Source organism: Pseudomonas sp. HB05, assembly GCF_016756915.1.
Lineage (GTDB): Bacteria > Pseudomonadota > Gammaproteobacteria > Pseudomonadales > Pseudomonadaceae > Aquipseudomonas > Aquipseudomonas alvandae.
Genome location: NZ_JAESPG010000020.1, coordinates 1 through 57,671, shown reverse-complemented (window position 1 = coordinate 57,671; position 57,671 = coordinate 1). Strand labels below are relative to the sequence as shown.

Annotated in this window: 47 protein-coding genes, 3 tRNA genes and 2 pseudogenes (1 of these 52 running past the window's edge); 38 read left to right on the top strand and 14 right to left on the bottom strand. The window is 60.2% G+C overall.

Annotated features, from left to right (window positions below):
• The 6 genes from JMN22_RS18215 to JMN22_RS18190 form a co-directional block, all read right to left on the bottom strand.
• A protein-coding gene (locus JMN22_RS18215) for a hypothetical protein (RefSeq protein WP_030139763.1) crosses the window boundary here: on the bottom strand, window positions 1–283 show its 5' portion. It extends 8 nt beyond the left edge of the window; the window shows 283 of its 291 coding nt (coding positions 1–283); it begins with the start codon at window positions 281–283; its stop codon lies off the left edge, out of view.
• A gap of 95 nt (window positions 284–378) precedes the next feature.
• The gene (locus tag JMN22_RS18210; RefSeq protein ID WP_198797623.1) at window positions 379–3,246 is read right to left on the bottom strand and encodes an FAD-binding and (Fe-S)-binding domain-containing protein; all 2,868 of its coding nucleotides are present in this window, start codon (window positions 3,244–3,246) and stop codon (window positions 379–381) included.
• Window positions 3,243–3,914, bottom strand: a complete 672-nt coding sequence (locus JMN22_RS18205; RefSeq protein ID WP_198797622.1) for a LutC/YkgG family protein — start codon at window positions 3,912–3,914, stop codon at window positions 3,243–3,245. The genes JMN22_RS18210 and JMN22_RS18205 overlap by 4 nt, the downstream gene beginning before the upstream one ends.
• On the bottom strand, window positions 3,914–5,368 hold the full coding sequence (locus JMN22_RS18200; RefSeq protein ID WP_030139766.1) for a LutB/LldF family L-lactate oxidation iron-sulfur protein: 1,455 nt from the start codon (window positions 5,366–5,368) through the stop codon (window positions 3,914–3,916). The genes JMN22_RS18205 and JMN22_RS18200 overlap by 1 nt, the downstream gene beginning before the upstream one ends.
• Window positions 5,365–6,189 carry a (Fe-S)-binding protein gene (locus JMN22_RS18195; protein WP_030139767.1) on the bottom strand — a complete coding sequence of 275 codons (825 nt, stop codon included), beginning with the start codon at window positions 6,187–6,189 and terminating at the stop codon, window positions 5,365–5,367. Before JMN22_RS18195 ends, JMN22_RS18200 begins: the two co-directional genes overlap by 4 nt.
• Before the next feature lie 150 nt (window positions 6,190–6,339).
• Window positions 6,340–8,034: a lactate permease LctP family transporter gene (locus tag JMN22_RS18190; RefSeq protein WP_198797621.1), complete on the bottom strand. Its 1,695-nt coding sequence runs from the start codon at window positions 8,032–8,034 to the stop codon at window positions 6,340–6,342.
• Between the two features lie 263 nt (window positions 8,035–8,297).
• Between JMN22_RS18190 and JMN22_RS18185 the strand changes: the two genes are divergently transcribed.
• Entirely contained in the window at window positions 8,298–9,065 is a 768-nt protein-coding gene (locus JMN22_RS18185) for a GntR family transcriptional regulator (RefSeq protein ID WP_030139769.1), read from the top strand.
• A 117-nt stretch (window positions 9,066–9,182) separates the two neighbouring features.
• Here the strand turns inward: JMN22_RS18185 and smpB are convergent, their stop codons facing one another.
• Window positions 9,183–9,665: an SsrA-binding protein SmpB gene (smpB, locus tag JMN22_RS18180; RefSeq protein ID WP_030139770.1), complete on the bottom strand. Its 483-nt coding sequence runs from the start codon at window positions 9,663–9,665 to the stop codon at window positions 9,183–9,185.
• A 118-nt stretch (window positions 9,666–9,783) separates the two neighbouring features.
• On the opposite strand from smpB, the gene JMN22_RS18175 reads away from it, so the two are divergent.
• From JMN22_RS18175 to JMN22_RS18165, 3 genes are read left to right on the top strand one after another with little or no spacing between them, the layout of a single operon-like run.
• Window positions 9,784–11,187 carry a sodium-dependent transporter gene (locus JMN22_RS18175; RefSeq protein ID WP_030139771.1) on the top strand — a complete coding sequence of 468 codons (1,404 nt, stop codon included), beginning with the start codon at window positions 9,784–9,786 and terminating at the stop codon, window positions 11,185–11,187.
• Between the two features lie 7 nt (window positions 11,188–11,194).
• Window positions 11,195–11,638, top strand: coding sequence for a type II toxin-antitoxin system RatA family toxin (locus tag JMN22_RS18170; RefSeq protein WP_030139772.1), 444 nt, complete (start codon window positions 11,195–11,197; stop codon window positions 11,636–11,638).
• Entirely contained in the window at window positions 11,635–11,937 is a 303-nt protein-coding gene (locus JMN22_RS18165; RefSeq protein WP_030139773.1) for an RnfH family protein, read from the top strand. The genes JMN22_RS18170 and JMN22_RS18165 overlap by 4 nt, the downstream gene beginning before the upstream one ends.
• A 58-nt stretch (window positions 11,938–11,995) precedes the next feature.
• Here the strand turns inward: JMN22_RS18165 and JMN22_RS18160 are convergent, their stop codons facing one another.
• Window positions 11,996–12,523 (bottom strand): outer membrane protein assembly factor BamE, encoded by a 528-nt coding sequence (locus JMN22_RS18160; protein ID WP_030139774.1) that lies wholly within the window; start codon window positions 12,521–12,523, stop codon window positions 11,996–11,998.
• A gap of 97 nt (window positions 12,524–12,620) precedes the next feature.
• Between JMN22_RS18160 and fur the strand changes: the two genes are divergently transcribed.
• Window positions 12,621–13,025 carry a ferric iron uptake transcriptional regulator gene (gene fur, locus JMN22_RS18155; protein WP_030139775.1) on the top strand — a complete coding sequence of 135 codons (405 nt, stop codon included), beginning with the start codon at window positions 12,621–12,623 and terminating at the stop codon, window positions 13,023–13,025.
• Between the two features lie 76 nt (window positions 13,026–13,101).
• Here fur and recN read toward each other — a convergent pair whose 3' ends face one another.
• Window positions 13,102–14,775, bottom strand: a complete 1,674-nt coding sequence (recN, locus tag JMN22_RS18150) for a DNA repair protein RecN (RefSeq protein WP_030139776.1) — start codon at window positions 14,773–14,775, stop codon at window positions 13,102–13,104.
• Between the two features lie 241 nt (window positions 14,776–15,016).
• Between recN and grpE the strand changes: the two genes are divergently transcribed.
• The 8 genes from grpE (at window position 15,017) to JMN22_RS18110 (ending at window position 25,538) form a co-directional block, all read left to right on the top strand.
• Window positions 15,017–15,583 (top strand): nucleotide exchange factor GrpE, encoded by a 567-nt coding sequence (grpE, locus tag JMN22_RS18145; protein WP_181287537.1) that lies wholly within the window; start codon window positions 15,017–15,019, stop codon window positions 15,581–15,583.
• 101 nt (window positions 15,584–15,684) lie between these two features.
• The gene (gene dnaK, locus JMN22_RS18140; RefSeq protein ID WP_030139778.1) at window positions 15,685–17,601 is read left to right on the top strand and encodes a molecular chaperone DnaK; all 1,917 of its coding nucleotides are present in this window, start codon (window positions 15,685–15,687) and stop codon (window positions 17,599–17,601) included.
• A gap of 365 nt (window positions 17,602–17,966) precedes the next feature.
• Window positions 17,967–19,091, top strand: coding sequence for a molecular chaperone DnaJ (dnaJ, locus tag JMN22_RS18135; protein WP_030139779.1), 1,125 nt, complete (start codon window positions 17,967–17,969; stop codon window positions 19,089–19,091).
• A gap of 9 nt (window positions 19,092–19,100) precedes the next feature.
• Window positions 19,101–19,907 (top strand): 4-hydroxy-tetrahydrodipicolinate reductase, encoded by an 807-nt coding sequence (gene dapB, locus JMN22_RS18130; RefSeq protein WP_198797620.1) that lies wholly within the window; start codon window positions 19,101–19,103, stop codon window positions 19,905–19,907.
• Window positions 19,908–20,162: 255 nt separating this feature from the next.
• Window positions 20,163–21,299, top strand: coding sequence for a glutamine-hydrolyzing carbamoyl-phosphate synthase small subunit (gene carA / locus JMN22_RS18125; RefSeq protein ID WP_030139781.1), 1,137 nt, complete (start codon window positions 20,163–20,165; stop codon window positions 21,297–21,299).
• Window positions 21,300–21,404: 105 nt separating this feature from the next.
• On the top strand, window positions 21,405–24,626 hold the full coding sequence (carB, locus tag JMN22_RS18120) for a carbamoyl-phosphate synthase large subunit (RefSeq protein WP_198797619.1): 3,222 nt from the start codon (window positions 21,405–21,407) through the stop codon (window positions 24,624–24,626).
• 2 nt (window positions 24,627–24,628) lie between these two features.
• Window positions 24,629–25,105 carry a transcription elongation factor GreA gene (greA, locus tag JMN22_RS18115; protein ID WP_030139783.1) on the top strand — a complete coding sequence of 159 codons (477 nt, stop codon included), beginning with the start codon at window positions 24,629–24,631 and terminating at the stop codon, window positions 25,103–25,105.
• 28 nt (window positions 25,106–25,133) lie between these two features.
• On the top strand, window positions 25,134–25,538 hold the full coding sequence (locus JMN22_RS18110) for a hypothetical protein (RefSeq protein ID WP_030139784.1): 405 nt from the start codon (window positions 25,134–25,136) through the stop codon (window positions 25,536–25,538).
• A gap of 10 nt (window positions 25,539–25,548) precedes the next feature.
• Here JMN22_RS18110 and JMN22_RS18105 read toward each other — a convergent pair whose 3' ends face one another.
• On the bottom strand, window positions 25,549–25,857 hold the full coding sequence (locus JMN22_RS18105) for a YhbY family RNA-binding protein (protein ID WP_003177852.1): 309 nt from the start codon (window positions 25,855–25,857) through the stop codon (window positions 25,549–25,551).
• Between the two features lie 106 nt (window positions 25,858–25,963).
• Between JMN22_RS18105 and rlmE the strand changes: the two genes are divergently transcribed.
• The 16 genes from rlmE to JMN22_RS18025 all read left to right on the top strand — a co-directional run bounded on the left by rlmE (window position 25,964) and on the right by JMN22_RS18025 (window position 41,488).
• Window positions 25,964–26,596, top strand: a complete 633-nt coding sequence (gene rlmE / locus JMN22_RS18100; protein ID WP_003177853.1) for a 23S rRNA (uridine(2552)-2'-O)-methyltransferase RlmE — start codon at window positions 25,964–25,966, stop codon at window positions 26,594–26,596.
• 200 nt (window positions 26,597–26,796) lie between these two features.
• A complete protein-coding gene (gene ftsH, locus JMN22_RS18095) occupies window positions 26,797–28,707 on the top strand; it encodes an ATP-dependent zinc metalloprotease FtsH (RefSeq protein WP_030139785.1) in 1,911 nt (636 codons plus the stop codon).
• Window positions 28,708–28,715: 8 nt separating this feature from the next.
• The gene (folP, locus tag JMN22_RS18090) at window positions 28,716–29,567 is read left to right on the top strand and encodes a dihydropteroate synthase (protein ID WP_198797618.1); all 852 of its coding nucleotides are present in this window, start codon (window positions 28,716–28,718) and stop codon (window positions 29,565–29,567) included.
• 16 nt (window positions 29,568–29,583) lie between these two features.
• A complete protein-coding gene (gene glmM, locus JMN22_RS18085) occupies window positions 29,584–30,921 on the top strand; it encodes a phosphoglucosamine mutase (RefSeq protein ID WP_030139787.1) in 1,338 nt (445 codons plus the stop codon).
• A 66-nt stretch (window positions 30,922–30,987) separates the two neighbouring features.
• A complete protein-coding gene (gene tpiA / locus JMN22_RS18080) occupies window positions 30,988–31,743 on the top strand; it encodes a triose-phosphate isomerase (RefSeq protein ID WP_030139788.1) in 756 nt (251 codons plus the stop codon).
• A 4-nt stretch (window positions 31,744–31,747) separates the two neighbouring features.
• Window positions 31,748–32,131 carry a preprotein translocase subunit SecG gene (gene secG, locus JMN22_RS18075; RefSeq protein WP_030139789.1) on the top strand — a complete coding sequence of 128 codons (384 nt, stop codon included), beginning with the start codon at window positions 31,748–31,750 and terminating at the stop codon, window positions 32,129–32,131.
• 21 nt (window positions 32,132–32,152) lie between these two features.
• Window positions 32,153–32,238: transfer RNA gene (locus tag JMN22_RS18070), tRNA-Leu, on the top strand.
• A gap of 97 nt (window positions 32,239–32,335) precedes the next feature.
• Window positions 32,336–32,412, top strand: a tRNA-Met gene (locus JMN22_RS18065).
• A 136-nt stretch (window positions 32,413–32,548) separates the two neighbouring features.
• Window positions 32,549–33,007: a ribosome maturation factor RimP gene (rimP, locus tag JMN22_RS18060; protein ID WP_181287549.1), complete on the top strand. Its 459-nt coding sequence runs from the start codon at window positions 32,549–32,551 to the stop codon at window positions 33,005–33,007.
• Between the two features lie 59 nt (window positions 33,008–33,066).
• Window positions 33,067–34,548, top strand: a complete 1,482-nt coding sequence (nusA, locus tag JMN22_RS18055) for a transcription termination factor NusA (protein WP_181287550.1) — start codon at window positions 33,067–33,069, stop codon at window positions 34,546–34,548.
• 27 nt (window positions 34,549–34,575) lie between these two features.
• Entirely contained in the window at window positions 34,576–37,095 is a 2,520-nt protein-coding gene (gene infB, locus JMN22_RS18050) for a translation initiation factor IF-2 (RefSeq protein WP_198797617.1), read from the top strand.
• A 159-nt stretch (window positions 37,096–37,254) separates the two neighbouring features.
• Window positions 37,255–37,656 carry a 30S ribosome-binding factor RbfA gene (gene rbfA / locus JMN22_RS18045; protein WP_198797616.1) on the top strand — a complete coding sequence of 134 codons (402 nt, stop codon included), beginning with the start codon at window positions 37,255–37,257 and terminating at the stop codon, window positions 37,654–37,656.
• 3 nt (window positions 37,657–37,659) lie between these two features.
• Window positions 37,660–38,577 (top strand): tRNA pseudouridine(55) synthase TruB, encoded by a 918-nt coding sequence (gene truB / locus JMN22_RS18040; RefSeq protein ID WP_030139793.1) that lies wholly within the window; start codon window positions 37,660–37,662, stop codon window positions 38,575–38,577.
• A gap of 142 nt (window positions 38,578–38,719) precedes the next feature.
• Window positions 38,720–38,989 (top strand): 30S ribosomal protein S15, encoded by a 270-nt coding sequence (gene rpsO / locus JMN22_RS18035; RefSeq protein WP_011332409.1) that lies wholly within the window; start codon window positions 38,720–38,722, stop codon window positions 38,987–38,989.
• Window positions 38,990–39,181: 192 nt separating this feature from the next.
• Entirely contained in the window at window positions 39,182–41,287 is a 2,106-nt protein-coding gene (gene pnp / locus JMN22_RS18030; protein ID WP_030139794.1) for a polyribonucleotide nucleotidyltransferase, read from the top strand.
• 125 nt (window positions 41,288–41,412) lie between these two features.
• Window positions 41,413–41,488 (top strand) — tRNA-Thr (locus JMN22_RS18025).
• Window positions 41,489–41,498: 10 nt separating this feature from the next.
• Here JMN22_RS18025 and JMN22_RS18020 read toward each other — a convergent pair.
• Window positions 41,499–42,047 (bottom strand): hypothetical protein, encoded by a 549-nt coding sequence (locus JMN22_RS18020; protein WP_030139795.1) that lies wholly within the window; start codon window positions 42,045–42,047, stop codon window positions 41,499–41,501.
• A gap of 302 nt (window positions 42,048–42,349) precedes the next feature.
• Here JMN22_RS18020 and JMN22_RS18015 point away from each other — a divergent pair, with 302 nt between their 5' ends.
• A complete protein-coding gene (locus JMN22_RS18015; protein WP_198797615.1) occupies window positions 42,350–42,655 on the top strand; it encodes a DUF6388 family protein in 306 nt (101 codons plus the stop codon).
• An 88-nt stretch (window positions 42,656–42,743) separates the two neighbouring features.
• On the opposite strand, the gene nadC is transcribed toward JMN22_RS18015, so the two are convergent.
• Window positions 42,744–43,592 (bottom strand): carboxylating nicotinate-nucleotide diphosphorylase, encoded by an 849-nt coding sequence (gene nadC, locus JMN22_RS18010; RefSeq protein WP_030139797.1) that lies wholly within the window; start codon window positions 43,590–43,592, stop codon window positions 42,744–42,746.
• Window positions 43,593–43,825: 233 nt separating this feature from the next.
• Between nadC and JMN22_RS18005 the strand changes: the two genes are divergently transcribed.
• The 5 genes and pseudogenes from JMN22_RS18005 to JMN22_RS26870 form a co-directional block, all read left to right on the top strand.
• Window positions 43,826–46,036: a DUF1631 domain-containing protein gene (locus JMN22_RS18005; RefSeq protein ID WP_030139798.1), complete on the top strand. Its 2,211-nt coding sequence runs from the start codon at window positions 43,826–43,828 to the stop codon at window positions 46,034–46,036.
• 64 nt (window positions 46,037–46,100) lie between these two features.
• The gene (ampD, locus tag JMN22_RS18000; protein WP_198797614.1) at window positions 46,101–46,661 is read left to right on the top strand and encodes a 1,6-anhydro-N-acetylmuramyl-L-alanine amidase AmpD; all 561 of its coding nucleotides are present in this window, start codon (window positions 46,101–46,103) and stop codon (window positions 46,659–46,661) included.
• Window positions 46,658–47,494 (top strand): regulatory signaling modulator protein AmpE, encoded by an 837-nt coding sequence (gene ampE / locus JMN22_RS17995; RefSeq protein WP_030139800.1) that lies wholly within the window; start codon window positions 46,658–46,660, stop codon window positions 47,492–47,494. The genes ampD and ampE overlap by 4 nt, the downstream gene beginning before the upstream one ends.
• Before the next feature lie 328 nt (window positions 47,495–47,822).
• Window positions 47,823–48,962, top strand: a pseudogene (locus JMN22_RS26875) (HAMP domain-containing protein); the annotation flags it as partial.
• A 285-nt stretch (window positions 48,963–49,247) separates the two neighbouring features.
• A pseudogene (locus JMN22_RS26870) lies at window positions 49,248–49,820 on the top strand (methyl-accepting chemotaxis protein); the annotation flags it as partial.
• Between the two features lie 121 nt (window positions 49,821–49,941).
• On the opposite strand, the gene JMN22_RS17985 reads toward JMN22_RS26870, so the two are convergent.
• Complete coding sequence (locus JMN22_RS17985) at window positions 49,942–50,718, bottom strand: TatD family hydrolase (RefSeq protein WP_198797613.1); 777 nt, start codon at window positions 50,716–50,718, stop codon at window positions 49,942–49,944.
• 16 nt (window positions 50,719–50,734) lie between these two features.
• Complete coding sequence (gene cra / locus JMN22_RS17980; RefSeq protein ID WP_030139803.1) at window positions 50,735–51,730, bottom strand: catabolite repressor/activator; 996 nt, start codon at window positions 51,728–51,730, stop codon at window positions 50,735–50,737.
• A 289-nt stretch (window positions 51,731–52,019) separates the two neighbouring features.
• On the opposite strand from cra, the gene ptsP reads away from it, so the two are divergent.
• From ptsP to JMN22_RS17965, 3 genes are read left to right on the top strand one after another with little or no spacing between them, the layout of a single operon-like run.
• Entirely contained in the window at window positions 52,020–54,884 is a 2,865-nt protein-coding gene (gene ptsP, locus JMN22_RS17975) for a phosphoenolpyruvate--protein phosphotransferase (RefSeq protein WP_198797612.1), read from the top strand.
• The gene (gene pfkB / locus JMN22_RS17970) at window positions 54,884–55,825 is read left to right on the top strand and encodes a 1-phosphofructokinase (RefSeq protein WP_030139805.1); all 942 of its coding nucleotides are present in this window, start codon (window positions 54,884–54,886) and stop codon (window positions 55,823–55,825) included. Before ptsP ends, pfkB begins: the two co-directional genes overlap by 1 nt.
• 14 nt (window positions 55,826–55,839) lie before the next feature.
• A complete protein-coding gene (locus JMN22_RS17965; RefSeq protein WP_198797611.1) occupies window positions 55,840–57,585 on the top strand; it encodes a PTS fructose-like transporter subunit IIB in 1,746 nt (581 codons plus the stop codon).
• The last annotated feature ends 86 nt before the right edge of the window (window positions 57,586–57,671 follow it).

Genomic DNA, 57,671 nt, shown 5'->3' with positions numbered 1-57,671 from the left:
GATCGCCTTTGGTGTTGTTCTGCAATTTCTGAATGGCTTGAGTGGTCAGCGAGATGCATTCCTTCGTGCCCTGCTCGGTACCTTTGGCCTGGGCAGCGGAGGCCTGCTGGATAGTGGCATCGATGTCAGATTTCATGCTTTCACTCATTTCCTCGGTGCTGACCTTGGCGTCCTTGATTTTTTGCAGGTTGACTTGGCAAAGGTCTGCCTGGCTATTTGCAAACACCGGAGAGGCCAACATCGCAGCGGAAATGAACAAGCCAGCAAGTGCGGTGCGCTTCATGTGTATCTCCTTGAACGTATGGTCTCGGTGCTGTCGGATGTCACGGACAGGCCGAGTTGGGGTAGGGCCCAGCGGAGCCGGGCCTATTCAAGTGACTACAGCGAAGTGCAGGAATTCGATTTTTCTTCGAATCCCGTCGCAGAGCCCTCGCCCTTGTTGGGTTTGGGCCGGGTGACGCGGTCGACCAGATACACCAACCCGTGGTAGTCGATTTCCCCATGACGTGTCAGACCGATCTCGCATGTGCGGCTGGTGGAAATCCCTTCGCTGCAATGCTGTACCGCCCCTTTCAGCGAGCGCAACGAATGGGCGTTCAGCTCCGGCGTGGTGAAGCCTTTGTCACCGGCAAAACCACAGCAATGAATGCCTTCCGGGATGACCACGTTATTGCTGCACTTGCGCACCAGATCGATCAGCGCCTGGCTTTCTCCTAGGTGTTGCGTGCTGCAGGTGACATGAACTGCGATGGGCGCTTCCTGAGGCGTAAAGTCGAGGCGATCCATCAGGTGCGTGCGGATGAAGCGCACCGGGTCATACAGGTCCAGGCGCACGTCGCCGAGGTCCTGGACCAATCGCAGTGTGCAAGGGCTTGTGTCGCAGTAAATCGGATCGAGTCCGCCGCGACTGGCGTGCAGCAGCGCGCCGATCAGTTCCTGGCGCTTATGCTCGGCTTGTTCGGCATAGCCTTTGGACGCGAAAGGCTGGCCGCAGCAAAGGCTGTCTACGTTGTCCGGAAAAACGACTTGATAGCCGGCCTTTTCCAGCAGGCCTCGGGTTTTGTCATGCAGCGACATCTGTTCCCTGTCGCCCGCGGCAGGGCCCATGACCCGCGACACACAGGCCGCCAGATAAACCACCCTGGGTCGTTCATCCGACACGGCGGGACTGAAGCGAATGGCCCTTTCCGGCTGCGGCATGGCGTTGGTCCACTGTGGAACTTGCCCTTTGGATAGCCGCGTCAGGCCTGCCGACAAACGTGCCAGGCGCGGTGCCCCCAAGAGCATTCGCGCACCATTGGCCACATGCAGCGTAAAGCGCGCCCCTTGCAGTGCGGTAGCGAAATTGCCGACAAGCCAATCAGCGGTTTTCGTACGCGTTGCGCTGCGGCCACGGAGCTTTTTCACCAGTTCGCCGGTGTTGATTCCTACAGGGCAACGTTGGGCGCAAAGCCCGGTGGCGGCGCAGGTGTCGATGCCCTGGTATTGATAAGCCGTTTCCAGCTCCGAGGTATCGGTGCCGGCGCGTTTTTTCGCCTGGATGTCTCGCCAGATCACAATGCGCTGACGCGGGCTCAGGGTCAGGTCCTTGGACGGACAGACCGGCTCGCAGAAGCCGCACTCGATGCACTTGTCCACAATCTCATCGGCGGCAGGCAAGGGCTTGAGGTGCTTGAGGTGAATCTGTGGATCCTCGCTGAGCACCACATCCGGGTTGAGAATGCCATTGGGATCGAGCAGGCGCTTGAGCTGCCACATCAATTGATAGGCGTCGCTGCCCCATTCCAGCTCGACGAACGGCGCCATGTTGCGGCCGGTGCCGTGTTCGGCTTTGAGCGAGCCACCGAATTCCACCGCCACCAATTGCGCTACGTCATCCATGAACGCTTGGTAGCGTGCGACTTCGTCGGCGCTGTTGAAGCCTTGGGTGAAGACGAAGTGCAGATTGCCTTCCAGCGCGTGTCCGAAAAGGATCGCTTCGTCGTAGTGATGCTTGTCGAACAGCGCGATCAGGCGGTTCACACCGATCGCCAGTTGCTCGACCGGGAAGGTCACGTCTTCGATGATCACGGTGGTTCCGGTCTTGCGGACCGCGCCCACGGCTGGGAAGGTGTCCTTGCGGATCGCCCAGAGCCGGGCGTTTTCCCGTGGGTCTTCAGTGAAATCGACCTGCTTTTCCACCGGGAAACCTGCCAGCGAGGCCATGATCAGGGCCAGTTGCTCTTGCAATAACGATGACGAAGCCGCGCGGGATTCGATCAGCAAGGCGCAGGCATTGTTCGACAGATGCTGTACGAAATCTGGCATGCCCGGCTTGTCCTGCACCGAACGCAGGCTGCGACGGTCCAGCAGCTCGACCGCGGAGACCGGCTGGCTTTTCAGCACGGTGACGGCGTTGCAGCAGGTTTCGACGTCAGGGAAGACGATCAGCGCCGACGCCTTGTTCGGGTGATCGATGACCGTGTTGTAGGTCACCGCGCTGATGAAACCGAGGGTTCCTTCGGAGCCCACCAGCAAGTGGCTCAAGATATCCACAGGCTCGTCGAAGTCCACCAGGGCGTTGAGTGACAGGCCGGTGGTATTTTTCAGACGGTATTTGTGGCGAATTCGGGTGGCCAGTTCCGTGTTGGCGCGGGTTTCGCGACCCAGGATCGCCAGTTGCTCCAACAGTTCACCATGGCTTGTGCGAAAAGCCGCCACGCTGGCGGCGTCTTCGGTGTCCAGGCGCGTGCCGTCAGCCAGGACCAGGCGGATGCCGGCGAGGGTGTGATAAGTATTCTGCGCCGTGCCGCAGCACATGCCGCTGGCGTTGTTGGCGACGATACCGCCTATCTTGCAGGCATTGATCGACGCCGGGTCCGGGCCGATCTTGCGTCCGAATGGGGCTAGCCAGGCGTTGGCCTGGGCGCCGATGACGCCGGGTTGCAAGCGAATCTGGTGGCCTTGCTCGCGAATTTCCCGGCCGTTCCAGTTATCTCCAAGCACGATCAGCACCGAATCGCTGATGGCTTGGCCTGACAAGCTGGTACCGGCGGCGCGGAACGTGACCGGGACCTGGTCGCGTTGGGCCAGTTTCAGCAGGGCGATGACTTCATCTTCGGATTCGACGCGCACCACCAGTTTCGGAATCAGGCGATAGAAACTGGCGTCGGTGCCGAAGGCCAGGGTGGACAAGGGATCGTCAAAGCGTCGTTTTTGCGGGATCAGTTGGTATGCGTCGCGCAGGAAAGGGGCCGGAAGCGTCATTGGTCCTCCAGGATCAGTACCACCAGGTCCTTCGGACCATGGGCGCCGTAAGCCAGGACTTGCTCGATATCGGCGGTTTTCGATGGGCCGGACACCAGCAGGGCATTGGTTGGCATGCCCTGGGCCCACGCGAATTCCTGTTGCACTTCATAGAAGTTGTCGCGAATCTCGCTGGCCTTGAGCAGGGCGAAATGCACCGGTGGGACGAGGCTCATCAGACGCGGTTCTTCCCGTGTCGGCCAGAGAATCAGGCTGCCGGTGGCGGCGATGGCGCCAAGGGTGCCGGTCAGGCTGGCCGGGGTGTGGTTGAACAGTTCGGCTTTCCATTCTTCTACAGGCCGGTCGTAGGCCTTTAGAGCTGGCAGGTCCGGATTATTCGCCCAGAACTGTACGATTTTTTGTCCGTGAGGCGTTGTCGGCGCGATCAACAGGCTCGGCAGTTGTCGGTCTCGCAGTAGTTGCGCCAACAGTGCCGGCCAGGCTTCGCCGGAGGTCAGGTGGATCTCGGTGTGCACCGCTTCCATTTGCTTGCGCAATTGCGGGATGCGTTCTTCAGGCGCATAGCGGTAGGTCTGCGTCACCAGTTCAACGTCATAGGTGTCGGCAACCGGCGTGGTGCCGGTCAGGCTTTTACGCAGCTTGGCGAGGATATTTTCCTTGGCGCTCATCAGCGGTCTCCCTGCGGGTTCAGGTGGTCGCGGGCCAGGTCATGCAGTGAGCGGGCGGCGGGTTTCGGGGCGCTGTGGTTCTGCGTCCACGGGCCGACATTTTGCGGTGCCAGGGCGCGCAGGCGTGTGGCAAGGAAAGCAAACAATCGGTACAGCCGTGGCGAGCTGTTTAGCCGGGCCCAGGCATTCCAGATGAACCGTTCCTTGGCCGAGTATTTACTGCCCTGGCCGCGCATGATCGGGTTGGGACTGTCCGGCGCCTTGACGTTTTCCTCCCGCAGCCGCCGCAGCAGGGCTGGGATCGGAATCTTCACCGGGCATACTTCGCCGCAGGCTCCGCACAGCGAAGATGCGCTCGGGTGATCCGGCACCTTCGCCAGGCCGACCATGTGCGGTGTGATGATTTTTCCGATAGGCCCTGGGTAAACCTCCCCGTAGGCATGGCCACCGATTCGGGTATAGACCGGGCAATGGTTCATACAGGCGCCGCAGCGGATGCAATTCAGGGTCTGGCGCAGTTCGCTGTCGGCAAACGCCTGGCTGCGACCGTTATCGAGCAAGACCAGGTGGACTTCCTGGGGACCGTCCAGTTCGTCAGGCTTGCGCGGCCCGGAGATCATGTTGACGTAGGTGGTGATCGGTTGGCCGAGGGCCGAGCGGGTCAGCAGCGAGAGCAGCGGCACCACATCGCGCAGGTTTTCCACGACCTTTTCGATGCCAGTCACGGCAATGTGCACCGGCGGCACCGTAGTGGACATCCGCCCGTTACCCTCGTTCTCCACCAGCAGCAGGGTGCCGGTTTCGGCGACGGCAAAGTTGACGCCGGAAACGCCAATGTCAGCTTCGAAGAATTTCTGCCGCAAGACCTTGCGACCGATCTGAATGAGTTGGTCAACGTCCTTGGTGTACTCCACGCCGAGTTTGTCGTGGAACAAGGACGCGACCTGACCGGCATTCTTGTGGATCGCCGGCATAATGATGTGTGAAGGCTTCTCGTGATCGAGCTGGACGATGTATTCCCCCATGTCGGATTCGAGACATTCAATGTCCCGAGCCTCGAGGAAATGGTTCATCTCCATCTCTTCGCTGACCATCGATTTGCCCTTGATCACTTGCCGCGCCTCGTGAGCGCGGATGATCGAAAGGACGATGCCGTTGGCTTCGTCCACCGTTTCCGCCCAGTGTACTTTCACACCGTTGCGGGTCAGGTTGCTTTCAAGTTGCTCGAGCAGGTCGGGCAGCTTGGATAACGCACGGGCGCGGACAGCGTTGCCCAGCACTCGCAAATGTTCTCTTTCGTGGGCATCGCTGAAAGACGTTGCCCGTTTGGTCATCAGTGAATCCATCGCGCTGCGAAAGTTATTTCGCAGTTGCGTGTCGTCCAGCGCCTTGTGGGCGCGGGCGCGAAAATCATTCCCCACTTCAACGGTCGGGATCAGCGTCGGCGTGCTCATGCGGCACCTCCGGTTCGCTGCCAGAGGAAGCTCGCCAGGTGTTGGCCGCGCAACGCTTCCTGCTGTTTTTCCAGGGCGCCATTGATATTCATCAAGCACCCACAATCGGCGCTGACCACCTGATGCGCGCCGGATTCCTTCAGTGCCCGGGTCTTGTCGGCCACCATCGCGCCGGAAATGTCCGGCATGCGAACGCTGAACGTCCCACCAAAACCACAGCACTCACTTTCATGACTGTGTTCGACGCGTTCCACATTGCGCAACTGCGCCAACAACGCACGGCCATGCAGGTGGGTATTCATTTCCCGGCGTGCCGAGCAGGACGTATGCAGCGCAACCTTCACCGGCGTGCCGCCGTCGTTCAATTGCACCTTGCAGACGAACAACAGGAACTCGGCCAGCTCATAGGTCCTGGCAGCCAGCGCCTGGACCTGCTTGAGCGTTTGCGGCTCGTCCTTGAACAAGTCGGCGTAATGTTCACGCAGCATGCCGGCGCACGAGCCCGACGGCACGACCACCGGATAATCCCCGGCAAACAACGCCAGTTGCGCCCGCGCCACCGTCCGCGCCTGCTCGGTGTATCCGGACGTGTACGCCGGCTGCCCGCAGCACGTTTGCCCTTGCGGATACTCCACTCGGATCCCTTCGCGTTCGAGCAGATGAATCGCATCCATCCCGGCCTCGGGATAGAACAGGTCCACCACGCATGTCCCGAACAGGTAGACCCGAGGAGGTTTCTCGCTGGGGTACTGCCGAGGCTCGGGCAGGGGCGGGGCGACACGGGTCGCGTTCGGTACGGCGTTGTAAAAAAGCTCGCTCATCAGGCGTGTCTCCGGGTGGTCCCGGTTATCCGTCCGCTGAGGCTGCTGAATATAGTGAGGAAATCTTTCAGCAGCCTTGCAGACCCGGTTGTGAATAGCAGACGCCGAATCACGGTTCGGCGTCGGTTTTTTCAGTGTTTCGTGTAGTACTTAGTGAACCAGCATGCCGGTGAACCAGTAGGCCTGGGCCAGCGTGATCAGGCCAACGATCGTTGCAAAGAATAGGCTGTGTTTCAGGGTGAAACGGAACAGATCCGATTCCTTGCCTACCAGCCCGGTCGCCGCGCAGGCCACGGCGATCGATTGTGGCGAAATCATCTTGCCGGTCACGCCGCCGCTGGTATTGGCCGCCACCAGCAAGGTGTCGTTGACGCCGATCTGGTGCGCGGTGGTGGCTTGCAGCGAGCTGAACAGCGCGTTGGACGACGTATCGGAGCCGGTCAGGAACACGCCCAGCCAACCCAGGAACGGCGAGAAGAACGGGAACGCCGCGCCAGTGCCGGCCAATACCAGGGCCATGGTCGAGGACATGCCGGAGTAGTTGGTGACAAACGCGAACGCCAGCACCATGCCGATGGACAGGATGGGCCAGCGCAACTCGAAAAGGGTCTCTTTGAAAGTGGTAAGACCAGTTTTGACGTTGATTTTCAATACCAGCATCGAGATCAGCGCTGAGAAGAAAATCGCCGTACCGGTGGCGGAAATCGGATCAAGCTTGAACACGGCCGGGATGGCGGTCGGGTTGACCACGATAGGTGCGGACTTGATGACCAATTGATCCAGGTGCGGAATAGCGAAGTTGAACCCCCAGGCGTACATCGAGCCGCCAGCGGCGAACATCGCCTTGAAGGGTTTCAAGGTCCAGATCGTGACCAGCACGGTGAGAATCAGGAAAGGCGACCAGGCCTTGATGATTTCCCCCAGGCTGTAGGGCGACGCCACGGTGCTGCGCGGCTGGCCGAAACCACCGGCGCTGGCGGTGACTGTTGCGCTGGAGGTGGCGCCCGCAATCTGGGCGCCTGCGGTGCGCTTGGGCTGCCAGACTTTCAGGAACAGCGTCAAGGAAATCAGGCTGGCGAGGGCGGACGTGATGTCCGGCAGTTCCGGGCCGATGAAGTTCGACGTGAAATACTGGGTGATGGCGAAGCTCAAGCCTGCCACCAGCGCCGCCGGCCAGGTTTCCCGCACGCCACGCAGGCCGTCCATCATGAACACCAGCCAGAACGGCACGAATAGCGACAACAACGGCAGTTGGCGACCGGTCATGGCGCCGATCTTGAACGCGTCGATCCCGGTGACCTGCCCGGCCACGATGATCGGGATACCCAGCGCGCCAAAGGCGACCGGTGCCGTGTTGGCGATCAGGCACAGGCCAGCGGCATACAAGGGGTTGAAGCCCAGGCCGACCAGCAGGGCCGCGGTGATTGCCACGGGTGCGCCGAAACCGGCGGCACCTTCGAGGAATGCGCCGAAGCAAAAGCCGATCAACAGCACTTGCAGGCGTTGGTCATCGGTAATCGACAGCACCGAGCTGCGGATGACCTCGAACTGGCCGCTCTTGACCGTGAGTTTGTAGAGGAACACTGCGGCGACGATGATCCAGGCGATGGGCCACAAACCGTAGGCAAAACCATAGCCGGCGGCGGCGAAAGCCATATCTGCAGGCATATTGAACGCGAAGATCGCCACGGCAATCGCCAGGGCCAGGGTGATACTACCGGCCACGTGTCCCTTCAGGCGAAACACCGCCAGGGCCAGGAAGAAAAACACGATGGGAATGACGGCCGCGAGTGCGGACAAGCCTAGGCTGCCGAGCGGGCTGTAAAGCTGTTGCCAGGTTTGCATATTGGGTGAGCCCCTAATTGTTGTTGGTCAGGCACTGGTCAGCGTTTCTGGTTAATTGGTAATACCAGTTTACAAGCGCTGTCGGCTAGGGTAAAAGCCTTGGTTGTCGTGTGTCAATTTGCCGCCCTGAAACTTTCGTCGAATAAGCGGTGCAGATCACATCTGATCTGCAGGCATTGGCGGTTTTTGGTGGGTGTGGACAAGGCCCGGATGGGCCAGAATAGAGAGCCCGGCGAGCCGTCGGGATCGTGGAGAATTGAGTTATGGGGTTTGATCAGATTCGTCAGCGCCGTTTGTCTGACGATATTGTCGAGCGGCTTGAAGGCATGATCCTCGAGGGCACGCTGAAGTCAGGTGAGCGCCTGCCGGCCGAGCGGACCCTGGCCGAGCAGTTCGGCGTATCACGCCCTTCGCTGCGTGAAGCGATCCAGAAGCTGACGGCCAAAGGCTTGCTGATCAGTCGCCAGGGCGGCGGCAACTATGTGGTGGAGTCGCTGGGCTCGACCTTCAGTGATCCGCTGCTGCAGCTCTTGGAAAGCAATCCCGAAGCACAGCGCGACTTATTGGAGTTTCGTCATACCTTGGAAGCATCCTGCGCTTATTACGCAGCACTGCGCGCTACGGAAGTCGACCGCGAGCGACTGACGACCGCGTTCGAAGCGTTGCAGGATTGTTATTCGCGCCACGAAGAAGTGAGTCGGGCAGAGGAGGGTGCGGCGGATGCACGTTTCCACCTGGCGATCGCCGAGGCCAGTCATAACGCGGTCTTGCTGCACACCATTCGCGGACTGTTCGACCTGCTCAAGCGCAACGTGGTGACCAATATCGGTGGCATGTACAAGCAGCGTAGCGAGACGCGCGACATGCTGATCAGTCAGCATCGCGAGCTGTATCAAGCCATCATGGACGGGCACGCGGAGCTGGCGCGGGAAGTCTCCAGCCGACATATCCTGTATGTGCAGGAAGTCCTGGAAGAGGTGCGGCAGGAAGTGCAGCGGATGGCGCGGGCGGAGCGGCGCAAGGGGATCTGATCATGATTGTTGAATCTGTGGGAGCGAGCCTGCTCGCGAAGACGGTCTGTCAGACCCATCTACAGCGGATGTGACGACGCCATCGCGAGCAAGCTCGCTCCCACAAAGATCGAGGGCTTAGTCTTCCTTGCCCTTGTTGCGCACCGCGCGCTGCAACTCGCGACCGGCGTCGCGTTCGCGTTCGGTATCGCGCTTGTCGTATTCCTTCTTGCCCTTGCCCAGGGCAATTTCACACTTGATCAAGTGCTTGCTCCAGTACAGCGACGTGCAGACGCACGCATAACCCTTCTGCTGCACGGAAGCAAAGAGCTTCTCCAGCTCGCGCTTGTTCAGCAGCAGCTTGCGCGACCGCACTGGGTCAGCAATGACATGGGTGCTGGCGGTGGTCAGCGGCGTGATATGACTGCCGAGCAGCCACGCTTCGCCGTCCTTGAGCAAGACATAACTGTCGACCAGTTGCGCCTTGCCGGCACGCAAGCTCTTTACTTCCCAGCCGGCCAGGACCATGCCAGCCTCGAAACGTTGTTCGATGAAGTAATCGTGTCGCGCCTTTTTGTTTTGCGCGATGGTCCCTGTGGGGTGTTTCTTCTGTTTAGCCATAGGGGCGGCATTATAGGCAGTTGCGTGCGTGTCGGCTACGGTGAAGCGGTGTGCTTGAGCAGGTTGCGTGAATCCCGGACAATGCGGCCTCTTTTTTGAACGCTTGGGCGTGATCACGATGTCGACAGACAAGGTTTCTGTCCACGGCAGTTGGGCTAGCCGCTGGGTCTTCATACTCGCCGCGACCGGTTCGGCCGTGGGCCTGGGTAGTATCTGGAAGTTTCCGTACATGGTCGGCGTCTATGGCGGCGGAGCTTTCGTATTGATGTTCCTGGCGTGCATCGTCCTCATCGGCGCACCGGTGATGCTGGCGGAAACGTTGATCGGTCGTCGCGCCCGTCAGAGCCCGGCCAACGCCTTGAAGGTGTTGGCGGTAGAGGCAGGGCACTCGCCGAAGTGGTCATGGGGCGCGTTCGCCGGGATGATCACGGCGTTGCTGATCCTGTCCTTCTACAGCGTGGTGGGTGGCTGGTCGCTGGACTACATCATCGACATGGGGCGTGGGGATTTCCAAGGTGCGACGCCCGATGAGGTGGGGGCCTACTTCGGCAATGTGATCGCCGATCCGTGGAGGCTGACGCTTTGGCACACACTTTTCCTGGTGCTCTCTGCCGTGGTGATTGCCCGAGGCGTGGTCGCCGGGCTTGAGCGCAGCCTGCGGATCATGATGCCACTCCTGTTCGTGATGATCCTGGTGTTGCTGGGCTACAGCATGACCACGGGCCACTTCATGGAAGGCGTGCATTTCATGTTCGACTTCAAGCCGGAGAAAGTCATGGATGGCTTGTTGCCGGCCATGGGCCACGCATTTTTTTCCCTCAGCGTGGGAGTCGGCTCGATCATGATCTATGGCGCCTACATGCCGAAGAATGCGTCTCTGACCAAGACCGTTGTCGGGGTCGCGTTGCTGGACACCTTTGTATCGTTGTTGGCTGGGGTGGCATTGTTCCCGATTGTGTTTGCCGCCGGCCTGAACCCCAGCGAAGGGCCGGGATTGATGTTCGTCAGCCTGCCTTTTGCCTTCGGCAGCATGGCGTTCGGCCAAGTCATGGGGGTGGTGTTTTTTGTCCTGGTGGCTATCGCAGCCTGGAGTTCAGCCATTTCCCTGCTTGAGCCGATGGTGGCTTATCTTGTGGAACGAACCCGCCTGAGCCGCGCCTGGGTCACCTTCTGGCTGGCCTTTACTTGCTGGTTCGTGGGGCTGGGCACGGTTTTTTCCTTCAATATATGGAAGCAGGCAAAGTTTTTCGTGAACGAAGACGGCCTGTTCCACCTCTACCAGTGGGGAGCTGCCGGGGGACTGGATTTCTTCGGGGTGATTGATTTCTTTACATCGCGGATCATGCTGCCCTTGGGAGGTTTGTGTTTCGTGGTGTTTGCAGGGTGGGTCATGGGGCGCGAAGCCGTACGTGACGAGTTGTCGCTGCGCAGTCCGGTGCTGTTCGCCCTGAGCCTGTTCTTGATGCGCTATGTGGCGCCCATCGGCATTCTTGTAGTGTTTGCCGCCCAGCTGTGGAAGTGACGCTTGCATGACGACACATATTCAACGCTCGGCCTTGCTGCCTTATCCGGCGCAGGCGCTCTATGATCTGGTCAACGACGTGGCGAGTTATCCGCAGTTCCTGCCGTGGTGCTCGTCCGCCGAGGTGCTCGAAAGCTCCGAAACCCATATGCGCGCCAGTCTCAATGTCGCCAAGGGTGGATTGAGCCAGCATTTCGTCACTCGCAATACCTTGGTGCCGGGACAATCCATCGAGATGAACCTCGAAGAAGGCCCTTTCAATCAGCTTCATGGCGTATGGGTGTTCAAGCCGCTTGGCGAGAAGGCCTGCAAGATCAGCCTGGACCTGTCATTTGATTATGCCGGGCCACTGGTACGTGCGACGCTGGGCCCGCTGTTCAATCAGGCGGCCAATACCTTGGTTGACGCGTTTTGCCAGCGGGCCAAGCAAAACGCCGAGCTCAAGCGTTGATCGAGATAGAAGTGGTGTATGCCGCTACCGATCGCCAGGTCTTGCGCTCATTCAAGGTCGACGAAGGAACGTCTGTTCGCGCCGCATTGATCGTGTCGGGCGTTGCCGAGGAGTTTCCGGAGCTGGACCTGACCACTTGCCCTGTCGGGATTTTTGGCAAAGTGGTTGCCGATCCGGACCAGCAGGTGGTCCAGCCGGCGGATCGGCTTGAGATTTATCGACCTTTGCTGGCTGATCCGAAGGAAATTCGGCGCCTGCGTGCGGCCAAGGCCGCCCAGGCGCGTCAGGCGGATCAATAGCCGGACTGAATTGCAGGCATGAAAAAACCCGGCATGCCGGGTTTTTTCTTGTCGCGATTTATTGCGGTGACGTATCCAGTGGCTCCGGAGTCGGCACAGGCACGGTCTCGACTTTGTCCACGTCTTTCTGGATCTGATCCAGCAGCGAACCTGGCTTGGCCGGTTTTTCCGGTTTTGGCTGTTCGGCGTTCTGGGTCGGGTCGGTCACCGTCGTGCCGCTGTCCTTGCCCATGATGGCTTCATCGCGGCTTACGCCCGGCATGAAATCACCCGACAGGCTGACAAGCTGATCATTGGCATTGAAGATAACGCTGATGCGTTCTTGTTGCCGCTCACCGCCACCTGGCTGCAAGCTGTACAGGTAATCCCAGCGATCGGCATGGAACGTGTCGGTCAGCAGGGGGTTGCCCATGATAAACCGTACTTGCCGACGGGTCATTCCCGGGCGTAACTGGTCTATCATGTCCTGCGTGACGACATTGCCCTGCTGGATGTCGATTTTGTAAACCCCGGGGAATGAACAACCGGCGAGTGCGAGCAGTCCCACGAAGGTGAAACTGGTTAGCAAGAGCTTGGTGTTTTGCATCGGTGGGCGACTTCCACTATCTTGGCTGGGACAACGTAAACGCCGATCATACCCGCAATAAGAGAAGCTGCGAAGCAGCATCGCGAGAAAGCTGACCATGGTTGAAAATAGCGAACTACGCAAAGCCGGCCTCAAAGTGACCCTGCCAAGGGTCAAGATTCTGCAAATGCTCGATTCCGCAGAGCAACGCCACATGAGTGCCGAAGACGTCTACAAGGCGCTCATGGAAGCTGGCGAGGACGTCGGTCTGGCCACGGTTTACCGTGTTCTGACTCAGTTCGAAGCTGCGGGGCTGGTGGCTCGTCATAATTTTGATGGCGGTCATGCTGTCTTTGAATTGGCTGACGGTGAACACCATGACCATATGGTGGATGTGGAAACCCGTGAAGTTATCGAGTTCGTCAGTCCTGAAATCGAGAAGCTGCAAAAAGCGATTGCTGAGGAGTATGGTTTCGAGCTGATCGATCACCATCTCGTCTTGCACGTGCGCAAGCGCAAATAAGCTCGTCGCGGGATTTAAATACTCCCAAAACGAAAGAAGGCGACCCTCGGGTCGCCTTCTTGCTTTGCGGTGTCCTTTAGATTTTTGCCGCGATCACCATTTTCTTGGCGTGCGCCAAGGACTCCTTGGTCAGGTCGATGCCCCCCAGCATCCGCGCCACTTCTTCCACGCGTTCATGCTTGTTGAGCTTGGACACGGCGGTGCGAGTAGCGTCTTCGCCGCGCACCTTGTGCACAAACAGGTGCTGGTGTCCCTGGGCTGCGACCTGGGGCAGGTGGGTAACGGTCAGGACCTGGCCGCGTTCGCCCAGCCTGCGGAGCAATTGGCCGACAATTTCCGCTGTCGGACCGCCGATCCCTACGTCCACTTCGTCAAATACCAATGTAGGTACTCGTGAGGTTTGTGCGGTGATGACCTGGATAGCCAGGCTGATGCGTGACAGCTCGCCCCCGGACGCCACTTTGGCCAGCGCCTTGAGCGGCTGTCCGGGGTTGGCGCTGACTAGCAGCTCGACCTGTTCCAGTCCGTTGGGCAGGAGTTCGTCGCCGGCGTTGGGGTGCAGCTCGATGGTAAAACGCCCGCCTGGCATGCCCAGCCGCTGGATTTCCTGCTCCACGGCATTGGCCAGCCCTGTCGCGGCCTGGCGGCGCAGTTGGCTGAGCTCAGTGGCTTTTTCCTGATAATGACGCGCGTAGGACGCCAGCTCGTCGCCGAGGCGCTCGATGGATTCATCATTGGCGTTCAGGGTTTCAAGTTCTTCCAGCAGGCGTTGCTGCAGCTCGACGACATCGGTCGGCTGGACGCGGTGCTTGCGGGCGAGCGTGTAAATGGTATCCAGGCGTTCTTCGAGGTATTGCAGGCGTGCCGGGTCGGCGTCGAAATGATCGAGGAACCGGTTCAGCTCGCCGACGGCTTCCTCGACCTGTATCTGTGCACTGGTCAGCAGGTTCGTTGCTTCGTTCAGGGCGCCTACGGAGTTGCTGACGCTGGAGAGTCGGTTCAGGCTCGCCGTCAGGGCGTTGAGCACATTGCCTGAATCGCTTTCGCTGCATTGTTCAACGACCTGGCGGCAAATACCCAGCAGCGCCTCGGCGTTGGTCAGGTTCTTGTGTTCCTGTTCCAATTCCTCCAGCTCGTTTTCACCCAGGGCCAGGTTCTCCAGCTCTTCCAGCTGGTAGCTCAACAACTGGTGACGAGCACGCTGTTCGTCGCCAGAGTTGGAGAGGCGATCCAGTTCCTGCCGGGTTTGCCGCCAACGCTGCGCGGCCAGTTGAACCTGGCGTGCCAGGTCTGTGGCGCCTGCGTATTCGTCGAGCAGTCGGCGATGGGTATCGGTCTTGAGCAGGGATTGATGTTCATGCTGGCTGTGAATATCAATCAGCAGCTCACCCAGGGCCTTGAGGTCGCCCAACGGGCAGGGCGTGCCATTGATATAGCCTCGGGAGCGGCCCTCGGCGGTGATGACCCGGCGCAGGATGCACAGGCCATCGGTGTCCAGGTCGCGCTCGGCCAGCCACGTGCTGGCTTCGGGAATATCGACCAGATCGAAGGTTGCCAGGATGTCGGCCTTGTCCGCTCCGGGACGCACCACGCCGCTGTCGGCACGGTCACCCAGCGTCAGGCCCAGGGCGTCGAGCATGATCGACTTGCCCGCGCCGGTTTCACCGGTAATCACGCTCATGCCCCGATCGAGTTCGAGGTCGAGATGTTCGACGATGGCGTAGTTGTGTACGGACAGGTGCACCAGCATAAGGCCGCTCCCAGGCTTTAGGTCTGGTTATTTATACAGTGTTTTGTTTCGGGCTGACAATGCCTGCGCTTAGCTCGATTTGCTTGGGACGGCGAAATTCTTAGTGCTTCGAGGAATGACCATGCTGCTGCCTTTTGTAGGGTTAATTCGTCAGGTGACCCTTGAAGCTTGAAAACCCGGCCCCATATATCGGGGCAGAAGCGCGAGTCGAGCTCGCGGACGAAGTTGAAAGGAGAAATCTATGGCTGACGAACAGACGCAGGACACGCAAAATCTAGACGCCAATCAGGCTCCCCAGGACTCGGGTGAAGACCTGTCGGCACGTGTACAAGTGCTCGAGGAGCAACTGGCCGGTGCGCAGGATCAGGCGTTGCGTGTAGCAGCCGATCTGCAGAACGTTCGCCGTCGCGCCGAGCAAGACGTAGAGAAGGCCCACAAGTTTGCCTTGGAGCGTTTCGCCGGCGACCTGCTGCCGATCATCGACAGCCTGGAGCGCGGTCTGGAACTGTCCAACCCGGACGACGAGAACATCCGTCCGATGCGTGAAGGCATCGAGCTGACCCTGAAAATGTTCCAGGACACCCTCAAGCGCTATCAGCTTGAAGCGATCGATCCACACGGCGAACCCTTCAACGCCGAACATCACCAGGCGATGGCGATGCAGGAAAGTGCGGATGTCGAGCCAAACAGCGTGCTGAAGGTTTTCCAGAAGGGCTACCTGCTCAACGGCCGTTTGCTGCGCCCGGCCATGGTTGTGGTCAGCAAGGCGCCAGCTCCGGTTTCGCCTTCTATTGATGAGCAGGCTTGAAATCGGGCGCAACGGCCCCATTAAGAAGTCAAGCGTTTAAGTACTACCGCAGTTAGCCACCACTGCTGCGGCAACAAAATTCAAGTTCCGGGAGAGTTAACATGGGCAAGATTATCGGCATCGACCTGGGGACCACCAACTCGTGCGTCTCCGTGCTGGAAAACGGCAAGGCCAAGGTTATTGAAAACGCTGAAGGCGCGCGCACCACGCCGTCGATCATCGCATACGCCAACGACGGCGAGATCCTGGTGGGCCAGTCCGCCAAGCGTCAGGCTGTGACCAATCCGCATAACACCCTGTACGCGGTCAAGCGTCTGATCGGTCGCAAGTTCGACGAAGAAGTTGTTCAGAAAGACATCAAGATGGTGCCTTACAAAATCGCCAAGGCTGACAATGGCGACGCCTGGGTTGAAGTGAACGGCCAGAAAATGGCCCCGCCACAGATCTCGGCAGAAATTCTGAAGAAGATGAAGAAGACCGCCGAAGACTATCTCGGCGAAGCGGTGACTGAAGCGGTCATCACTGTCCCTGCCTATTTCAACGATAGCCAGCGCCAGGCGACCAAAGACGCCGGCCGCATCGCAGGCCTGGACGTAAAACGTATCATCAACGAACCTACCGCGGCGGCTCTGGCCTACGGCATGGACAAGGCCAAGGGCGATCACACCGTGATCGTTTATGACCTGGGTGGCGGTACTTTCGACGTTTCCGTGATCGAAATCGCGGAAGTCGACGGTGAGCACCAGTTCGAAGTGTTGGCCACCAACGGTGACACTTTCCTCGGTGGTGAAGACTTCGACATCCGCCTGATCGACTACCTCGTCGACGAGTTCAAGAAAGAAAGCGGCATGAACCTCAAGGGTGACCCGCTGGCCATGCAGCGCCTGAAAGAGGCCGCTGAAAAAGCCAAGATCGAACTGTCCTCGAGCCAGTCGACCGACGTGAACCTGCCGTACATCACTGCAGACGCTACCGGTCCTAAGCACCTGAACGTAAAAATCTCCCGCGCCAAGCTCGAAGCGCTGGTGGAAGACCTGGTTCAGCGCACCATCGAACCTTGCCGCATTGCGATGAAGGATGCCGGTATCGACGTGGGTTCGATCAACGACGTGATCCTGGTCGGCGGTCAGACCCGTATGCCACTGGTGCAGAAGCTGGTTACCGATTTCTTCGGTAAAGAAGCTCGCAAGGATGTGAACCCTGACGAAGCCGTTGCCATGGGTGCAGCTATCCAGGGCGCCGTTCTCGCCGGTGACGTGAAAGACGTTCTGCTGCTGGACGTAAGCCCGCTGACCCTGGGTATCGAAACCATGGGTGGCGTGATGACAGCGCTGATCGAGAAAAACACCACGATTCCTACCAAGAAATCCCAGGTGTTCTCGACTGCCGATGACAACCAGAGCGCCGTGACCATCCACGTTCTGCAAGGCGAGCGCAAGCAAGCTGCCCAGAACAAGTCCCTGGGCAAGTTCGACCTGGCCGAGATTCCACCGGCACCACGTGGCGTGCCACAGATCGAGGTGACCTTCGACATCGACGCCAACGGCATCCTGCACGTCGGCGCGAAAGACAAGGCGACCGGCAAGACCCAGTCGATCGTGATCAAGGCCAACTCCGGTCTGTCCGAGGAAGAAATTCAGCAAATGGTCCGCGATGCTGAAGTCAACGCCGAGGAAGACCGCAAGTTCGAAGAGCTGGCAAGCGCTCGCAATCAGGGTGACGCTCTGGTGCACTCGACTCGCAAGATGGTTGCCGATGCTGGCGAGAAAGTGACCGCTGAAGAGAAAACCGCTATCGAGGCAGCCGTGGTTGCCCTTGAAGCGGCTGTCAAAGGTGACGACAAGGCGGCCATCGAGGCGAAGATCGAAGAATTGTCGAAAGTCTCCGCTCCAGTGGCTCAGAAGATGTACGCCGAACAGGCTCAGCCAGCTGAAGGCGCCGCGCAGCAAGGCGAATCGGCTGAAAAAGCCGACGACGTCGTCGACGCTGAGTTCGAAGAAGTGAAAGACAACAAGTAATCGCTTGTTGGTCGGCCGGTTGACTGCATTTGTGCGGTGGCTGGTAGGATGTCGCCGCGCGGGAGCTTGCTCCCGCGTTGGCGTGTCTGGAGCCAGCGAATTTTTACAACATGCGACAGTGTTCGGGTGTTGGCGGTGTGTTCGGGAATGCTCCTGCTTTTCGGGCGATGAGCACCGCATTTTGGCCGGGGCCCTGGCTGAAAGATTTGGATTGTAGGAGACGTCGCGCAGGCACTTTTCCTACAAAGCCTACGACCAGGATCGTTGAATTGACGTGAGTTGGGTCCGGGCCTGTATTGGGGCTCAACGAGTTTGGCAAGGTTCAGGAGAGGTTTGCCGAACGTCCTATAAGAGTGCAAAGACTAATGGCAAAGCGTGATTTTTACGAAGTATTGGGTGTCGAGCGCGGTGCCAGCGAGGCAGAGCTGAAAAAGGCTTATCGTCGCCTGGCGATGAAGCATCACCCGGACCGTAATCCCGGCGACAAAGCGTCGGAAGAGATGTTCAAGGAAGCCAACGAGGCTTACGAAGTCCTGTCCGACTCCAGTAAGCGCGCGGCCTACGACCAGTACGGTCATGCCGGTGTCGACCCAAGCATGGGCGGCGGTGGCGCCGGTTTCGGCGGCCAGAACTTCTCCGACATCTTCGGCGATGTTTTCAGCGATTTTTTCGGCGGTGGTCGCGGCGGTGCCCGTGGTGGCGCCCAGCGTGGCAGTGACCTGCGCTACACGCTGGAGCTTAACCTGGAAGAAGCGGTGCGCGGTACGACGGTCAATATCCGTGTCCCGACGCTGGTCAACTGCAAGCCGTGCGATGGCTCGGGGGCCAAGAAGGGTTCCTCGCCCGTGACCTGCCCGACCTGTGGCGGTATCGGCCAGGTTCGCATGCAGCAGGGCTTCTTCTCGGTCCAGCAGACCTGCCCGCGGTGTCACGGTCAAGGCAAGATCATTTCCGACCCGTGCGACTCCTGCCACGGCGAAGGGCGCGTCGAAGAATACAAGACGCTGTCGGTCAAGGTGCCGGCCGGTGTCGACACCGGTGACCGCATCCGCTTGTCTGGCGAAGGCGAGGCGGGGGCCCAGGGCGGCCCGACGGGCGATTTGTACGTCGTGATCAATGTGCGCGAGCACGCGATCTTCCAGCGCGACGGCAAGCACCTGTTCTGTGAAGTGCCGATCAGCTTTGTCGATGCAGCCTTGGGTGGCGAGCTTGAGATCCCGACCCTCGACGGTCGCGTCAAGCTGAAGATCCCTGAAGGCACGCAGACCGGCAAACAGTTCCGGATTCGCGGCAAGGGCGTCGCGCCAGTGCGGGGCGGCGGTGCGGGCGACCTGATGTGTCGTGTGGCGGTGGAAACCCCGGTCAACCTGAGCCGGCGCCAGCGTGAGTTGCTTGAGGAGTTCCGCAGCTCCCTTGCGGATGACAACAGCCACTCGCCAAAAACCACTGGCTGGTTCGAAGGCGTGAAGCGCTTCTTCGGCGATCTCTAAGGAGTCCGCATGCGACGTATAGCAGTGATGGGCGCCGCCGGGCGCATGGGCAAGGCGTTGGTCGAGGCGGTGCAGCAGCGTTCGCCGCTGTCGGGACTGACGGCTGCCATCGTCCGGCCTGACAGCACCCTGGTCGGAGCCGACGCTGGCGAATTGGCCTCGATTGGGCGTATCGGCGTGCCGATGTCCGGTGGACTGGAAAAGGTGATCGACGAATTTGACGTCCTCATTGATTTCACCTTGCCGGAAGTCATGCTGAAGAACCTTGCCGTCTGCCGCAAGGCAGGCAAGGCCATGGTTATCGGTACGACCGGTCTGGATGCTGCGCAGAAGCAGTTGCTGGCCGAAGCTGGCAAGGACATTCCAATCGTGTTCGCGGCGAATTTCAGCGTGGGCGTGAACCTGTCGCTCAAATTGCTCGACTTGACGGCGCGGGTCCTGGGTGACGATGCGGATATCGAAATCATCGAGGCCCATCACCGGCACAAGATCGATGCGCCTTCGGGAACGGCCTTGCGCATGGGTGAAGTAATTGCCGATGCGCTGGGGCGGGATCTGCGGCAGGTCGCCGTGTATGGGCGCGAGGGGCATACCGGTGCTCGCGAGCGCGACACCATCGGCTTCGCGACCGTACGTGGTGGTGACGTGGTGGGTGACCATACCGTGTTGTTCGCCACCGAAGGCGAGCGCCTGGAGATCACCCACAAGGCGTCGAGCCGGATGACCTTCGCCAAGGGCGCCGTGCGTGCCGCGTTGTGGCTGGATGGGCGCGAGCCTGGTTTGTACGACATGCAGGACGTTCTCGACCTGCGTTGATGTCCCTGGAGGCGGGGTTCAGGTTATACTGAGCCCCGTTTTACACCGCTTCGCGACGACCTGTCGCATTCCCCTGCCTTTAAGGCTCATTAGCGGTGGACCAAAAAAGCCTTTTTCTGTAAGCTACAGCTTTAGTGTGTCCACTAAAAGCGCGCAGAATAATTCAGTGAACAAGCGGGGTGACGTGTCCATACGTCACTCCGCTTTTTTACAACCTGCGATCGCCCTTTCAGGCTTTATTTACGGGAGGTCTTCTTGACTAAGCCAGCCATACTCGCCCTTGCTGATGGCAGCATTTTTCGCGGCGAAGCCATTGGAGCCGACGGTCAGACCGTTGGTGAGGTGGTGTTTAACACCGCAATGACCGGCTATCAGGAAATTCTTACCGATCCTTCCTACGCCCAGCAAATCGTTACCCTGACTTACCCGCACATCGGCAACACCGGCACCACGCCGGAAGACGCCGAGTCCGATCGTGTCTGGTCCGCCGGCCTGGTCATTCGTGACTTGCCGCTGGTAGCGAGCAACTGGCGTAACACGATGTCCCTGTCCGATTACCTGAAAGCCAACAACGTCGTGGCGATCGCCGGTATCGACACCCGTCGCCTGACCCGCATCCTTCGGGAAAAAGGCGCGCAGAACGGCTGCATCATGGCCGGCGACAACATTTCCGAAGAAGCCGCCATCGCCGCTGCCCAGGGTTTTCCTGGCCTCAAGGGCATGGACCTGGCGAAAGTCGTCAGCACCAAGACGCAGTACGAGTGGCGCTCCACGGTCTGGGACCTGAAGACCGACAGTCACGCGACGATCGAGGCTTCCGAACTGCCGTACCACGTGGTGGCGTACGACTACGGCGTCAAGCTGAACATCCTGCGCATGCTGGTCGAGCGTGGCTGCCGCGTCACCGTGGTTCCGGCGCAAACCCCGGCCGCCGACGTCCTGGCCCTCAAGCCCGACGGTGTGTTCCTGTCCAACGGCCCGGGTGACCCGGAGCCTTGCGACTACGCGATCCAGGCGATCAAGGACGTGCTGGAAACCGAGATCCCGGTATTCGGTATCTGCCTCGGTCACCAGTTGCTGGCCCTCGCTTCGGGCGCCAAGACCCTGAAAATGGGCCACGGCCACCACGGTGCGAACCACCCGGTCCAAGACCTGGACACCGGCGTGGTGATGATCACCAGCCAGAACCACGGTTTTGCCGTGGATGAAGCGACCCTGCCGGCCAACGTTCGCGCGATCCACAAGTCGCTGTTCGACGGCACGCTGCAAGGTATCGAGCGTACCGACAAGAGCGCGTTCAGCTTCCAGGGCCACCCTGAAGCGAGCCCGGGCCCGAACGATGTGGCGCCGCTGTTCGATCGCTTCATCAATGAGATGGCCAAGCGACGCTGACCGCGCGAAGCCCGAGGGCGGCCCCGAACGCGGTGGCCCCCACGGGCGCTTCAAAGATTGTTCGACGGCCTAGCCGACTGACCTGCGGATTTGAGTGACAAACCCATGCCAAAACGTACAGACATAAAAAGCATCCTGATTCTTGGCGCTGGCCCGATCGTGATCGGCCAGGCCTGCGAATTCGACTACTCCGGCGCCCAGGCCTGTAAAGCCCTGCGCGAAGAGGGCTACCGCGTCATCCTGGTGAACTCCAACCCGGCCACCATCATGACCGACCCGGCCATGGCCGACGCCACCTACATCGAACCGATCAAGTGGCAGACCGTCGCCAAGATCATCGAGAAAGAGCGCCCGGACGCGCTGCTGCCGACCATGGGTGGCCAGACTGCGCTGAACTGCGCCCTGGACCTGGAGCGCGAAGGCGTCCTGGAGAAGTTCGGTGTAGAAATGATCGGTGCCAACGCCGACACCATCGACAAGGCCGAAGATCGTTCGCGTTTCGACAAGGCGATGAAATCCATCGGCCTGGACTGCCCACGCTCGGGCATCGCCCACAGCATGGAAGAGGCCAACGCCGTCCTGGAACGCCTCGGCTTCCCGTGCATCATCCGTCCGTCCTTCACCATGGGCGGCACCGGTGGCGGCATCGCCTACAACCGTGAAGAGTTCGAGGAAATCTGCGCCCGTGGTCTCGACTTGTCGCCGACCAAGGAGCTGCTGATCGACGAATCCCTGATCGGCTGGAAAGAATATGAAATGGAAGTTGTCCGCGACAAAAAGGACAACTGCATCATCGTCTGCTCCATCGAGAACTTCGACCCGATGGGCGTGCACACCGGTGACTCGATCACCGTCGCACCGGCCCAGACCTTGACCGACAAGGAATACCAGATCTTGCGTAACGCCTCCCTGGCGGTGCTGCGCGAGATCGGCGTGGAAACCGGCGGCTCCAACGTCCAGTTCGGCATCTGTCCGAATACCGGTCGCATGGTGGTCATCGAGATGAACCCGCGGGTGTCCCGTTCTTCGGCCCTGGCGTCGAAAGCCACTGGTTTCCCGATCGCCAAGGTTGCTGCCAAGCTGGCTGTGGGCTACACCCTGGACGAGCTGTCGAACGACATCACCGGCGGCAAGACCCCGGCGTCCTTCGAGCCGTCCATCGACTACGTTGTGACCAAGCTGCCACGCTTCGCCTTCGAGAAATTCGCCAAGGCCGATGCCCGCCTGACCACTCAAATGAAGTCGGTCGGTGAAGTCATGGCCATCGGCCGGACCTTCCAGGAATCCCTGCAGAAAGCCCTTCGCGGTCTGGAAGTCGGCGTCTGCGGCCTGGATCCGAAGCTGGACCTGAGCAATCCGGAAAGCATGAGCGAGCTCAAGCGCGAGCTGACCGTACCGGGCGCCGAGCGCATCTGGTACGTGGCCGATGCTTTCCGCGCGGGCATGACCGTCGAGCAGATATTCGGCATGAACATGATCGACCCTTGGTTCCTGGTACAGATCGAAGATCTGATCAAGGAAGAAGAGAAGGTCAAGACCCTGGGCATGTCCAGCATCGACCACGACATGATGTTCCGCCTCAAGCGCAAAGGTTTCTCCGACATGCGCCTGGCCAAGCTGCTGGGTGTGACCGAGAAGAGCCTGCGCGCCCATCGTCACAAGCTGGACGTGTTCCCGGTCTACAAGCGCGTCGACACCTGCGCGGCCGAGTTCGCCACCGACACCGCCTATCTGTATTCCACGTACGAAGAAGAGTGCGAAGCCGCGCCATCGACCCGGGACAAGATCATGATCCTGGGTGGCGGTCCTAACCGGATCGGCCAGGGTATCGAGTTCGACTACTGCTGCGTACACGCGGCACTGGCCCTGCGCGACGACGGTTACGAGACCATCATGGTCAACTGCAACCCGGAAACCGTGTCCACCGACTACGACACCTCCGATCGCCTGTACTTCGAGCCAGTGACCCTGGAAGACGTGCTGGAAATCGTCCGTGTCGAGAAGCCAAAAGGCGTGATCGTCCAGTACGGCGGCCAGACCCCGTTGAAACTGGCTCGCGCCCTTGAAGCCGCCGGCGTGCCGATCATCGGCACCAGCCCGGATGCCATCGACCGTGCCGAAGATCGTGAGCGCTTCCAGCAGATGGTCGAGCGCCTGAACCTGCGCCAGCCGCCAAACGCCACCGTGCGCAGCGAAGACGAAGCGATTCGTGCCGCCGCGAAGATCGGTTATCCACTGGTGGTGCGTCCGTCCTATGTACTGGGTGGCCGCGCGATGGAGATCGTCTACCAGGAAGACGAGCTCAAGCGTTACCTGCGTGAAGCGGTCCAGGTCTCCAACGACAGCCCGGTGCTGCTGGACCACTTCCTCAACTGCGCCATCGAAATGGACGTGGATGCGGTCAGCGATGGCAAGGACGTGGTGATCGGCGCGATCATGCAGCACATCGAGCAGGCCGGTGTTCACTCCGGTGACTCCGCGTGCTCGCTGCCGCCATACTCGCTGCCGGCGCACATCCAGGATGAGATGCGCGAGCAGGTCAAGAAAATGGCCCTGGAACTGGGCGTTATCGGCCTGATGAACGTGCAGTTGGCGCTGCAGGGCGAAGACATCTACGTCATCGAAGTCAACCCTCGTGCTTCCCGTACCGTGCCGTTCGTTTCCAAGTGCATCGGTGTTTCCCTGGCAATGATCGCGGCACGGGTCATGGCTGGCAAAACCCTGAAAGAGCTTGGTTTCACCAAGGAAATCATTCCGAACTTCTATAGCGTGAAAGAGGCAGTGTTCCCGTTCGCCAAGTTCCCGGGTGTGGACCCGATCCTCGGCCCGGAAATGAAGTCGACCGGTGAAGTCATGGGCGTGGGCGATACGTTCGGTGAAGCCTTCGCCAAGGCACAAATGGGCGCCAGCGAAGTATTGCCGACTGGCGGCACCGCGTTCATCAGCGTGCGTGATGACGACAAGCCACTGGTTGCAGGTGTGGCCCGTGATCTGATCAACTTGGGCTTCGAAGTGGTTGCCACTGCCGGCACCGCCAAGCTGATCGAGGCGGCGGGGCTGAAAGTGCGCCGCGTGAACAAAGTGACCGAGGGTCGTCCGCACGTGGTCGACATGATCAAGAATGACGAAGTCACGCTGATCATCAACACCACGGAAGGTCGCCAGTCGATCGCCGATTCCTACTCCATTCGTCGCAACGCGCTGCAGCACAAGATCTACTGCACCACGACCATTGCTGCGGGCGAAGCGATCTGCGAAGCACTCAAGTTCGGTCCCGAGAAGACCGTACGTCGCTTGCAGGATCTACATGCAGGATTGAAGGCATGAGCATAACCAAGTACCCGATGACTGTTCAGGGCGCGAAGGCCCTGGAAGAAGAACACGCTTTCCTGACCAAGGTCGAGCGTCCGCGCTTGAGCCAGGCAATTGGTGAGGCCCGCGAGTTGGGAGATCTCAAGGAAAACGCCGAATACCATGCAGCTCGTGAAGAGCAAGGCATGGTCGAGGCGCGTGTCCGTGACATCGAAGGCCGCATGCAGAATGCGGTGATCATCGATGTCACGACGATTCCGCATACAGGCAAGGTCATTTTCGGCACCACGGTGGAAATCGCCAACGTCGAGACCGATGAGAGCGTGACCTACCAGATCGTTGGCGAGGACGAGGCAGACATCAAGCTCGGCAAGATTTCCGTCGGTTCACCTATTGCTCGCGCCTTGATTGCCAAGGAAGAGGGCGATGTGGTGGCGGTGAAGACGCCGGGTGGTGTCATCGAGTATGAGATTGTCGAAGTCCGTCACATCTGAACGAAGGCGCCCGCTGCGAGCCGGCGCCATGATCTGGCAGCTCACCCAGATGTTATGGGTGGGCGGCATCTGGTTGTTGCACATTGGTTTGCTGCCGGTGCTGGGTCGAGTTGGCCTGGCACCGCTGCTCATCGACGAAATCGCAGGCATGCTGACGGCGCTGCTGGTGGGGTTTTCCGCGGCGTGTGTGATGTTTCAGGCTTTGGTGCTGGTTCAGGCCGAGGGCCTTGCCAGTCTATGGCGCGACATTCGTGGGCAATTGTTGCTCATGTCGTTGTACGCGTGCGGAATGTTCTTTGCGGTGCATCTCGGCTGGCCGGATGCGAGCCAGTGGCAGGTATTCAGTTACCTGGTGCTGGGTTTTTCCGGATTGGTACTTGTATTGCAGCCGGTTCCTGGCTGGAGTGGCAGGGTGTGCGAGGCACACCCTTGACCCTTTGACATCACTTGAAGCGGTGAACGTTCGACAGTTGCTTGTTGACGCTGAAATTCTTGCGATAAATCAGCGCCATCTTGCCGATGACCTGCACCAGGTCTGCCTTGCCGGTCTTGCACAGTTCGGCAACGGCAGCCAGGCGGGCTTCGCGATCGAGGATGTTGAGCTTGATCTTGATCAGCTCGTGATCGCCCAAGGCGCGTTCCAATTCGGCGAGCACACCTTCAGTCAAACCGTTGTCAGCCACAGTCAAAACCGGTTTCAGATGGTGGCCGATGGATTTGTATTGTTTCTTCTGCTCTTGAGTGAGCGGCATAATCTGACCCCTGCGTCTGATCTTGTAAAAAAGCGGCGGCCAGTTTACCCGAGCGAGTCCGGGACCGCCCACTTAATCACGACCCGTTTTATTTTTGAGGTGGCCCGTGGCCCGTTCCAAGACAAGTCTTAAATGGCTGCAAGAGCATTTCAACGATCCATTCGTGAAAATGGCGCAAAAAGACGGGTATCGTTCCCGTGCCAGCTACAAGCTGCTGGAGATTCAGGAAAGAGACCGTTTGATCCGTCCAGGCATGAGCGTGATCGACTTGGGTGCCGCCCCGGGTGGCTGGTCCCAAGTGACCAGTCGTCTGATTGGTGGGCAAGGCACTCTGATCGCTTCCGATATCCTGGAAATGGACAGCATCCCGGATGTGACCTTCATTCAGGGCGACTTTACCGAGGACGCCGTACTGGCGCAGATCCTCGAAGCGGTTGGAAAAAACGAGGTGGACCTTGTGATTTCCGATATGGCCCCCAATATGAGTGGACTGGCATCTGTTGATATGCCGCGATCGATGTTCCTGTGCGAGTTGGCGCTGGACCTTGCGACTCGGGTGTTGAAGCCAGGTGGTGATTTTTTGATCAAGGTCTTCCAGGGTGAAGGCTTCGACGAATACCACAAGAGCGTGCGCAAGCAGTTCGAGAAAGTCACGACGCGCAAGCCGAAATCATCGCGTGATCGCTCCCGTGAGCAGTACCTGCTGGGTCGTGGGTTCCGTGGTCGCAGTGAGGAATAAGAGGTTTTTCGACCGGGGCGATAGGTTTTTCGTATTTCGTCCCGCGAGCATTAACGAATATTGTGTAGAAAGTGTTTCACAAAGGGTTACAGACGGCGCCTGCCAGAGTCGTAGGTAATGTAGTAAGTTAGGCCGGTGAATATCATGCGAAGCGCGCGCCATTAGCGGAGCTTGCTTCAGAGGGTAGTTAATTGAACGATATGGCAAAGAATCTGATCCTGTGGTTGATCATCGCCGCTGTCCTTGTGACCGTGATGAACAACTTCTCCAGCCCTAACGAGCCGCAGACCCTCAACTATTCCGACTTCATCCAGCAGGTCAAGGATGGCAAGGTCGAGCGCGTAGCCGTTGATGGTTATGTGATTACCGGCAAGCGCACCGATGGCGACAGCTTCAAGACCATTCGTCCGGCTATTCAGGACAATGGGCTGATCGGCGACCTCGTGGACAACCATGTCGTGGTCGAAGGCAAACAGCCGGAACAGCAAAGTATCTGGACCCAGCTCCTGGTCGCGAGTTTCCCGATCCTGGTGATCATCGCGGTGTTCATGTTCTTCATGCGCCAGATGCAGGGCGGTGCGGGCGGTAAAGGCGGGCCGATGAGCTTTGGCAAGAGCAAGGCGCGATTGCTGTCTGAAGACCAGGTCAAGACTACCCTTGCCGATGTCGCTGGTTGCGACGAGGCCAAGGAAGAGGTTGGTGAGCTGGTTGAATTCCTCCGCGATCCAGGCAAGTTCCAGCGCCTGGGTGGTCGTATTCCGCGTGGCGTGTTGATGGTGGGGCCTCCTGGCACCGGTAAGACCTTGCTGGCCAAGGCGATCGCCGGTGAAGCGAAAGTACCATTCTTCACGATTTCCGGTTCCGACTTCGTTGAAATGTTCGTCGGTGTGGGCGCCAGCCGCGTTCGCGACATGTTCGAACAGGCCAAGAAGCACGCACCCTGCATTATCTTCATTGACGAAATCGACGCCGTCGGTCGCCATCGTGGTGCCGGCATGGGCGGCGGTCACGATGAGCGCGAACAGACTCTCAACCAGTTGCTGGTCGAGATGGACGGTTTTGAAATGAACGACGGGATCATTGTGATCGCGGCTACCAACCGTCCTGACGTGCTCGACCCTGCGCTGTTGCGTCCTGGGCGTTTCGACCGTCAGGTCGTGGTGGGGCTGCCGGATATCCGTGGTCGCGAGCAGATCCTGAAGGTCCACATGCGCAAGGTGCCGATGGGCGATGACGTCGCCCCAGGCGTGATCGCTCGTGGTACGCCAGGCTTCTCCGGTGCCGACCTGGCCAACCTGGTGAACGAAGCGTCGCTGTTTGCCGCCCGTTCCGGCAAGCGCATCGTGGAAATGAAAGAATTCGAATTGGCCAAGGACAAGATCATGATGGGCGCCGAGCGCAAATCCATGGTCATGTCGGAGAAAGAAAAACAGAACACCGCTTACCACGAGGCGGGTCACGCCATCGTCGGGCGTGTGGTGCCTGAACATGATCCGGTGTACAAGGTTTCGATCATTCCGCGTGGTCGTGCGCTGGGTGTGACCATGTTCCTGCCGGAAGAAGATCGCTATAGCCTGTCCAAGCGTGCATTGATCAGCCAGATCTGTTCGCTGTACGGCGGTCGTATCGCCGAGGAAATGACCCTGGGCTTCGATGGTGTAACGACCGGCGCGTCGAATGACATCATGCGCGCTAGCCAGATCGCCCGGAACATGGTGACCAAGTGGGGGCTTTCCGAGAAGCTGGGGCCATTGATGTACGCGGAGGAGGAAGGTGAAGTATTCCTCGGTCGCGGTGGTGGTGGCCAGCATGCGAGCTTCTCGGGTGAGACCGCCAAGCTGATCGACTCCGAGGTGCGCAGCATCATCGACCAGTGTTACGGTACCGCCAAGCAGATCCTCACGGATAACCGTGACAAGCTGGACGCGATGGCTGATGCCCTGATGAAGTATGAAACCATCGATGCCGAGCAGATCGACGACATCATGGCAGGGCGCCCACCTCGTGAGCCACGTGATTGGTCGGGTGGCACGGGTTCTTCCGGTACGCCGCCAGCGGTACAGGGCGAGCGTCCGGAAGCACCGATCGGCGGTCCGGCTGCCGACGTTTAAGGCTTGAAATGACTTCTGCCCAGTCCTCGACCCGGTTGCCATGCGGCAGCCGGGTTCTTGATTTATCCCATGCGCACGTCATGGGCATTCTCAATGTCACCCCCGATTCCTTTTCCGACGGCGGCCGATTCAGCCAGCTTGACGCGGCGTTGCGACATGCCGAGGCCATGGCGGCTGCAGGTGCAACGCTGATCGACGTCGGTGGTGAGTCGACCCGCCCCGGTGCACGGCCGGTTTCTCCGACCGAAGAGCTGGAGCGGGTGGCGCCCATTGTCGAGCGCATCCATCGCGAGCTTGATGTCATCATTTCGGTGGATACGTCCACGCCTGCGGTCATGCGCGAAGCGGCGCGCCTGGGGGCGGGATTGATCAACGACGTTCGCTCTTTGCAGCGTGACGGCGCGTTGGATGCCGCGGCGTCCACGGGTTTACCGGTGTGCCTGATGCACATGCTTGGCGAGCCCGGAACCATGCAGAACGATCCGAGCTATGAGGACGTCACCAGGGAAGTCGGTGATTTCCTGGTGGCGCGAATGAATGAATGTGCCGCCGTGGGCATTCCTGCCGAGCGGATCATTCTTGATCCGGGGTTCGGCTTTGCAAAGACATTGGCGCACAATCTCAGCCTGTTCAAGCATATGGAAGCCCTGCATGCCCTGGGCCGCCCCTTGTTGGTTGGCGTCTCGCGAAAGAGCATGATCGGAAATGCCTTGGGGCGTCCGGTGGGTGAGCGCTTGTATGGCGGTCTTGCGCTCGCGGCATTGGCTATTACGAAAGGTGCGCGCATATTGCGGGTACACGATGTAGTCGAAACGATGGACGTCGTGCGGATGATCGCAGCAGTGGATTCAGCCGAATAAGAATGATGGAGCACTTATGAGCAAGAAATATTTTGGCACCGACGGTATCCGTGGTCGGGTCGGTGAATATCCTATTACCCCCGATTTCATGCTCAAGCTCGGCTGGGCTGCGGGCATGGCGTTCCGAAAAATGGGCGCCTGCAAAGTGCTGGTTGGCAAGGACACGCGGATCTCTGGCTATATGTTTGAATCGGCGCTTGAAGCTGGCCTGACGTCGGCGGGCGCCGACGTCATGTTGCTGGGGCCGATGCCTACGCCTGCCATCGCCTACCTGACGCGAACCTTCCAGGCGCAAGCCGGTATCGTGATCAGCGCCTCGCATAATCCCCATGATGACAACGGTATCAAGTTCTTTTCCGGCAAGGGCACGAAACTGCCGGATGAAATCGAGTTGATGATCGAAGAGCTGCTGGATGCACCGATGACGGTGGTTGAGTCGAGCAAGATCGGTAAAGTGTCGCGGATCAACGATGCGTCGGGTCGCTACATCGAGTTCTGTAAAGGCAGTGTTCCGACGGGTACCAGCTTTTCCGGCCTCAAGATTGTCGTCGACTGCGCCCATGGTGCAACCTATAAGGTCGCCCCTAGCGTTTTTCGTGAGTTGGGCGCCGAGGTGGTGGTGCTGTCCGCCCAGCCTAACGGGCTGAACATCAACCATAACTGCGGCTCGACGCACACCGAGGCGTTGCAGGCGGCGGTGCTGGCTGAGCACGCTGATCTCGGGATCGCCTTTGACGGCGACGGTGACCGGGTGCTGATGGTCGATCACACAGGTACGGTGGTCGATGGTGACGAATTGCTGTTCATCATCGCTCGAGACCTGCACGGTCGCGGCAAGCTGCAAGGCGGCGTCGTTGGGACGTTGATGAGTAATCTTGGGCTTGAGCTGGCCCTTGCGGACCTGGACATACCCTTTGTGCGAGCCAATGTGGGTGACCGTTATGTCATCTCGGAGCTGCTGGAGCGCAACTGGGTGATTGGTGGCGAAAACTCGGGGCATATCGTCTGTTTCGATCACACCACTACCGGGGATGCGATCATCGCGGCGCTGCAGGTACTGATGGCGCTCAAGGCGCGCAATGAAAGTCTCGCGCAATCACGCCAGGCGTTGCGCAAGTGTCCGCAGGTGCTGATCAACGTGCGTTTCGGTGGGGGTGCGAGCCCGCTCGAGCATGCGATGGTCAAGCAGGCCAGCGAGCGCGTAACCCAGGCAATGGCGGGGCGTGGGCGGGTACTGCTGCGCAAGTCGGGTACCGAGCCTTTGGTGCGTGTCATGGTCGAAGGTGAGGATGAAGCACAGGTCCGCGGTTACGCCGAAGAGCTGGCGAAACTTGTAACTGAAGTTTCTGCCTGAATTCGGCTTGCCAGTCATGAATCGGTTGGGTAACATCTGCGCCCACTTTGACCGACGAGGTACAGCATGCGTCGCCCTATGGTAGCTGGTAACTGGAAGATGCACGGTACCCGCGCCAGCGTCGCTGAGCTGATCAAAGGCCTTCGTAATCTGGCCTTGCCAAGCGGTGTTGATGTCGCGGTATTCCCGCCTTGCTTGTATATCAACCAAGTGGTTGATGGCTTGAAGGGTAAGTCGATTTCGGTCGGCGCGCAGAACTCTGCGGTGGAATCCATGCAAGGTGCGTTGACCGGTGAGATTGCGCCGAGTCAATTGGTGGATGCAGGGTGTTCCCTGGTCCTGATCGGACATTCCGAACGTCGCCAGATCATGGGCGAGCAGGACAAGATGCTGATCCGCAAATTTGCTGCGGCCCAGGCTTGTGGTCTGATTCCGGTGCTGTGCGTAGGGGAGACCCTCGAGCAGCGTGAAGCCGGCAAGACGCTTGAGGTTGTCGGGCGTCAGCTGGGCAGCATCATCGAAGACTTGGGTGTCGGTGCTTTTGCAAAGGCAGTCATTGCCTATGAGCCGGTCTGGGCCATTGGCACTGGGCTGACGGCTTCGCCGCAACAGGCGCAGGATGTGCATGCAGCCATTCGCGCGCAGTTGGCGGCAGAAAATTCTGAAGTGGCACGAGGTGTGCGACTTCTATACGGCGGCAGCGTGAAGGCGGCCAATGCGGCCGAACTGTTCGGCATGCCGGATATCGATGGGGGGCTCATTGGTGGAGCGTCCCTGAATGCAGATGAGTTCGGTGCGATCTGTCGCGCCGCGGGAAACTGAAAAAATGCTGGAAACAGTCGTAGTCGTTTTTCATCTGCTGGGCGCGCTGGGTGTAGTCGCTCTCGTATTGCTGCAGCAGGGTAAAGGTGCGGATGCTGGTGCGTCGTTCGGTGCAGGTGCTTCAAATACTGTATTCGGAAGCCAAGGTTCCTCTACCTTTCTTAGTAAGTTTACTGCTATACTCGCCGCCGGTTTCTTCATAACCAGCTTAGGGTTAGGTTACTTTGCTAAAGAGAAGGCTCAAGAGCTGACTCAAGTAGGTCTGCCAAACCCAGCGGTGTTGGAAGCGCCAAAGCAACAACCGGCTTCTGATGATGTCCCGGTGCTTCAAGAGCAAAAGTCGGCTAATTCGGCGACTGACGTACCTCCAGCTCAAGAGCAGAAGTAAGAAGGTTTCAAACGCTGTATTGCCGAGGTGGTGGAATTGGTAGACACGCAACCTTGAGGTGGTTGTGCCCATAGGGTGTAGGGGTTCGAGTCCCCTTCTCGGTACCAATTATCAGGAGAGCCCGCTATTGCGGGCTTTCTTGTAGGTGGAAGGGTTACATTGACCCTATAAGGGATCGGTCGTATACTTCCGCCCCAGCTTTGTCGCGGGATGGAGCAGCCTGGTAGCTCGTCGGGCTCATAACCCGAAGGTCGTCGGTTCAAATCCGGCTCCCGCAACCAGTTTCAGGGCCCCTTCCAAGGGGCTTTTTGTTAGCTGGACACTTTATAACGCCGCTGTTCAACGGCGTTTCAAGGATGGGCGTTTCGCCCATTTTTTATTTTGCAAAGCATGCACTACATGCACGAGGGGGTTCAGGTGTCGAGCAAGCTAGAAGAGTTGCAGGCCTTGTTGGCCCCGGTGGTCGTGGCCCTAGGCTATGAATGCTGGGGTATTGAGTTTTCGGCTCAAGGTCGCCACTCAATGTTGCGCGTTTATATTGATAAAGAAGGCGGAGTGCTGGTGGACGATTGCGCCATTGTCAGCCGTCAGATCAGTGGGGTGCTGGATGTTGAAGATCCAATCACCTCCGAATACACCCTTGAAGTTTCCTCGCCTGGCATGGAGCGCCCGCTGTTCACTCTTGAGCAGTTTGCTTCGTTTGCCGGTGAACAAGTGAAGATCAGGCTGCGCTCGCCTTTCGAAGGTCGACGCAACTTCCAAGGCCTTCTACGCGGTGTAGAAGAGCAGGACGTCGTGGTGCAAGTAGACGAGCACGAGTTCCTGTTGCCGATCGACATGATCGACAAGGCCAACATTATTCCCAGTTTTGACTGATACGTGCCAGATACTGCGGATCCCGCGGATCCAATGGCTTGCGAAAGGCGAGGCGTACGATGAGCAAAGAAGTACTGCTGGTTGTTGAGTCGGTATCCAATGAAAAGGGCGTACCGGCTAACGTTATTTTTGAAGCGCTGGAGCTGGCCCTGGCCACTGCTACCAAGAAGCGGTTTGAAGACGAAGTTGATTTGCGTGTGGAAATCAATCGCCACACCGGTTCCTACGAGACTTTCCGTCGCTGGACGGTTGTCGAGGAAGCCGACCTGGACGACCCGGCTATCGAAACCTGGCCGAGCAAGGTTGCGGAAACGCATCCGGGCGCCAAGGTCGGTGATGTCGTCGAAGAAAAAATCGAGTCCATTGAATTCGGTCGCATCGCTGCACAGACTGCCAAGCAGGTCATTGTGCAGAAAGTTCGCGAAGCCGAGCGCGCGCAAGTCGTCGACGCTTACCGCGAGCGCCTGGGAGAAATCATCTCCGGCACCGTGAAAAAAGTCACCCGCGACAATGTGATCGTCGACCTGGGCAACAACGCCGAAGCGTTGCTGGCTCGCGAAGACATCATTTCTCGCGAAACTTTCCGGGTTGGTGTGCGTTTGCGTGCGCTGCTCAAGGAAATCCGCACCGAGAACCGGGGCCCGCAGTTGATCCTGTCGCGTACCGCGCCGGAAATGCTGATCGAGTTGTTCCGCATCGAAGTGCCGGAAATTGCTGAAGGCCTGATCGAAGTCATGGCCGCTTCCCGTGATCCGGGTTCGCGCGCCAAGATCGCGGTCCGCTCCAAGGACAAGCGTATCGACCCGCAAGGTGCCTGCATCGGCATGCGTGGTTCGCGTGTCCAGGCCGTATCCGGCGAGTTGGGCGGCGAGCGTGTGGACATCGTCCTGTGGGACGACAACCCGGCTCAGTTCGTGATCAATGCCATGTCGCCTGCTGAAGTGGCGGCAATTATCGTCGACGAAGATGCCCATGCCATGGACATCGCCGTTGGCGCAGACAATCTGGCTCAGGCCATCGGTCGCGGTGGTCAGAACGTGCGTCTGGCGAGCCAATTGACTGGCTGGACCCTGAACGTGATGACCGAATCGGACATCCAGGCTAAGCAGCAAGCTGAAACCGGCGACATCCTGCGCAACTTCATCGAAGAGCTTGAAGTCGATGAAGAACTGGCGCAGGTGCTGGTGGATGAAGGCTTTACCAGCCTGGAAGAGATTGCCTACGTACCGGTGGAGGAAATGCTCAACATCGACGGCTTTGACGAGGAAATCGTCAACGAGCTTCGCGCTCGGGCCAAGGATCGCTTGTTGACCAAAGCCATCGCTACTGAGGAAAAGCTGGCAGACGCCCATCCGGCCGAAGACCTGCTCTCGCTTGAGGGCATGGACAAGGATTTGGCGATGGAACTGGCGGTGCGCGGCGTAATTACCCGCGAAGACCTGGCCGAGCAGTCTATTGACGACCTGCTCGACATCGACGGCATTGACGATGATCGTGCCGGCAAGTTGATCATGGCCGCCCGAGCCCACTGGTTCGAGTAATTAGGCGCGGCCTGAGGAGAGAAGTGCATGACGCAAGTCACGGTGAAACAACTGGCCGATGAGGTCAAAACACCGGTAGAGCGCCTGTTGCAGCAGATGCGTGAGGCAGGTCTGCCGCACACCGCCGCCGAGGAACATGTGACCGACAGTGAGAAGCAGTCCCTGCTGACTCACTTGAAGAGCAGTCACAAGGCGAAAGTGGAAGAACCGCGCAAGATCACTCTGCAGCGTAAAACCACCAGCACCCTGCGTGTTGCCGGTAGCAAAAGCATCAGCGTTGAAGTACGCAAGAAGAAAGTCTTCGTACAACGTAGCCCGGAAGAAATCGAAGCCGAGCGCAAACGCGAACTGGAAGAACGTCGCGCAGTAGAAAATGCTGCTCGTCAGAAGGCTGAAGAAGAAGCCAAGCGTCGCGCTGAAGAAGAAGCGCGTCGCCAGCCTGCTGCTGCGCAACCCGCTCCGGCCGAAGCTGTCGAGGCTGTTGCCTCGGTTGCCGAACCTGTGCGCGAAGCCGCTCCAGTCGTAGCGCCGGCGCCGGCTCCGGCCGATACCCGCAAGCGCGACGAACAGCGTCGTCCCGACAAACCACGTGCCGACGACAACCGTCGTGGTAGTGGCGATGGCGAGCGTAAGAACGCGCCTCATCGTGCTTCGGTCAAGGAAAAGGCGCCGGCACCACGCGTTGCGCCTCGTACTACCGACGAAGAGAGCGATGGCTTCCGTCGCGGCGGTCGTGGCAAGGCCAAGCTGAAGAAACGCAACGCTCACGGTTTCCAGAGCCCAACCGGCCCTGTCGTGCGCGAAGTGAAGATCGGCGAGACCATCACTGTGGGCGACCTGGCCCAGCAGATGTCGGTCAAGGCTGCTGAAATCATCAAGTTCATGTTCAAGCTGGGGACCCCGGCCACCATCAACCAGGTTCTGGACCAGGAAACTGCCCAGCTGGTCGCTGAAGAGCTGGGCCACAAAGTGACCCTGGTCAGCGACACCGCCCTGGAAGATTCCTTGGCCGAGTCCCTGAAGTTCGAAGGTGAGGCGGTTTCCCGTGCTCCGGTCGTGACCGTCATGGGCCACGTCGACCACGGTAAAACGTCCCTGCTCGACTATATTCGTCGTGCCAAGGTTGCGGCTGGCGAAGCGGGTGGTATCACCCAGCACATCGGTGCCTATCACGTTGAAACCGACCGCGGCATGGTGACGTTCCTCGACACCCCGGGTCACGCCGCGTTTACCGCGATGCGTGCCCGTGGTGCCAAGGCGACCGACATCGTGATCCTGGTGGTTGCAGCGGACGACGGCGTGATGCCGCAAACCATCGAAGCCGTTCAGCATGCCAAGGCAGCTGGCGTGCCGCTGGTGGTGGCAGTGAACAAGATCGACAAGCCGGGCGCTGATCTCGATCGCATCCGCAGCGAACTGTCGGTTCACGGCGTGACCTCCGAAGAGTGGGGTGGTGACACTCCATTCGTTCCGGTCTCGGCGAAGATGGGTACCGGTGTTGACGAACTGCTCGAAGCCGTTCTGTTGCAGGCCGAGGTTCTCGAACTGACCGCTACGCCTTCGGCTCCTGGCCGTGGTGTGGTCGTTGAATCGCGCCTCGACAAGGGCCGCGGCCCGGTGGCTACCGTACTGGTTCAAGACGGTACCCTGCGTCAAGGCGACATGGTGCTGGTCGGCTCGAACTATGGCCGCGTGCGCGCCATGCTCGACGAGAACGGCAAGCCAATCAAGGAAGCCGGTCCGGCTATCCCGGTCGAGATCCTAGGCCTGGACGGTACTCCGGACGCTGGTGACGAAATGAGCGTTGTGGCTGACGAGAAGAAAGCCCGTGAAGTCGCGCTGTTCCGTCAAGGCAAGTTCCGCGAAGTCAAGCTGGCTCGCGCTCACGCCGGCAAGCTGGAAAACATCTTCGAGAACATGGGCCAGGAAGAGAAGAAGACGCTCAACATCGTCCTCAAATCTGACGTCCGTGGCTCGTTGGAAGCTTTGCAGGGCGCTCTGAACGGCCTGGGTAACGACGAAGTGCAAGTGCGCGTGGTCGGTGGCGGTGTCGGTGGTATCACCGAATCCGACGCCAACCTGGCACTGGCTTCCAACGCTGTACTGTTCGGCTTCAACGTGCGTGCCGATGCTGGCGCTCGCAAGATCGTCGAGCAGGAAGGCCTGGACATGCGTTACTACAACGTGATCTACGACATCATCGAAGACGTCAAGAAAGCGTTGACCGGTATGTTGGGCAGCGACGTTCGGGAGAACATCCTGGGCGTGGCCGAAGTTCGCGACGTGTTCCGTTCGCCGAAGTTCGGTGCCATCGCTGGTTGCATGGTGATCGAAGGTGTCGTTCACCGTAACCGTCCGATCCGCGTACTGCGTGAAGACATCGTGATCTTCGAAGGCGAGCTGGAATCCCTGCGTCGCTTCAAGGATGACGCTTCCGAAGTGCGTGCCGGCATGGAATGCGGTATTGGCGTCAAGAGCTACAACGACGTCAAGGTCGGCGACAAGATCGAAGTCTTCGAGAAGGTCCAGGTTGCTCGCAGCCTCTGACTCGCGTACTTCAAGAGCCGCGTCGGGCAGCCGCATGAACATGCGCTGCCTGGCTGGCGGACTCTAAACGCAACGCCCGGTCTGGCTTTTGCCAGGCCGGGCGTTTGCCGCTTTCAGACCTCGCGGGTTTGACCGTGGGGCAGTTACAGGTAACAAGACATGGCAAAAGAATACAGCCGTACCCAACGAATCGGCGATCAGATGCAGCGCGAGCTGGCCCAGCTGATCCGTCGCGAAGTCAAGGACCCGCGCGTCGGCCTGGTCACCATTACCGCAGTGGAAGTCAGCCGTGACGTCGGTCACGCGAAGATTTTCATCACCGTGATGGGTCAGGACAGCGCCGAAGAAATCGCCCAGAGCATCAAGGTGCTCAATTCGGCTGCCGGTTTCCTGCGTATGCAGTTGGCCCGGGAAATGAAGCTGCGCAGCGTTCCGCAGTTGCACTTCCACTACGACGAGAGCGTCGTGCGTGGCGCGCATCTGTCGGCGCTGATCGAGCGTGCCGTGGCCGAAGACAGCCAGCACCCGGCGACCGCTGAACCCGAAGACACCAAGGAGTAATCGGTGGCTCAGGTCAAACGTATCCGTCGTAACGTCAGCGGCATCATCCTGCTCGACAAGCCGCTGGGATTCACTTCCAACGCAGCCTTGCAGAAAGTGCGCTGGTTGCTCAACGCCGAGAAGGCCGGTCACACCGGCAGCCTCGATCCGCTGGCTACTGGCGTGCTGCCGCTGTGCTTTGGCGAGGCAACCAAGTTCTCCCAGTACCTGCTCGATTCCGACAAGGGTTATGAAACCCTGGCGCAGTTGGGCAAGACCACCACCACGGCGGACGCCGAAGGTGAGGTTTTGCTGGAGCGCCCGGTGACCGTTGGTCAGGCGGATGTCGAGGCGGTGCTGCCGAAATTTCGCGGACAAATCAGTCAGATACCGCCGATGTACTCCGCCCTCAAGCGTGATGGCCAGCCGTTGTACAAACTGGCCCGTGCAGGCGAAGTAGTGGAGCGTGAACCGCGTTCTGTTACTATTGCGCGCTTGGAATTGCTGGCCTTTGACGGTAATACTGCGCGGCTGGCAGTGGATTGCAGCAAAGGCACCTATATCCGAACCCTGGTGGAGGATATTGGCGAGCAGCTCGGTTGTGGCGCGTACGTGGCAGAATTGCGACGGACCCAGGCCGGGCCTTTCACGTTGGCCCAGACGGTCACGCTGGAAGAGCTCGAAGCGGTGCATGCCGAAGGCGGCAACGAAGCGGTCGACCGCTTCCTGATGCCATCGGACAGCGGCCTGCTGGATTGGCCGCTCTTGCAGTTCTCGGAACACAGTGCGTTCTACTGGCTCAACGGCCAGCCGGTACGTGCCCCGGATGCGCCGAAGTTCGGCATGGTCCGGGTACAGGATCACAACGGTCGCTTCATTGGTATCGGTGAAGTGAGCGAAGACGGGCGCATTGCGCCGCGTCGACTGATTCGGTCGGAATGACCGGAACCAGCCTGTGTAACAGCAGGTTGGCGAGTGTGGCTGTTAACAGGCACGGTCACTACTCATTTATAGATACAGGGATTTGTCCCTGGCCTGTTGAAGCTGTTCCTCGGAACAGCTTCCTGACTAAAAGGATTGCCTCATGGCTCTCGACGTTCAAGAAAAAGCTCAAATCGTAGCTGACTACCAGCAAGCTGTTGGTGACACTGGTTCGCCAGAAGTGCAAGTTGCACTGCTGACCGCCAACATCAACAAACTGCAAGGTCACTTCAAGGCCAACGGTAAAGATCACCACTCCCGTCGTGGTCTGATCCGCATGGTAAACCAGCGTCGCAAGCTGCTGGACTACCTGAAAGGCAAGGACGTGAGCCGTTACAGCGCTCTGATCGCTCGCCTGGGTCTGCGTCGCTAATAGCGATTGCGCTAGAGGTTGGTGGTCTGTCGTGCGTCAGTGGGTTTCCGCTGGTGCATGGCAGGCTCCCAGCCTCAAGTTTTATCTGGATACACGTTTTACCCTGGACAAACGTCGGGCCGACTCCCGCCATTGCCCAAGAATTTCGCAAGAAGACAAGTTCCCCAAGAGCCACAAAGAAGGTAGGACACCGTGAACCCGGTAATCAAAAAATTCCAGTTCGGTCAGTCGACCGTTACCCTCGAGACTGGCCGTATCGCCCGTCAGGCCTCCGGCGCAGTGCTGGTCACCGTTGACGACGACGTCAGCGTATTGGTGACCGTTGTCGGTGCCAAGCAAGCCGATCCGGGCAAGGGCTTTTTCCCTCTGTCCGTCCACTACCAGGAAAAGACTTACGCTGCCGGTAAGATCCCTGGCGGTTTCTTCAAGCGCGAAGGCCGTCCTTCCGAGAAAGAAACCCTGACTTCCCGACTGATCGACCGTCCGATCCGTCCGCTGTTCCCAGAAGGCTTCATGAACGAAGTGCAGGTTGTCTGCACCGTCGTGTCCACCAGCAAGAAAACCGATCCGGACATCGCTGCGATGATCGGTACCTCGGCTGCCCTGGCGATCTCCGGCATTCCTTTCGATGGTCCGATCGGCGCTGCCCGCGTTGCGTTCCACGAGAGCACCGGCTACCTGCTGAACCCGACCTACGAGCAGTTGAAGGCTTCCAGCCTGGACATGGTCGTGGCCGGTACTTCCGAAGCCGTGCTGATGGTTGAATCCGAAGCCAAAGAGCTGACCGAAGACCAGATGCTGGGCGCCGTGCTGTTTGCCCACGACGAGTTCCAGGTGGTGATCAACGCCGTCAAGGAACTCGCCGCCGAAGCCGCCAAGCCAACCTGGACCTGGGCTCCACAGCCAGAAGCCACTGAGCTGCTGGGCGCGATCCGTGCCGAGTTCGGCGACGCGATCTCCCAGGCCTACACCATCACCATCAAGGCCGACCGTTATGCGCGCCTGGGTGAGCTGAAAGACCAGGTCGTTGCCAAGTTCTCCGGCGAAGAAGGTCAGCCATCGGCCAGCGACGTCAAGGCTGCTTTCGGTGAAATCGAATACCGCACCGTTCGCGAAAATATCGTCAACGGCAAGCCACGTATCGACGGTCGCGACACCCGCACCGTACGTCCGCTGAACATCGAAGTCGGCGTCCTGCCGAAGACTCACGGTTCGGCACTGTTCACCCGTGGCGAAACCCAGGCCCTGGTCGTTGCAACATTGGGCACCGCCCGTGACGCGCAACTGCTCGACACCCTGGAAGGCGAAAAGAAAGACCCGTTCATGCTGCACTACAACTTCCCGCCGTTCTCGGTGGGCGAGTGTGGTCGCATGGGTGGCGCCGGTCGCCGCGAAATCGGCCACGGCCGTCTGGCCCGTCGTTCGGTCCAGGCCATGCTGCCAGCCGCTGACGTATTCCCGTACACCATCCGTGTGGTCTCGGAAATTACCGAATCCAACGGTTCGAGCTCGATGGCTTCGGTCTGCGGCGCTTCCCTGGCCCTGATGGACGCTGGCGTACCGATGAAGGCGCCGGTTGCCGGTATCGCGATGGGTCTGGTCAAGGAAGGCGAAAAGTTCGCTGTCCTGACCGACATCCTGGGTGACGAAGACCACCTGGGCGACATGGACTTCAAAGTGGCCGGTACCGCCAAGGGCGTTACCGCACTGCAGATGGACATCAAGATCAAGGGCATCACCGAAGAGATCATGGAAATCGCCCTGGGCCAAGCCCTGGAAGCGCGCCTGAACATCCTCGGCCAGATGAACCAGATCATCGGTCAGTCCCGTACCGAACTGTCGGAAAACGCTCCGACCATGATCGCGATGAAAATCGACACCGACAAGATCCGTGATGTCATCGGTAAAGGCGGCGCGACCATCCGTGCGATCTGCGAAGAAACCAAGGCTTCGATCGACATCGAAGACGACGGTTCGATCAAGATCTTCGGCGAAACCAAGGAAGCGGCAGAAGCAGCACGCCAGCGCGTCTTGGGCATCACCGCGGAAGCCGAGATCGGCAAGATCTACGTCGGCAAGGTCGAGCGCATCGTCGACTTCGGCGCGTTCGTCAACATCCTGCCGGGCAAGGACGGCCTGGTCCACATCTCCATGCTGAGCGATGCTCGCGTCGAGAAAGTGACCGACATCCTGAAAGAAGGCCAGGAAGTGGAAGTGCTGGTACTGGACGTGGACAACCGCGGCCGTATCAAGCTGTCCATCAAGGACGTCGCGGCAGCCAAGGCATCGGGCGTTTAATCAGCCCCTCGCTTAGCCACTGAACAAGCAAACGCCCCGACTGGTTCGGGGCGTTTTGCTGTGTGGCGAAAATCACTGCCAGGCAGGTTGCCTGGCTACAGGGGACGGTGCTAGTTTTAGCCACCGCCCGTGTAGCTCAGTCGGTAGAGCAGCGCACTCGTAACGCGAAGGTCGCAGGTTCGATTCCTGTCTCGGGCACCATCCCCCCTCGTTATTTCACCTTCCTGCTCAGTTCCTCGACCGTGCGTTTAAGCTGGCTCATCTCGCTGTCCTGATCACTGAGTTCCCGTTTCAGGGACGAAATCTCGCTATTGCTCGAACTCGAACTGGAGCCGCTATTGCGCTTGAGTTCTTCCACCTGCTTGCCAAGATCCTTCAGATCGCTTTCCTGTTCCTTGATGGTGCGCTTGAGCTCGTCGATCTCCCGGCTGCTGGAGGTGGAGCTGGATCCACTGTTGTGCTTGAGTTCTTCGATTTGTCGAGCCTGTTCGCTGAGCGTGCGCTTCTGGTTTTCCAGTTCGGCGGCGTTGTCCTTCACGGTTTTTGGCAGGTCTTCCAGCGCGCTGGCGTTGATGTGGGTCTTGACCAGTACGTACTTGTCAGATTGGTCATAACGAAGGGCAGGGATGACGTCGACGTAGGACAACCCATCGGAGGAGACTTCAACAGCAGCTTGGGCAGCACCGGCCAAAGTCAGGCTGCCGAGCAGCAAGGTCGCGGTAGCAAGTTGAGTCGACGAACGTTTCGAAAAGCTGCGCATCACTGGGTTCCTTGTGAAGTACCGATATGGCACATAGCTATGACTGATTGTTTCGACAGATGTTCCAAGGCCTACCGAGCTTCTTCTGCATGGCTTTTTTTGTGGGACAGATGTAAAGAGCCGTGTAAATCGTCGGCGAAACGTCCTATATTCGTTACCTGCATGAGCATCGCCCAGCAGTTTTCAGATGATCCACGAATGGTTCTGAAGGCCAGGTAAACCGGGCTTCCAACGGCTTCCTGCGTCAGAGAGATCCTTGATGATCCAGATCCATCTTCCATTCCCAGATCAGCGAGAACGCCATGACCGTTAAAGAATTGAGTCAAGAAGCCAGGCACGAAGAAGCCCTGGAAAAGTACTTGAAAGAAACGCCGCAACTGCGGGATGAGATCAAGGACCTGTCCGCCGACGATCAGAAAGACCAGATCAAATGGGCGTTCGAAGACGAGGCTGAAGCCCAGGGGCTGCAGCCTTGGGAGTTGACGCTCAAGTACACCAGCACTCCTGAGGAATTCGAGGCGCAGCGCCTTGCCTTGCACAAGGAGGCGGCCGAGGTGTTGGGTGTGGAATGGGATGAATATTGCGAGATGAACAATCTTGTAGTTTAAAAGCAGCTACAAGCTACAAGCTACAAGCTACAAGCTGCAAGACAAGCACGGAGCGGCTTGAAGCTTGCAGCTTGAGGCTTGAAGTTGCTCAGAGACTGAGCCGCATCGACAAGTCGATGGCCTTCACATCCTTGGTCATCGCCCCGATGGAAATATAGTCCACGCCAGTCTCGGCGATCGGGCGCAACGTGCTTTCGTTGATGCCGCCGCTGGCCTCCAGTTTCGCCTTGCCGCCGTTCAGGCGCACCGCTTCGCGCATGTCGTCCAGGCTCAGTTCGTCGAGCATGATGATGTCGGCGCCGGCCGCCAGTGCTTCTTTCAATTCCGCCAGGCTTTCCACTTCGACTTCCACCGGTTTGCCCGGTGCGATCTGATGGGCGGCGCTGATGGCCTGGGCAATCCCACCGCAAGCGGCAATGTGGTTTTCCTTGATCAGGAACGCGTCGTACAAGCCGATGCGGTGGTTATGACAGCCGCCGCAGGTGACCGCGTATTTTTGTGCCAGGCGCAGCCCCGGAAGGGTCTTGCGGGTGTCCAGCAGCTTGACCTGGGTGTCAGCGACGAAGTCCGCCAGGTAGCGAGCCCGGGTGGCGACGCCGGAAAGCAACTGCAGGAAATTCAGCGCGCTGCGCTCACCCGTCAGCAGTGAGCGGGCCGGGCCTTCGAGGTGGAACAGCGCCTGGTCAGGGGCCGCCCGGTCACCGTCACGTACTTGCCAATGCACCGCAACACGCGGGTCCAATTGCCGGAAAACCGCGTCCACCCAGGCCGTCCCACTGATGACGGCGGCTTCACGGGTGATGATGGTGGCCTTCGCCAGGCGCTCGGCGGGAATCAGTTGCGCAGTGATGTCGCCGCTGCCGATGTCTTCCAGCAGCGCGCGGCGCACGTTGGCTTCGATTTCGGCGGTCAGGTCGGCGAGACGTAGATTCGGCATAACGGGCTCCACAAACAAAGTGGCCGGATTATATCCGCTTGGGGCTTGTTGGCTTGCATTTGGTCGCCTGCTCGCAACATTTACCCGAAATGCCGGTCATTTATTGCGATCTCTTTGAGCCGGTTCACAGAGTCCTCTGGTGTGACGGGCTCTTTTTACCTGATAATCCGCCTTTCGATTGACGTCATGACTTTGACGTCGCGAACCGAAGAATGCCGTTTCAGGAGGCCAGGATGCACAACGACGGGAATGTAGTGCCTTTGCACAAGGTGCCTACCGACCAGGCGAATCGTTCGCCGCTCGCCCGCCTGCCTGTGATTCTGCTTCAGGTTCGCGACAAGGCGGCGCAGCAGTTGCGCGTTGGATTGCAAGGCCTGTTCGATAACGCCGATGACACGCTGTTCGAAATGGCCGATCGGGCGCGCAATGATGTCGAGCAGAACCTCTATTTCGAAGCCATGCGTGACCTGCGCCTCAAACGCAAAAGCATCGAACGGGAATTCCTCGAACAGTTTTTCGAGGCGTTTGTCAGCCTGGCCCAGTATGACCTTACCCAGGCGACCCTGGCGCCGGTGCTGGGTGCCATGGCGCCCCAGCCGAACCATGACGAGCTGGAGCGCCGCCTGGCGGTGGAAACCATGGTGGCCCGGGTGCTCAGCCGCGATGGCGTGTCGCTCGATCAACTCACGGCGCGGCTCAGTGTATTGCTGGACCGGCCGTTGGCGAACCAGCAGAACCCGTTGAGCCCGGCATTGCTGTGCGAGCATTTTCTCCAGGCCGGACGCAATCTCGGCGTGGGCATCAAGGTCAAGCTGATCCTGCTCAAGCTCTTCGAGCGTTATGTACTCAGCGAATGCGACCAGTTCTACGCCGAAGCCAATCAGTTGCTGGCCGCCACGGGTATCCTGTCGGACCTGAAGGCTGCTCCATCACGCCGGGCTTCGGATCGCGCCGAAGAAGCCCCTCGGCCCAGGGGCGACGGCGCCGTCCGGCCACGGGCGGAGGATGTCGATGACAGCGTGCACGAAGTGTTTGCCGCATTGCAGAAGCTGTTGGTCCAGGTGCGAGGCAGCGTCGCGCCGACCCTGGAACCGAGCGCGCCGGCCCAGCCGATCTCGACACGCGACCTGCTTCGCTTGCTGTCTCATTTGCAGCAATACGTGCCGGCGCCAGCGGTCCAGGACGATTTCGACCTGCGTAGCCAGCTCGAGCAGTTGTTGACCCGCGTCAGCGTCAAGAGCGGCAGGTCCCGTGTCGTCGATGGTGCCGATGAAGATGTGATCAACCTCATCGCGATGATGTTCGAATTCATTCTCGACGACCATAACCTGCCGGACGTCCTCAAGGCCTTGATCGGACGGCTGCAGATTCCCATGCTCAAGGTCGCCGTGCAGGACAAAAGCTTTTTCAGTCGCGGCAATCACCCGGCCCGCCGGCTGCTCAATGAAATCGCCGCCGCGGCGATGGGCTGGGGCGACTGTGACGATCACCAGCGCGACAGCCTCTACCAGCGCATCGAGCAGGTGGTGCAACGCTTGCTGAACGACTATGTCGACGATCCGGCAATATTTTCCGAAGTGCTGGCCGATTTCCTGGCATTTACCAGCGATGAGCGCCGTCGCAGCGAGTTGCTTGAACAACGCATCAGGGACGCCGAAGAAGGACGGGCCAAGGCTGAACTGGCTCGCCAGCGGGTCGAAGGGGCGCTGAACCAGATCATGCTGGGCAAGCTCCTGCCCCAGGCCGTGGTGGATTTCGTGCAACAGGCCTGGAGCCAGGTGTTGTTGCTGACGGGGTTCAAGCATGGCGAGCAGTCTGCCGAATGGCAGGCCGACGTATTGACCCTCGAACAACTGGTCTGGAGCGTCCAGCACCACGAAGAGCCTGATGCGGGCCTGCGCTTGTTGGCAATGGTGCCGGAATTGCTCAAGGCCTTGCGCGAAGGGCTGAGTCGTTCGGCGTTCGATCCGTTCGCCACCAGCGAGTTTTTCAGCGAGCTGGAAGTGCTCCATGTCCAGGCCCTACAAAGGTTGGGCCAGGTGACGGAGCAGGACGAACCCACCGATTTGCCGGTCATGGTCGAAGTGGCGGAGCCCATCGTCCTGCGCACGGCGCCGAAGACGCCGACGGAAGAGCCGACCGTGCGCCTGCCAGCCGATGACGTGGGCCTGCTGCAAGTCGATCAATTGCGCCTGGGAAGTTGGGTGGAGTTCCAGGAAGACGAAGACAACAGCCTTCGCTGCAAGCTGGCGGCAATCATCCAGGCCACCGGCAAATACGTCTTCGTCAATCGCACCGGCCTCAAGGTCCTGGAGCACAGCCGCACCAGCCTGGCCCTGGAGTTCCGCCGGGGAGCGGCGCGGTTGCTGGACGATACCTTACTGTTCGACCGGGCGCTCGAGTCCGTGCTGGGTAACCTGCGCCAACTCAATCGCGGCAAGTGATCGCGCAGCCCGGTCCGATCGCGGCATACTGACGGGATTCTCCGTCGTCATCGAAGGAACCTGTATGCAGCTGGACTCCGCGAGCGGTTGGTGCGATGGCGCGCGTCATTGCCCTTCGCCCAATTTCAATGCGCGCCCCGAGGGCGAAATTTCCCTGCTGGTCATCCACAACATCAGCTTGCCGCCGGCACAGTTCGCTACCGGCAAAGTGCAGGAATTTTTCCAGAATCGCCTGGATGTCACGGAACATCCCTACTTTGCCGGTATTGCCGACCTGCGCGTCTCTGCGCATTTCCTGATCGAACGTGACGGCGCCGTGACCCAATTTGTCTCTTGTGTGGATCGTGCGTGGCACGCGGGCGTTTCGTGCTTCGAGGGGCGGGAGACCTGTAATGACTTTTCCGTGGGCATCGAGCTGGAAGGTACCGATGATATTCCTTTCACCGATGCACAATATTTCTCCCTCGTGGAACTGACCCGGCAGTTGCAGGCAGCGTTTCCGGCGATCACGGTGCAGCGTATTTGCGGGCACAGCGACATCGCCCCGGGGCGCAAGACCGATCCGGGACCGGCATTCGACTGGGCGCGCTACCGCACGGCCCTGACAGGAGGGGAAGGACAATGAGTTTTCTGGTGTTGCTGCTGGCGGTCTGGATCGAGAAGTTCTCGGCCTTGCGCCAGCGGGTCCAGCGTGACGGCGGCTGGCTGGGCGAGCTGAACAGGCTCGAGGCGAGCCCGCGCTGGGGCAATCGGCCTTGGCTGGTGTTGGTGGCGATGGTCCTGCTGCCGGTGGCGGCGCTGGCGTTGCTGCTTTGGGTGCTGGATCCGGTGGCCTATGGGTTGCTGGCGCTGCCGGTGCACCTGTTGGTGGTGATCTATAGCCTGGGCCGCGGTGATCTATTGGCTGCTCTCGGGCCGTTCCGCGATGCGTGGCGGCGTGAGGACCTGCAAGCGGCGGCTCACGTGGCCAAGCGCGACTTGAATATCGACGCCGACGGCAGCGAGCAATTGCTGGAGCGGGTACAGAGACACTTGCTGTGGCAGGCCTACCAGAGCTTTTTCGCGGTGATCTTCTGGTACTTCCTGCTGGGCCCTGTGGCTGCCCTGAGTTATCGGTTGCTGGCGCTGGCCGCTGAACACAGCCAGAACCCTGGCGTGGCGGAGCGTGCAGCGCAGCTGCGTCATGCCTTCGACTGGGTGCCAGTGCGGTTGCTGGCAGCGAGCTTTGCCTTGGTGGGCAACTTCGTGGCGGTCAGCCGAGTCATGCTGCATGAGCTGCTGAACTGGAACATCAGCGCCGCCGACCTCATCGACAAAGTTGGCCTGGTGGCCGGCGAGATTCCCACGCCCGTCGCCGGGCCGGATGGTATCAACAGCCTGGATCGGCTCTGGGAATTGCTGCTGCGCGCGGCGGTGCTCTGGTATGCCGGGTTTGCGTTGTGGACGGTGTTGGCCTGATCAAACCAGTCAAGCGGTGGCGAGGCGCTGATGTGGCGAGGGAGCTTGCTCCCGCTCGGCTGCGCAGCAGTCGTCAACCAGGACAAAAGCGATCTCCCTGAAGGAAGCCCCAAGGCCTGCTTCGCAGGCCAGCGGGAGCAAGCTCCCTCGCCACAGGACCGTCTGCCCTCGTTAACCTTAAGTTACAAATCTCCCCGTCGTTTTAGGCTATACAGTGGCAGCGCCCGCATAGTGGCTTTCTGCTGCTTTCGCGTGCCAGTCCCATAAAAATAAAAAACTACCGGGAGGCTTCCTTGTGAAGAGTTTGCTCTGGCCCGCCGTCGCCCTGATGAACCGCCTGAGCTTCGGCATGAAGTTCAGCCTGATCAGTGTCCTATTCCTGCTGCCGATGCTGGTGACCAACTTCTTTCTGGTGCGCGATGCCTACCGGGAATTCCAGGGCACGCAAGTGGAGCTGCAAAGCCTTGACCTGCTGGGCAGTAGCCTGACGCTGCGCCGGGACCTGGAGACGTTGAACAATCTGGTGCAGATCAATGCCAGCCTCGGCCAGTCCGGCAAGGCCGGCGACGTGGAGGCGAAGATAACGGCGCTTGAGCAAAAGGTTCTCGCGCGGTTGCAAGGCATGACGGCCATGGCCATGGAGCCCGAGCAGGTCAGTGCCTTCGATGCCAAGCGCGACGAGATGATCGCGGCCTTCAAGGCCCAACAGGCCGAAAACTCCCTGCAAAGCAAAAGCGCCTTGATTGGCAGCCTGCTCAACAAGGCGCAGATATTCGGCCAGATCATCGCCAGCCAGGCGGGCCTGAGCCGTGATAACCAGGGCGACATCCGTCAGCTCAGCGACCTCGTCATTGCCGTGACACCCAACGTCACCCAGACCCTGGGCGACGGTCGCGCGCTGGGCGCTTCGTCGCTGGGGCTGGGCTTTCTCAATTCCGCGTCGAGTACTCGGTTCGACGAGTTGCTGGTGCAGATCGAGAAGCTCCAGGGCGAATATGATCTGAAACTGCAGGATGCCCTGGGCTCGAGCAAGGCGGCCGGGCAAGTACTTGCCGATCAGGCCGCAGGCAGTAAGAGCACCCTCAAGCAGGCCGCCGAGCTGATTGAAAACCAGGTCGTCATGGCAGATACCCTTGACGCGCCATGGCCTGCATTCTTCGAACAAGTCAGCGGGCTGATGGAGCAGACCTATCGGCTGAACGAGCAAACGCTGGCTTTTCTCGATGTGCAACTGCAGCACCGCCTGGAGCAGAACCGCAGCCACATGGTGCTGCAAGCCGTGGCGCTGGCTGCGGTGTTCCTGCTGATCTTTTACCTGTACGCCGGTTTCTACGCTTCGACGCGCACTACGCTCAAACATTTGGGCGCGATGATGGACAAGGTCGCGGCGGGTGACATGACGGTCAATTTCGTCGCCCGCAGCAAGGATGAGTTGGGCGAGTTGGGCGAGGTATTCAACGGCACGGTGGCGAAGATCCATGACTTGATCGAGCAAGTCGGCCGCACCGTCGCCGAGGTCGAGCGCCAGGCGGGGCAGGTGGAAACGGTATCGGCCCAGAGCAACCTGGCCGTCGCCGGCCAGCGAAGCCAGATCGAGCTGGTCGCCACGGCGATGAATCAGATGTCCGCCACGGCCCAGGAAGTCGCCCGCAGCGCCGCGGCGGCGGTCAGCAGCGCCCACAGCGTGAACGACGAAACCCTCAGCGGGCGGGGCTTGGTGGAGTCCCAGCAGGGCAGCATTGCGCGGCTGGCCAGTGAAATCGACCAGTCAGTGCAGGTGATCAATCAATTGGCGACTGACAGCCAGTCCATCAGCCGCGTCCTGGATGTGATCAAGAGCATCGCCGAGCAGACCAACCTGCTGGCCCTCAACGCCGCTATCGAAGCCGCCCGGGCCGGTGAGCAAGGGCGCGGGTTCGCCGTGGTGGCCGATGAGGTGCGGACCCTGGCCAAGCGGACGCAGCAGTCGACCGAAGAAATCGAAGCAATGATCAGCCGCCTGCACGGCGGCGTGGGTGCCGCCGTCAAGGCGATGGGCACCAGTCATGAAATGGCCAGCGGCACGGTGGGGCAATCGGAGAAAGTCCAGCAGGCGCTGGAAAACATTCTTGGCGCGGTCGGCATGATCGTCGACCAGAACCAGCAGATCGCCGCTGCGGTGGAACAGCAGACTGCCGTCGCCCATGACATCGACCAGAACATCGTCGAGATCAACCGCGCCGGCGAACGCACCGCCGAAGGCGCCCACCAGACCGAAGACGCCAGCCGCGAATTGTCCGCCCAGGTGGTGCAGCTCAAGCAACTGATCAATGCGTTTCGGGTGTGATTTCCGCTGATTCACCGCAGGTCCAATGTGGGAGCGAGCTTGCTCGCGATGGCGTCAGATCAGCCGACATCGATGTTGACTGATACACCGCCATCGCGAGCAAGCTCGCTCCCACAGGTTTTTACCAGTTGAACAATTGGCGGGCGTTGGCGGTACTGGCCTCGGCCAGTCGCTCAGGCGTCACCGCCATGATCGCCGCCAGCGCCTCACAAATCGCCGGCAAATGCGCCGGGCTGTTGCGCTCGCCAGGAAACATCGCCGGGGCCATGTCCGGTGAGTCGGTCTCCAGCACCACCGCATCCAGCGGCAGTTTCGGCAGTACCCGATGCATGCGCAGGGCCTGCGGCCATGTGGCCGCGCCGCCGAGGCCGAGCTTGAAGCCGAGCTTGATGTACTCGCGAGCCTCTTCGAAGCTGCCGGCAAAGGCGTGGATGATGCCGGCCCGCGCCGGGCAGATGCGTTTGAGTGTCGCGATCACGGCGGCGTGGCTGCGGCGCACATGGATCAGCGCTGGCAACTCGAACTCCACGGCCAGTTCCAGCTGCGCTTCGAACAGCGCTTGCTGGCGGTCGCGATCGAGGGACTCGACGTAATAGTCCAGGCCGATTTCACCCACAGCGCATAGCTGCCGATGCCCCGCCAGGCGGGTCAGCCATTCACGCAACTGCGCAAGATCATCGTCGTGATGCTGATCGAGATACACCGGATGCAAGCCCAGCGCGGCATGCAGGTGCGGGTCGCTTTGCACCAGATCCCAGACGCGTTGCCAGTTGTCCCGGTACACCCCGAGTACCACCATTTCCCGGACGCCCAGGGCGCGGCTTTCGGCCAGCAGCGCCGGCCGGTCCACGTCGAAATCGGGAAAGTCCAGGTGGGTGTGGGTGTCGATCAGTTCCATGTGGAATTCCGACGCTTCAGCCTTGGTGAATGCGCTGTTTGAACGTGCGCGCAATCGCCTGGACACCGGGTTGGTAATCATCGTTCTCGATGGCCGCCAGCGCCAGCTCCAAGGCTTTTTCGGCGATCAGTTGATGCTGCTGGGACATGGCGTTGACCGGCAGTGGCAGGAAATCCAATAGTTGTGTGTCACCAAATGTACCCAGGCGCAGCGGCCGTGCCTTGAGTGGAAAATCATGCAGGGCATCGAACACCCCTTGCAGCAGCACGTAGGAGGTGGTGATCAACGCATCGGGTAAATGGCCCAGGCGCGCGAGCATTTCGTCCATCATCTGGCGACCGCATTCACGGCTGAACGACTCGCCATGTTCGATCAGGACCTGGCCTTCGAAACCTTCCAGCGCTTCGCGGAAACCGGCGGTCCGCTCCTGGCTTATGCTCAGTTCGGGGCGGGCGCTGATCAGCGCGATCTGCCGTGGGTTCGTCTCCAGCAGGCTGCGGGTCAGTTGCAGGCTGGCCTGGCGGTCATCGCTGATCACCGAGCAGAAATGCGTGGGCTCCATCACCCGGTCGATGGCGATGATCGGAATACCCTTGGCCTGCAATTGACGGTAGCTGTCGTCCTCGGCGGGCAGGCAACTGGCGACGATCAGCGCATCGCAGCGCCGGGCGCGGAACAGTTGCAACAGTTGCCGCTCGCTGTCGGGCGCATCGTCGGAGCTGGCGATCAGCAGTTGGTAGCCTCGGGCGCGCGCCCCTTGTTCGAGCAATTTGGCGATACGCGCATAGCTGGGGTTTTCCAGGTCCGGCAAGATGAAACCCAAAGTGCGGGTATGCCGGCTGCGCAATCCGGCAGCCTGGGGGTTGGGCGTGAAGCCATGCTCTTCGACCACCGCCCGCACCCGTTCGACGGTCGCGTTGCTGATGCGTTGCTGTTCGGCCTTGCCGTTGATGACGTAGCTGGCGGTGGTCACGGACACACCGGCGAGCTGGGCGATATCACTGAGTTTCAACCCGGTTTTCCTTGTTTTTTCGAGTTTGCCCCGACAATGAAGGCTCATCCTACCCGATTCGGATCGATGGTCACCCTCCAGACGCTTTCGACAAGTTGCACTTCAAGGATGAGAGATTATCGAGTAACGTGCCAATCTTTCTAGATTAAACGTTTCAGCAGGCGTATTTTCAAGGCTCTCAGGTTTTTGGTCGGTGCTGCCGCGATACCGCCGGAAGCCGTTTTGCAACGCTAAGCTGATTCATTCAAAACAATACCTGGCGCCAACCGGACGCCAAAAAGGAGAAAGCATGCTCGAGCTCACTCTAGAGCAGATATCCATGGCCCAAGTGGCTGTGGATAAAGACGCCGCGCTGCAACTGCTCGCTGACAAACTGGTGGCCGATGGGCTGGTAGCCGAGGGCTACCTTGCCGGGTTGCAGGCCCGCGAGGCCCAGGGCTCGACCTTTCTTGGCCAAGGTATTGCCATCCCCCACGGTACACCGCAGACCCGCGACCTGGTGTATTCCACCGGCGTGCGCTTGCTGCAGTTTCCTGAAGGCGTGGACTGGGGCGATGGCCAGATCGTTTACCTGGCGATCGGCATCGCGGCCAAGTCCGACGAACACTTGCGCCTGCTGCAACTGCTGACCCGCGCCCTCGGCGAGACCGACCTGGGCCAGGCCCTGCGTCGCGCCGGTTCCGCCGAAGCGCTGCTGAAATTGCTGCAGGGCGCGCCGCAGGAGCTGGCGCTGGATGCGCAGATGATCGGCCTCGGTGTGTCGGCCGACGATTTCGAAGAATTGGTCTGGCGCGGCGCCCGTCTGTTGCGCCAGGCCGATTGCGTGAGCAACGGCTTTGCCGGCGTGTTGCAGCAGGTCGACGCGTTGCCCCTCGGCGACGGGCTCTGGTGGCTGCACAGCGAGCAGACCGTCAAGCGTCCGGGCCTGGCCTTCGTCACGCCGGACAAACCCATTCGTTACCTCGGCCAACCCTTGAGCGGATTGTTCTGCCTGGCCAGCCTCGGCGAGGCTCACCAAGCCTTGCTGGAAAGACTCTGCGCGTTGCTGATCGAAGGTCGCGGCCATGAATTGGGCCGCGCCACCAGCAGCCGCAAGGTCCTGGAAGTGCTGGGGGGCGAGTTGCCTGCCGATTGGCCCAGCGCGCGCATCGGCCTGGCGAATGCCCACGGGTTGCATGCCCGTCCGGCGAAGATCCTCGCCCAGTTGGCGAAAAGCTTCGAAGGCGAGATCCGCGTGCGTATCGTCGATGGCCAGGACAGCGCCGTGTCGGTGAAGAGCCTGAGCAAGCTGCTGAGCCTGGGCGCCCGTCGTGGTCAGGTCCTGGAGTTCATTGCCGAACCCGGCATTGCCGCCGACGCGTTGCCGGCGTTGCTCGCAGCCGTCGAAGAAGGTCTCGGCGAAGAAGTCGAACCGCTGCCGCCACCGAGCGCGCCACGGGAAACCACCATTGCCGAAGTTGCCACCGTGCTGCTCGCGCCGGAATCCGGCAGCCTGATCCAGGCCGTCGCCGCCGCGCCGGGTATCGCCATCGGTCCGGCGCATATCCAAGTGCTGCAAGACATCGAGTATCCACTGCGTGGCGAGTCCCCGGCGATCGAGCGCGAGCGCCTGCAAAAAGCCTTGAGCCAGGTGCGTCGGGACATCGAGGGCCTGATCGAGCGTGCCAAGGCCAAGGCCATCCGCGAGATTTTCATCACCCACCAGGAAATGCTCGACGACCCGGAACTGACCGACGAAGTCGACACCCGCCTGAAGCTGGGCGAGAGCGCACAAGCGGCGTGGATGGGCGTGATCGAGGCCGCCGCGAAAGAACAGGAAGCCTTGCAAGATGCCTTGCTCGCCGAGCGTGCCGCCGATCTGCGGGACGTCGGCCGCCGGGTGCTGGCGCAGTTGTGCGGCATCGAAACCCCGGCTGAACCCGAACAACCCTACATTCTGGTGATGGACGAAGTCGGCCCGTCCGACGTCGCCCGCCTCGATCCGGCGCGGGTGGCGGGGATTCTCACCGCACGCGGCGGCGCCACCGCCCACAGTGCCATCGTCGCCCGCGCCTTGGGCATCCCGGCCTTGGTGGGTGCAGGCGCTGCGGTGTTGCTGTTGGCGCCGGGCACGTCATTGCTGCTGGACGGCCAACGCGGTCGCCTGCATGTCGACCCGGACGCCGCCACGTTGCAGCGCGCCAAAGAGGAACGCGACACCCGCGAGCAGCGCCTCAAGGTCGCCGCCGAGCAACGGCACCAACCGGCGCTGACCCGTGACGGTCACGCCGTTGAAGTATTCGCCAACATCGGCGAAAGCGTCGGCGTCACCGGCGCGGTGGAGCAGGGCGCCGAAGGCATCGGCCTGTTGCGCACCGAGCTGATCTTCATGGCCCACACCGAGGCCCCGGACGAAGCGACCCAGGAAGCCGAATATCGCAAGGTGCTCGATGGCCTGGCCGGTCGGCCGCTGGTGGTGCGTACCCTTGACGTCGGCGGCGATAAGCCGCTGCCCTATTGGCCAATCGCCAAGGAAGAAAACCCGTTCCTCGGCGTGCGCGGCATCCGCCTGACCTTGCAGCGCCCGCATATCATGGAAGCGCAACTGCGGGCCTTGTTGCGCTCGGCGGACAACCGTCCGCTGCGGATCATGTTTCCCATGGTCGGCAGCGTCGACGAGTGGCGCCAGGCCCGGGACATGACCGAGCGACTGCGCCGGGAAATCCCCGTGGCGGACCTGCAGCTAGGGATCATGATCGAAGTACCGTCCGCCGCGTTGCTGGCGCCGGTGCTCGCCAAGGAAGTCGACTTCTTCAGCGTCGGCACCAACGACCTGACCCAATACACCCTGGCGATCGACCGGGGTCACCCGACCCTGTCGGCCCAGGCCGATGGCTTGCACCCAGCGGTGCTGCAACTGATCGACATCACCGTGCGCGCCGCCCATGCCCATGGCAAATGGGTCGGCGTGTGCGGCGAGCTGGCGGCCGATCCGCTGGCCGTGCCGGTGCTGGTGGGCCTGGGCGTGGACGAGTTGAGTGTCTCGGCCCGCAGCATTGCCGAGGTCAAGGCGCGGGTCCGCGAATTGAGCCTGGCGCACGTACGAACCCTGGCTCAAGAGGCCTTGGCCGTGGGCAGCGCCGATGATGTGCGCGCATTAGTGGAGGCGCTGTAATGGCGAAGATTCTTACCCTGACCCTCAACCCGGCGCTCGACCTCACGGTGGAATTGGCGCGCCTGGAACCGGGCCAGGTCAACCGCAGCGACGGCATGCACGCCCATGCCGCCGGCAAGGGCGTGAACGTGGCGCAGGTGTTGGCGGATCTCGGCCATACGCTGACCGTCAGCGGTTTTCTCGGCGAAGACAACGCCCAGGTGTTCGAGACATTGTTCGCCCAGCGTGGCTTTGTCGACGCGTTTATCCGCGTTCCCGGTGAAACCCGCAGCAACATCAAGCTGGCCGAACAGGACGGGCGCATCACTGACCTCAACGGCCCTGGCCCGATGGTCGATGAAGCCGCACAACAAGCGTTGCTGGCGCGCCTCGAACAAATCGCCCCTGGCCATGACGCCGTGGTCGTCGCCGGCAGCTTGCCCCGGGGCGTCAGTCCGCAATGGCTGCAGGCGCTGATCACACGGTTGAAAAAGCTTGGCCTGAACGTTGCCCTCGACACCAGCGGCGAAGCCTTGCGCGTTGCGCTGGCGTCGGGGCCATGGCTGATCAAGCCCAATACCGAGGAACTGGCCGATGCGCTGGGGTGCGATGTGGTCACGGAATTGGCCCAAGCCCAGGCGGCGCAGCGCCTGCATGCCCAAGGCGTCGAGCACGTGGTGATTTCCCACGGCGCCGACGGTGTGAATTGGTTCAGCGTCGGTTCGGCGCTGCATGCCTCGCCGCCCAAGGTGACTGTCGCCAGTACCGTGGGCGCGGGCGATTCGCTGCTGGCTGGCATGCTGCACGGATTGCTCGGAGCCCACGCGCCGGAGCAAACCCTGCGCACCGCGACGGCCATCGCTGCCATGGCGGTCACCCAGATCGGTTTTGGTATCCACGACACCGCGTTGCTGGCGTCGCTTGAACAGGGCGTGCGCGTGCGCCCCCTGACAGAACAATAAGAGGGTTCGCAAGAATGAAACTAGCCATTGTGACGGCCTGCCCGAACGGCATGGTCACCAGCGTGTTGTGCGCCCGCCTGCTGGACGCGGCAGCGCAGCGCCAGGGTTGGAGCACCAGTGTCGAAGTCCATGACGCGGCCCATCCTGAACGCCAATTGTCAGCCGCGACTCTGGAGTCGGCCGAGTGGGTGTTGCTGGTCACCAGCGGCCCGGTGGACCTGTCGCGGTTCGTCGGCAAGCGGGTGTTCCGCAGCACCCCGGCCCTGGCCCTGCAAGACGTTGACGCCGTGCTGCGTCGCGGTGCCGAAGAGGCCGAGGTACTGGGCGAGGCCGACGTGCTCGCCGAAGAACCTGCGCCATCGACCGAGCGTGCTCCGCGGCTGGTGGCCATTACCGCGTGCCCGACCGGCGTTGCCCACACCTTCATGGCCGCCGAAGCCTTGCAACAGGCCGCGGCACGCCTGGGTTATGACCTGAAGATCGAAACCCAGGGCTCGGTGGGAGCCCGCAATCCGCTCAGTCCCGAGGCGATTGCCGAGGCCGATGTGGTGTTGCTGGCGACCGACATTGAAGTCGCCACCGAGCGTTTCGCCGGCAAGAAGATCTACCGTTGCGGCACCGGCATCGCGTTGAAGCAGGCCGAAGCCACGCTGAAAAAAGCCTTGGCCGAAGGCCGGCAGGAAAGTGCCGCGAGCGGCGCCTCCGCAGGCCCGGCGAAGGCGGAAAAAAACGGCGTCTACAAACACTTGCTGACGGGCGTGTCGTTCATGCTGCCGATGGTGGTGGCGGGCGGCCTGATGATTGCCTTGTCGTTCGTGTTCGGCATCACCGCCTTCAAAGAGCCCGGCACCCTGGCGGCGGCGCTGATGCAGATCGGCGGCGACACCGCGTTCAAGTTGATGGTGCCGCTGCTGGCCGGCTACATCGCCTATTCCATCGCCGACCGGCCGGGCCTGGCCCCCGGCATGATCGGCGGACTGCTCGCCAGCACCCTGGGCGCCGGGTTCATTGGCGGGATCATCGCCGGCTTCCTCGCTGGCTACGCCGCCAAGGCGATCAACCGTTACGCGCGGCTGCCCCAGAGCCTGGAGGCGCTCAAGCCGATCCTGATCATTCCGTTGCTGGCGAGTCTGTTCACTGGCCTGGTGATGATCTACATCGTCGGCAAGCCGGTGGCGGGCATGCTCGAAGGGCTGACCCACTTCCTCGATAGCATGGGCACCACCAACGCGATCCTGCTGGGTGTGCTGTTGGGGGCAATGATGTGCGTCGACCTCGGCGGGCCGATCAACAAGGCAGCCTATGCGTTCTCGGTGGGGCTGCTGGCTTCCCAGAGTTACGCGCCAATGGCCGCGACGATGGCCGCCGGGATGGTACCGCCCATTGGCTTGGGCATCGCCACCTTCCTGGCCCGGCGCAAATTCGCCCAGACCGAACGCGAAGCCGGTAAAGCGGCGCTGGTGCTGGGGCTGTGCTTCATCTCCGAAGGCGCGATCCCGTTCGCGGCCAAGGACCCGTTGCGGGTAATCCCGGCCAGCATCGCCGGCGGCGCGCTGACCGGGGCGCTGTCGATGTACTTCGGCTGCAAGCTCATGGCACCGCACGGCGGGTTGTTCGTGATGCTGATCCCCAACGCCATCAACCATGCGCTGTTGTACTTGCTGGCGATCGTGGCGGGCGCGCTGTTGACGGGCGTGGCGTATGCGCTGCTCAAGCGGCCGGAAGTGGTGGAAATGGCGTTGGAGCCGGCGAAGGCCTGATTTAAGTCATACCCTACCTGTGGGAGCGGGCTTGCTCGCGAAGACGGTGTGTCAGACAACATTTTCGTTGACTGACACACCGTCTT

Bases quoted from the DNA above. Each gene is read 5' to 3' on its own strand.
- JMN22_RS18210 (WP_198797623.1), bottom strand. From the start codon at position 3,246: ATGACGCTTCCGGCCCCTTTCCTGCGCGACGCATACCAACTGATCCCG.
- JMN22_RS18205 (WP_198797622.1), bottom strand. From the start codon at position 3,914: ATGAGCGCCAAGGAAAATATCCTCGCCAAGCTGCGTAAAAGCCTGACC.
- JMN22_RS18200 (WP_030139766.1), bottom strand. From the start codon at position 5,368: ATGAGCACGCCGACGCTGATCCCGACCGTTGAAGTGGGGAATGATTTT.
- JMN22_RS18195 (WP_030139767.1), bottom strand. From the start codon at position 6,189: ATGAGCGAGCTTTTTTACAACGCCGTACCGAACGCGACCCGTGTCGCC.
- JMN22_RS18190 (WP_198797621.1), bottom strand. From the start codon at position 8,034: ATGCAAACCTGGCAACAGCTTTACAGCCCGCTCGGCAGCCTAGGCTTG.
- JMN22_RS18185 (WP_030139769.1), top strand. From the start codon at position 8,298: ATGGGGTTTGATCAGATTCGTCAGCGCCGTTTGTCTGACGATATTGTC.
- smpB (WP_030139770.1), bottom strand. From the start codon at position 9,665: ATGGCTAAACAGAAGAAACACCCCACAGGGACCATCGCGCAAAACAAA.
- JMN22_RS18175 (WP_030139771.1), top strand. From the start codon at position 9,784: ATGTCGACAGACAAGGTTTCTGTCCACGGCAGTTGGGCTAGCCGCTGG.
- JMN22_RS18170 (WP_030139772.1), top strand. From the start codon at position 11,195: ATGACGACACATATTCAACGCTCGGCCTTGCTGCCTTATCCGGCGCAG.
- JMN22_RS18160 (WP_030139774.1), bottom strand. From the start codon at position 12,523: ATGCAAAACACCAAGCTCTTGCTAACCAGTTTCACCTTCGTGGGACTG.
- fur (WP_030139775.1), top strand. From the start codon at position 12,621: ATGGTTGAAAATAGCGAACTACGCAAAGCCGGCCTCAAAGTGACCCTG.
- recN (WP_030139776.1), bottom strand. From the start codon at position 14,775: ATGCTGGTGCACCTGTCCGTACACAACTACGCCATCGTCGAACATCTC.
- grpE (WP_181287537.1), top strand. From the start codon at position 15,017: ATGGCTGACGAACAGACGCAGGACACGCAAAATCTAGACGCCAATCAG.
- dnaK (WP_030139778.1), top strand. From the start codon at position 15,685: ATGGGCAAGATTATCGGCATCGACCTGGGGACCACCAACTCGTGCGTC.
- dnaJ (WP_030139779.1), top strand. From the start codon at position 17,967: ATGGCAAAGCGTGATTTTTACGAAGTATTGGGTGTCGAGCGCGGTGCC.
- dapB (WP_198797620.1), top strand. From the start codon at position 19,101: ATGCGACGTATAGCAGTGATGGGCGCCGCCGGGCGCATGGGCAAGGCG.
- carB (WP_198797619.1), top strand. From the start codon at position 21,405: ATGCCAAAACGTACAGACATAAAAAGCATCCTGATTCTTGGCGCTGGC.
- JMN22_RS18110 (WP_030139784.1), top strand. From the start codon at position 25,134: ATGATCTGGCAGCTCACCCAGATGTTATGGGTGGGCGGCATCTGGTTG.
- JMN22_RS18105 (WP_003177852.1), bottom strand. From the start codon at position 25,857: ATGCCGCTCACTCAAGAGCAGAAGAAACAATACAAATCCATCGGCCAC.
- ftsH (WP_030139785.1), top strand. From the start codon at position 26,797: ATGGCAAAGAATCTGATCCTGTGGTTGATCATCGCCGCTGTCCTTGTG.
- folP (WP_198797618.1), top strand. From the start codon at position 28,716: ATGACTTCTGCCCAGTCCTCGACCCGGTTGCCATGCGGCAGCCGGGTT.
- glmM (WP_030139787.1), top strand. From the start codon at position 29,584: ATGAGCAAGAAATATTTTGGCACCGACGGTATCCGTGGTCGGGTCGGT.
- tpiA (WP_030139788.1), top strand. From the start codon at position 30,988: ATGCGTCGCCCTATGGTAGCTGGTAACTGGAAGATGCACGGTACCCGC.
- secG (WP_030139789.1), top strand. From the start codon at position 31,748: ATGCTGGAAACAGTCGTAGTCGTTTTTCATCTGCTGGGCGCGCTGGGT.
- nusA (WP_181287550.1), top strand. From the start codon at position 33,067: ATGAGCAAAGAAGTACTGCTGGTTGTTGAGTCGGTATCCAATGAAAAG.
- infB (WP_198797617.1), top strand. From the start codon at position 34,576: ATGACGCAAGTCACGGTGAAACAACTGGCCGATGAGGTCAAAACACCG.
- rbfA (WP_198797616.1), top strand. From the start codon at position 37,255: ATGGCAAAAGAATACAGCCGTACCCAACGAATCGGCGATCAGATGCAG.
- rpsO (WP_011332409.1), top strand. From the start codon at position 38,720: ATGGCTCTCGACGTTCAAGAAAAAGCTCAAATCGTAGCTGACTACCAG.
- JMN22_RS18020 (WP_030139795.1), bottom strand. From the start codon at position 42,047: ATGCGCAGCTTTTCGAAACGTTCGTCGACTCAACTTGCTACCGCGACC.
- JMN22_RS18015 (WP_198797615.1), top strand. From the start codon at position 42,350: ATGACCGTTAAAGAATTGAGTCAAGAAGCCAGGCACGAAGAAGCCCTG.
- nadC (WP_030139797.1), bottom strand. From the start codon at position 43,592: ATGCCGAATCTACGTCTCGCCGACCTGACCGCCGAAATCGAAGCCAAC.
- JMN22_RS18005 (WP_030139798.1), top strand. From the start codon at position 43,826: ATGCACAACGACGGGAATGTAGTGCCTTTGCACAAGGTGCCTACCGAC.
- ampD (WP_198797614.1), top strand. From the start codon at position 46,101: ATGCAGCTGGACTCCGCGAGCGGTTGGTGCGATGGCGCGCGTCATTGC.
- ampE (WP_030139800.1), top strand. From the start codon at position 46,658: ATGAGTTTTCTGGTGTTGCTGCTGGCGGTCTGGATCGAGAAGTTCTCG.
- JMN22_RS17985 (WP_198797613.1), bottom strand. From the start codon at position 50,718: ATGGAACTGATCGACACCCACACCCACCTGGACTTTCCCGATTTCGAC.
- ptsP (WP_198797612.1), top strand. From the start codon at position 52,020: ATGCTCGAGCTCACTCTAGAGCAGATATCCATGGCCCAAGTGGCTGTG.
- pfkB (WP_030139805.1), top strand. From the start codon at position 54,884: ATGGCGAAGATTCTTACCCTGACCCTCAACCCGGCGCTCGACCTCACG.
- JMN22_RS17965 (WP_198797611.1), top strand. From the start codon at position 55,840: ATGAAACTAGCCATTGTGACGGCCTGCCCGAACGGCATGGTCACCAGC.